At 40.1% G+C, this 57,671-nt stretch carries 54 protein-coding genes and 1 riboswitch (1 of these 55 running past the window's edge); of the genes, 18 read left to right on the forward strand and 36 right to left on the reverse strand.

The features are described 5' to 3' along the window. Positions 1 to 563 precede the first annotated feature (563 nt). The 7 genes from HNR53_RS17445 to HNR53_RS17475 form a co-directional block, all read right to left on the reverse strand. Positions 564 to 1,388, reverse strand: coding sequence for a cobalamin-binding protein (locus HNR53_RS17445; RefSeq protein WP_184528380.1), 825 nt, complete (start codon positions 1,386 to 1,388; stop codon positions 564 to 566). Beyond that, the gene (locus HNR53_RS17450; protein ID WP_184528382.1) at positions 1,360 to 2,859 is read right to left on the reverse strand and encodes an adenosylcobinamide amidohydrolase; all 1,500 of its coding nucleotides are present in this window, start codon (positions 2,857 to 2,859) and stop codon (positions 1,360 to 1,362) included. Before HNR53_RS17450 ends, HNR53_RS17445 begins: the two co-directional genes overlap by 29 nt. Then, the gene (locus HNR53_RS17455; protein WP_184528384.1) at positions 2,856 to 3,926 is read right to left on the reverse strand and encodes a FecCD family ABC transporter permease; all 1,071 of its coding nucleotides are present in this window, start codon (positions 3,924 to 3,926) and stop codon (positions 2,856 to 2,858) included. Before HNR53_RS17455 ends, HNR53_RS17450 begins: the two co-directional genes overlap by 4 nt. Continuing rightward, positions 3,889 to 4,887: an ABC transporter substrate-binding protein gene (locus HNR53_RS17460; RefSeq protein WP_184528386.1), complete on the reverse strand. Its 999-nt coding sequence runs from the start codon at positions 4,885 to 4,887 to the stop codon at positions 3,889 to 3,891. The genes HNR53_RS17455 and HNR53_RS17460 overlap by 38 nt, the downstream gene beginning before the upstream one ends. 178 nt (positions 4,888 to 5,065) lie before the next feature. After that, positions 5,066 to 5,261: riboswitch (cobalamin riboswitch) on the reverse strand. A gap of 192 nt (positions 5,262 to 5,453) precedes the next feature. After that, complete coding sequence (gene gshAB, locus HNR53_RS17465) at positions 5,454 to 7,751, reverse strand: bifunctional glutamate--cysteine ligase GshA/glutathione synthetase GshB (RefSeq protein WP_184528388.1); 2,298 nt, start codon at positions 7,749 to 7,751, stop codon at positions 5,454 to 5,456. Between the two features lie 96 nt (positions 7,752 to 7,847). Then, positions 7,848 to 8,675, reverse strand: coding sequence for an S-formylglutathione hydrolase (fghA, locus tag HNR53_RS17470; protein ID WP_343065354.1), 828 nt, complete (start codon positions 8,673 to 8,675; stop codon positions 7,848 to 7,850). A gap of 4 nt (positions 8,676 to 8,679) precedes the next feature. Continuing rightward, positions 8,680 to 9,795 (reverse strand): S-(hydroxymethyl)glutathione dehydrogenase/class III alcohol dehydrogenase, encoded by a 1,116-nt coding sequence (locus tag HNR53_RS17475; RefSeq protein WP_184528392.1) that lies wholly within the window; start codon positions 9,793 to 9,795, stop codon positions 8,680 to 8,682. A 124-nt stretch (positions 9,796 to 9,919) separates the two neighbouring features. On the opposite strand from HNR53_RS17475, the gene HNR53_RS17480 reads away from it, so the two are divergent. Further along, positions 9,920 to 10,282, forward strand: a complete 363-nt coding sequence (locus HNR53_RS17480; RefSeq protein ID WP_184528394.1) for a winged helix-turn-helix transcriptional regulator — start codon at positions 9,920 to 9,922, stop codon at positions 10,280 to 10,282. 107 nt (positions 10,283 to 10,389) lie between these two features. Here the strand turns inward: HNR53_RS17480 and HNR53_RS17485 are convergent, their stop codons facing one another. The 6 genes from HNR53_RS17485 to HNR53_RS17510 all read right to left on the reverse strand — a co-directional run bounded on the left by HNR53_RS17485 (position 10,390) and on the right by HNR53_RS17510 (position 15,553). Then, on the reverse strand, positions 10,390 to 10,944 hold the full coding sequence (locus HNR53_RS17485) for a CueP family metal-binding protein (protein ID WP_184528396.1): 555 nt from the start codon (positions 10,942 to 10,944) through the stop codon (positions 10,390 to 10,392). Between the two features lie 122 nt (positions 10,945 to 11,066). After that, the gene (locus tag HNR53_RS17490) at positions 11,067 to 13,481 is read right to left on the reverse strand and encodes a heavy metal translocating P-type ATPase (RefSeq protein WP_184528398.1); all 2,415 of its coding nucleotides are present in this window, start codon (positions 13,479 to 13,481) and stop codon (positions 11,067 to 11,069) included. Positions 13,482 to 13,558: 77 nt separating this feature from the next. Further along, a complete protein-coding gene (copZ, locus tag HNR53_RS17495; RefSeq protein WP_184528400.1) occupies positions 13,559 to 13,765 on the reverse strand; it encodes a copper chaperone CopZ in 207 nt (68 codons plus the stop codon). A 15-nt stretch (positions 13,766 to 13,780) separates the two neighbouring features. Then, positions 13,781 to 14,119: a metal-sensitive transcriptional regulator gene (locus HNR53_RS17500; protein WP_184528402.1), complete on the reverse strand. Its 339-nt coding sequence runs from the start codon at positions 14,117 to 14,119 to the stop codon at positions 13,781 to 13,783. A gap of 247 nt (positions 14,120 to 14,366) precedes the next feature. After that, positions 14,367 to 15,008: an NAD(P)-dependent oxidoreductase gene (locus HNR53_RS17505; protein ID WP_184528405.1), complete on the reverse strand. Its 642-nt coding sequence runs from the start codon at positions 15,006 to 15,008 to the stop codon at positions 14,367 to 14,369. A gap of 113 nt (positions 15,009 to 15,121) precedes the next feature. Next, on the reverse strand, positions 15,122 to 15,553 hold the full coding sequence (locus tag HNR53_RS17510) for an Rrf2 family transcriptional regulator (RefSeq protein WP_184528407.1): 432 nt from the start codon (positions 15,551 to 15,553) through the stop codon (positions 15,122 to 15,124). A 157-nt stretch (positions 15,554 to 15,710) separates the two neighbouring features. Between HNR53_RS17510 and pabB the strand changes: the two genes are divergently transcribed. Continuing rightward, the gene (gene pabB, locus HNR53_RS17515) at positions 15,711 to 17,456 is read left to right on the forward strand and encodes an aminodeoxychorismate synthase component I (protein WP_184528409.1); all 1,746 of its coding nucleotides are present in this window, start codon (positions 15,711 to 15,713) and stop codon (positions 17,454 to 17,456) included. A gap of 77 nt (positions 17,457 to 17,533) precedes the next feature. Here the strand turns inward: pabB and HNR53_RS17520 are convergent, their stop codons facing one another. Then, positions 17,534 to 18,049 (reverse strand): DoxX family protein, encoded by a 516-nt coding sequence (locus HNR53_RS17520; protein ID WP_184528411.1) that lies wholly within the window; start codon positions 18,047 to 18,049, stop codon positions 17,534 to 17,536. Positions 18,050 to 18,529: 480 nt separating this feature from the next. Here HNR53_RS17520 and HNR53_RS17525 point away from each other — a divergent pair, with 480 nt between their 5' ends. Both HNR53_RS17525 and HNR53_RS17530 read left to right on the forward strand, forming a co-directional pair. Further along, positions 18,530 to 18,754: a hypothetical protein gene (locus HNR53_RS17525; RefSeq protein ID WP_184528413.1), complete on the forward strand. Its 225-nt coding sequence runs from the start codon at positions 18,530 to 18,532 to the stop codon at positions 18,752 to 18,754. A gap of 233 nt (positions 18,755 to 18,987) precedes the next feature. After that, entirely contained in the window at positions 18,988 to 19,239 is a 252-nt protein-coding gene (locus HNR53_RS17530) for a hypothetical protein (protein WP_184528415.1), read from the forward strand. A gap of 49 nt (positions 19,240 to 19,288) precedes the next feature. Here HNR53_RS17530 and qoxD read toward each other — a convergent pair whose 3' ends face one another. From qoxD to qoxA, 4 genes are all read right to left on the reverse strand, one after another. Then, a complete protein-coding gene (gene qoxD, locus HNR53_RS17535) occupies positions 19,289 to 19,570 on the reverse strand; it encodes a cytochrome aa3 quinol oxidase subunit IV (protein WP_184528417.1) in 282 nt (93 codons plus the stop codon). Positions 19,571 to 19,572: 2 nt separating this feature from the next. Further along, positions 19,573 to 20,169, reverse strand: a complete 597-nt coding sequence (qoxC, locus tag HNR53_RS17540; protein WP_184528419.1) for a cytochrome aa3 quinol oxidase subunit III — start codon at positions 20,167 to 20,169, stop codon at positions 19,573 to 19,575. Beyond that, the gene (qoxB, locus tag HNR53_RS17545; RefSeq protein WP_184528421.1) at positions 20,169 to 22,115 is read right to left on the reverse strand and encodes a cytochrome aa3 quinol oxidase subunit I; all 1,947 of its coding nucleotides are present in this window, start codon (positions 22,113 to 22,115) and stop codon (positions 20,169 to 20,171) included. Before qoxB ends, qoxC begins: the two co-directional genes overlap by 1 nt. A gap of 86 nt (positions 22,116 to 22,201) precedes the next feature. Beyond that, positions 22,202 to 23,110 (reverse strand): cytochrome aa3 quinol oxidase subunit II, encoded by a 909-nt coding sequence (gene qoxA, locus HNR53_RS17550; protein WP_184528423.1) that lies wholly within the window; start codon positions 23,108 to 23,110, stop codon positions 22,202 to 22,204. Positions 23,111 to 23,556: 446 nt separating this feature from the next. Here qoxA and HNR53_RS17555 point away from each other — a divergent pair, with 446 nt between their 5' ends. Further along, a complete protein-coding gene (locus HNR53_RS17555) occupies positions 23,557 to 25,317 on the forward strand; it encodes a SulP family inorganic anion transporter (protein ID WP_184528424.1) in 1,761 nt (586 codons plus the stop codon). Positions 25,318 to 25,365: 48 nt separating this feature from the next. Next, a complete protein-coding gene (locus HNR53_RS17560) occupies positions 25,366 to 25,713 on the forward strand; it encodes an ArsR/SmtB family transcription factor (RefSeq protein ID WP_184528426.1) in 348 nt (115 codons plus the stop codon). Between the two features lie 58 nt (positions 25,714 to 25,771). Here HNR53_RS17560 and HNR53_RS17565 read toward each other — a convergent pair whose 3' ends face one another. From HNR53_RS17565 to HNR53_RS17575, 3 genes are all read right to left on the reverse strand, one after another. Beyond that, complete coding sequence (locus tag HNR53_RS17565) at positions 25,772 to 26,563, reverse strand: TIGR00266 family protein (protein ID WP_184528428.1); 792 nt, start codon at positions 26,561 to 26,563, stop codon at positions 25,772 to 25,774. 172 nt (positions 26,564 to 26,735) lie between these two features. Then, positions 26,736 to 27,962 (reverse strand): MFS transporter, encoded by a 1,227-nt coding sequence (locus tag HNR53_RS17570; protein WP_184528430.1) that lies wholly within the window; start codon positions 27,960 to 27,962, stop codon positions 26,736 to 26,738. 17 nt (positions 27,963 to 27,979) lie between these two features. After that, on the reverse strand, positions 27,980 to 29,053 hold the full coding sequence (locus tag HNR53_RS17575) for a Gfo/Idh/MocA family protein (protein WP_184528432.1): 1,074 nt from the start codon (positions 29,051 to 29,053) through the stop codon (positions 27,980 to 27,982). A gap of 210 nt (positions 29,054 to 29,263) precedes the next feature. On the opposite strand from HNR53_RS17575, the gene HNR53_RS17580 reads away from it, so the two are divergent. The 4 genes from HNR53_RS17580 to HNR53_RS17595 all read left to right on the forward strand — a co-directional run bounded on the left by HNR53_RS17580 (position 29,264) and on the right by HNR53_RS17595 (position 35,926). Further along, positions 29,264 to 29,728 carry a nucleoside deaminase gene (locus HNR53_RS17580; RefSeq protein ID WP_184528434.1) on the forward strand — a complete coding sequence of 155 codons (465 nt, stop codon included), beginning with the start codon at positions 29,264 to 29,266 and terminating at the stop codon, positions 29,726 to 29,728. A 96-nt stretch (positions 29,729 to 29,824) separates the two neighbouring features. Beyond that, positions 29,825 to 31,567: an adenine deaminase gene (gene ade / locus HNR53_RS17585; RefSeq protein WP_377802042.1), complete on the forward strand. Its 1,743-nt coding sequence runs from the start codon at positions 29,825 to 29,827 to the stop codon at positions 31,565 to 31,567. A gap of 614 nt (positions 31,568 to 32,181) precedes the next feature. Then, positions 32,182 to 33,543 carry an S-layer homology domain-containing protein gene (locus HNR53_RS17590; RefSeq protein WP_221452374.1) on the forward strand — a complete coding sequence of 454 codons (1,362 nt, stop codon included), beginning with the start codon at positions 32,182 to 32,184 and terminating at the stop codon, positions 33,541 to 33,543. Positions 33,544 to 34,261: 718 nt separating this feature from the next. Then, entirely contained in the window at positions 34,262 to 35,926 is a 1,665-nt protein-coding gene (locus HNR53_RS17595) for an S-layer homology domain-containing protein (RefSeq protein ID WP_184528440.1), read from the forward strand. 197 nt (positions 35,927 to 36,123) lie between these two features. On the opposite strand, the gene HNR53_RS17600 is transcribed toward HNR53_RS17595, so the two are convergent. Further along, positions 36,124 to 36,318 (reverse strand): aspartyl-phosphate phosphatase Spo0E family protein, encoded by a 195-nt coding sequence (locus HNR53_RS17600; protein ID WP_184528442.1) that lies wholly within the window; start codon positions 36,316 to 36,318, stop codon positions 36,124 to 36,126. Between the two features lie 641 nt (positions 36,319 to 36,959). On the opposite strand from HNR53_RS17600, the gene ilvD reads away from it, so the two are divergent. After that, positions 36,960 to 38,639, forward strand: coding sequence for a dihydroxy-acid dehydratase (gene ilvD / locus HNR53_RS17605; protein WP_184528444.1), 1,680 nt, complete (start codon positions 36,960 to 36,962; stop codon positions 38,637 to 38,639). 89 nt (positions 38,640 to 38,728) lie between these two features. Here the strand turns inward: ilvD and wrbA are convergent, their stop codons facing one another. Further along, positions 38,729 to 39,349, reverse strand: a complete 621-nt coding sequence (gene wrbA / locus HNR53_RS17610; RefSeq protein ID WP_246439655.1) for an NAD(P)H:quinone oxidoreductase — start codon at positions 39,347 to 39,349, stop codon at positions 38,729 to 38,731. Positions 39,350 to 39,666: 317 nt separating this feature from the next. Between wrbA and HNR53_RS17615 the strand changes: the two genes are divergently transcribed. The 6 genes from HNR53_RS17615 to HNR53_RS17640 all read left to right on the forward strand — a co-directional run bounded on the left by HNR53_RS17615 (position 39,667) and on the right by HNR53_RS17640 (position 44,608). Beyond that, complete coding sequence (locus HNR53_RS17615; protein WP_184528448.1) at positions 39,667 to 40,473, forward strand: GDSL-type esterase/lipase family protein; 807 nt, start codon at positions 39,667 to 39,669, stop codon at positions 40,471 to 40,473. Further along, entirely contained in the window at positions 40,466 to 41,371 is a 906-nt protein-coding gene (locus HNR53_RS17620; protein ID WP_184528450.1) for an ABC transporter ATP-binding protein, read from the forward strand. The genes HNR53_RS17615 and HNR53_RS17620 overlap by 8 nt, the downstream gene beginning before the upstream one ends. Next, positions 41,368 to 42,348, forward strand: coding sequence for an ABC transporter permease (locus HNR53_RS17625; RefSeq protein ID WP_184528452.1), 981 nt, complete (start codon positions 41,368 to 41,370; stop codon positions 42,346 to 42,348). The genes HNR53_RS17620 and HNR53_RS17625 overlap by 4 nt, the downstream gene beginning before the upstream one ends. A gap of 168 nt (positions 42,349 to 42,516) precedes the next feature. Further along, positions 42,517 to 42,783: an HPr family phosphocarrier protein gene (locus tag HNR53_RS17630; RefSeq protein WP_184528454.1), complete on the forward strand. Its 267-nt coding sequence runs from the start codon at positions 42,517 to 42,519 to the stop codon at positions 42,781 to 42,783. 348 nt (positions 42,784 to 43,131) lie between these two features. Beyond that, positions 43,132 to 43,743 (forward strand): DedA family protein, encoded by a 612-nt coding sequence (locus HNR53_RS17635; RefSeq protein WP_184528456.1) that lies wholly within the window; start codon positions 43,132 to 43,134, stop codon positions 43,741 to 43,743. A gap of 25 nt (positions 43,744 to 43,768) precedes the next feature. Next, a complete protein-coding gene (locus HNR53_RS17640; protein ID WP_184528458.1) occupies positions 43,769 to 44,608 on the forward strand; it encodes an undecaprenyl-diphosphate phosphatase in 840 nt (279 codons plus the stop codon). A 56-nt stretch (positions 44,609 to 44,664) separates the two neighbouring features. Here HNR53_RS17640 and HNR53_RS17645 read toward each other — a convergent pair whose 3' ends face one another. Then, on the reverse strand, positions 44,665 to 45,915 hold the full coding sequence (locus tag HNR53_RS17645) for a DUF438 domain-containing protein (RefSeq protein ID WP_184528536.1): 1,251 nt from the start codon (positions 45,913 to 45,915) through the stop codon (positions 44,665 to 44,667). Between the two features lie 61 nt (positions 45,916 to 45,976). After that, positions 45,977 to 46,204 (reverse strand): DUF1858 domain-containing protein, encoded by a 228-nt coding sequence (locus tag HNR53_RS17650; protein WP_184528460.1) that lies wholly within the window; start codon positions 46,202 to 46,204, stop codon positions 45,977 to 45,979. A 326-nt stretch (positions 46,205 to 46,530) separates the two neighbouring features. Here HNR53_RS17650 and HNR53_RS17655 point away from each other — a divergent pair, with 326 nt between their 5' ends. Then, positions 46,531 to 46,917, forward strand: a complete 387-nt coding sequence (locus HNR53_RS17655) for a hypothetical protein (RefSeq protein WP_184528462.1) — start codon at positions 46,531 to 46,533, stop codon at positions 46,915 to 46,917. A 46-nt stretch (positions 46,918 to 46,963) separates the two neighbouring features. On the opposite strand, the gene HNR53_RS17660 is transcribed toward HNR53_RS17655, so the two are convergent. From HNR53_RS17660 to HNR53_RS17710, 11 genes are all read right to left on the reverse strand, one after another. Beyond that, positions 46,964 to 47,389, reverse strand: a complete 426-nt coding sequence (locus HNR53_RS17660) for a DUF2935 domain-containing protein (RefSeq protein WP_184528464.1) — start codon at positions 47,387 to 47,389, stop codon at positions 46,964 to 46,966. A gap of 135 nt (positions 47,390 to 47,524) precedes the next feature. Beyond that, positions 47,525 to 47,905 carry a VOC family protein gene (locus HNR53_RS17665; RefSeq protein WP_184528466.1) on the reverse strand — a complete coding sequence of 127 codons (381 nt, stop codon included), beginning with the start codon at positions 47,903 to 47,905 and terminating at the stop codon, positions 47,525 to 47,527. Positions 47,906 to 48,009: 104 nt separating this feature from the next. Continuing rightward, positions 48,010 to 49,461, reverse strand: coding sequence for a glycosyltransferase family 39 protein (locus tag HNR53_RS17670; protein WP_184528468.1), 1,452 nt, complete (start codon positions 49,459 to 49,461; stop codon positions 48,010 to 48,012). An 83-nt stretch (positions 49,462 to 49,544) separates the two neighbouring features. Continuing rightward, positions 49,545 to 50,474 carry an FTR1 family iron permease gene (locus HNR53_RS17675; protein WP_184528470.1) on the reverse strand — a complete coding sequence of 310 codons (930 nt, stop codon included), beginning with the start codon at positions 50,472 to 50,474 and terminating at the stop codon, positions 49,545 to 49,547. 32 nt (positions 50,475 to 50,506) lie between these two features. After that, positions 50,507 to 51,265 (reverse strand): hypothetical protein, encoded by a 759-nt coding sequence (locus HNR53_RS17680; protein ID WP_184528472.1) that lies wholly within the window; start codon positions 51,263 to 51,265, stop codon positions 50,507 to 50,509. A 51-nt stretch (positions 51,266 to 51,316) separates the two neighbouring features. Then, a complete protein-coding gene (locus tag HNR53_RS17685; protein WP_184528474.1) occupies positions 51,317 to 52,114 on the reverse strand; it encodes a glycosyltransferase family 2 protein in 798 nt (265 codons plus the stop codon). Beyond that, a complete protein-coding gene (locus tag HNR53_RS17690) occupies positions 52,111 to 53,577 on the reverse strand; it encodes an alkaline phosphatase family protein (RefSeq protein ID WP_184528476.1) in 1,467 nt (488 codons plus the stop codon). The genes HNR53_RS17685 and HNR53_RS17690 overlap by 4 nt, the downstream gene beginning before the upstream one ends. Then, on the reverse strand, positions 53,574 to 54,509 hold the full coding sequence (locus HNR53_RS17695) for a lysylphosphatidylglycerol synthase transmembrane domain-containing protein (protein WP_184528478.1): 936 nt from the start codon (positions 54,507 to 54,509) through the stop codon (positions 53,574 to 53,576). The genes HNR53_RS17690 and HNR53_RS17695 overlap by 4 nt, the downstream gene beginning before the upstream one ends. Beyond that, a complete protein-coding gene (locus HNR53_RS17700) occupies positions 54,493 to 55,440 on the reverse strand; it encodes an NAD-dependent epimerase/dehydratase family protein (protein ID WP_184528480.1) in 948 nt (315 codons plus the stop codon). The genes HNR53_RS17695 and HNR53_RS17700 overlap by 17 nt, the downstream gene beginning before the upstream one ends. A gap of 111 nt (positions 55,441 to 55,551) precedes the next feature. Next, complete coding sequence (locus HNR53_RS17705) at positions 55,552 to 56,733, reverse strand: hypothetical protein (protein ID WP_184528482.1); 1,182 nt, start codon at positions 56,731 to 56,733, stop codon at positions 55,552 to 55,554. A gap of 296 nt (positions 56,734 to 57,029) precedes the next feature. Then, on the reverse strand, positions 57,030 to 57,671 hold the final stretch of the coding sequence (locus HNR53_RS17710; protein ID WP_184528484.1) for a multicopper oxidase family protein. The gene runs 702 nt beyond the window's last position; the window shows 642 of its 1,344 coding nt (coding positions 703–1,344); its start codon lies off the right edge, out of view; its stop codon occupies positions 57,030 to 57,032.

The raw sequence follows: 57,671 nt of genomic DNA on the forward strand, positions 1-57,671 counted from the left end.
CGTTAATCGCGATAAAGTGTTTGATTTGCTCATGTTTTGTTACAAAAATAAAACTTACGTTGACGTTTCTGCTTTGTTTAGTTTTCAAAGAACAATCATTTACTGATTCTTATCAGCAGCAAAATGAATTATACCATTTCGTTTCGCCGAAGTCAACTATTAAGAAGTAATCTTTTTAATTGTTTCGCATCAGCGACATTCATTACTATACCATTTAGATTCACAGAAGTCAACTTCTTTTTAAAAGTTTTTTCTGTATTAAACCCTATTCTCTATTTAAAGAAGAACTACACACATAATTCCTAACTATCTTCTAAAAAGAAAGGGAAGTTAATAATACCATTACACTTAATAGAGATCAACTCTTTTTTAAAAGCTTTATTGATAACAGTCTGAAGGAAAAACCAATTGTGTTTATTCGTGGCTCCTCACAAAACTATCCTTCTACAAATCGGTCGGACATTTCCCATTTTTTGAAGTTCCCACAAGGTCTAGGCGAGAACTAACAGCTTTAATAATCATAAAGGGGTGATTAGGCGCCACCCATACTGGATGGTGCCTAGTCACCCCTTCCATGTTAAAAGTGGATCTTTATTTTCACTAAAAGGCGGATACAGATTTGGGTGAAGGATACTCGCTATCTTATTTAAACCGAGTAATAATCTAGGTGAAGGCCGGCAAAATAATGGTTCGTCTAATATATACAATTGCTCACTTTTAATAGCATCCATTTGTTTCGCCCCGGGACGTTTCAGAATAACCTTTGGATTCACTTTTTCCTTCTGTACTCCTACCCAAACTAAGCAAACCACATCAGGATTTCTTTGCCTGATTTCTTCCCAGTCTGTTTGAACGCTTGCTTGAGCCTTATCTTCAAATATGTTTCTCCCGCCTGCAAGGCTGCTTATTTCGGTTAACCAATTATCCGCCCCCGGTGTAAAAATAGGCTTAGCCCACCATTCCCAATAAAGGGTAGTTGGCTTTTGAACTTGCTGTGATAAAAATTGATATTTCTCGAGTATTCGATTAAATTTCTTAAATAATTCCCTCGCATTGTCAGAAGTATTTGCAGCCTCTCCTACAAATAGTAAACTCTCCCCTACTTCTGATAATGTCTTGGGATTCGGAACAATGACATACGGTATTTTCCGTTTTTCTAACTCCTTGATATTTCGTTCCATCCCAGGCACACTAAGAGAGGCTAAAACCAAATCAGGCTGCAATTGTTCAACCTTGTCCATATCAATATTCAAATCCGAACCTAGTCTTGGCAAGACCCGAACGTCCTCCGGCCAATCTGAGTAGTTATCAACCCCTACCAACGAAGAAGTTAAACCTAAGTAACCGAGTAATTCTGTATTACTTGGACAAATGGATATTAATTTCATTGTTAAAAACCTCCCTTTGTAAGGACTTTCCGAGTGCATCCTTTATTGCACGATACGCCATTTGGCCAATTCCCTTTCCAATATCCGTTCCTGAACCAGCGCTGGATATTTTTCTTCCTTGCTGTGTAAGTCCAATAAGGAGGGTATCTGTTGTTGTACTAAAAGCGTCCGTAATAGAAAGAGATGTTGCCATATTAAGATCTTGCAAGGCTTTCACTTTTGCTTCAGTCGCAGCCATATATCCATCCATGAGGGCTCCGTTTGTAAAATGGGCATCAATGAATAGCATCGTGTTGATGGTACCGCAGGTTTGGACTGTCTTAGGGACTGAACTTTTTGTGATATCGTTCGTATTCTCTCCCCACGCCGTCACAATGGCCATCATGTGAATATTTTCATATTTCTCTGTGACGATGACGGCATTTTCTAGTTTGGCAGAAGTGATCATTCCGGCAGCTTGCTTATAAGGGATTGAATATTTCTCCATCCATTTCTGTATATACTCCCCGCTAAGAAAACCGGCATCATCTTTTTCAACATGAAAATGACAAAAGTGTTTTAACCACTGGATCCCCTCTCCAATGTCCCCATTAGATATAGTCCGTAATGGTTGATCAAATTGAATATGAAGACAGTCCCCTGACTGTTGAATATGATAAGAATCTTCAAAACGATAAAGCTCTTTTGATGCAGCGTAATTGGGTGTCATAAGGAGCTGCGGTTTTGGAACAATTGGGTGGGCTTGGGAGTTTACGTTCACTTCATAGACCTTTTTTAATTGTTCTACTTTCCTTAATCTATCAACATCCCCTACTTCTAAAAATCTCCCATTATGAAGTAAGGCGATACGATCCGCATAGAGTGAAGCTACATTTAGATCATGCAGAATCGCAAAAATGGTCAGTCCCATCGTTTGTTGTCGTTCTTTTAATAGATCCAGCATATGAAAAGTGTGTTTAATATCAAGATGGTTTGTAGGCTCATCTAATAGCAAGATCTCTGGCTCCTGGGCTAAAGCTTTAGCCAATAAGACTCTTTGCTTTTCACCGCCGCTAAGTTTACGGAACTGGGACTTGCGAAAATCACTTATGTTGGTTATTTCCATAACCCCATCGATGACTTTCCGATCTTTATGCGAAATTTGCTTAAAAAGACCCCTTTGATGAGGATAACGTCCAAGGCTGATGATTTCTTCTACTGTATAATCGAAGGATACCATTACTTCCTGTGTGAGAACCGCCATTTTTTTGGCTTTCTCTATTTTTGATAGTGATTGAATTTCCTTCCCAGATATTGAGATCTTACCGCTTTTAATTGGCAGCTGTCCCGTAATGAGTTTAAAAAGGGTTGTTTTCCCGCTTCCATTTTGTCCGAGGAGGGCAAAAAACTCACCTTGTTTAATTTGTAAGTCTATGCCATTAATAATAGGGGATTGGGTGTATCCACCAACCAAATTTTGCATGTTGATCATGTACGATTCCCCTTCCCAAATTTTTCTCTAATCAATAATATGGCGAATACAGGTGCGCCAATTAAGGCAGTAATGACACCAATCGGCAGTTCTTGCGGGGCTATAATGGTTCTAGCCGTTAAATCAGCAAGGATGAGAAAAGTTCCCCCAGTCAGCATGGATAGCGGAAGGACATAGCGATGATTGGGGCCCGTTAGGATCCGAACCAAGTGGGGAATAACCAGCCCTACAAAGCCTATCGTTCCTGAAACAGCGACAGAGGCCCCAGTTAATAAGGAAGCACCAATGAGGATGAATGTTTTCCCCTTTTTGACATCAACCCCTATATGATCGGCGGCTTCCTCTCCAAGTGCCATCGCATTTAATTCACGATGATGATAGAACAAAATGCATGAACCGATGATTAGAAAGGGGAAGATTAGTTCAACATAGCTCCATCCCCTCATTCCAACACTGCCATATAACCAATAGATAATTTGCGTCATCGCATCCCGATCCCCCAATGAAATAAGGAGAGAGACAACCGCACTAATAAAGGCGCTGACAATGATTCCCGCCAATATAATCGTTTCAATCGCTAAACTACGGCTGCTTAAGCGCACGAGTCCGAATACAATCAGCAAGGCAATGAATCCGCTTATAATCGAAATGATCGGAAGTGTAAAGCCTCCTAATCCAACAATCGACACTTGGAAGAGTAAAACAAATACAGCACCTAAAGAGGCTCCCGATGATACCCCAATAGTATAGGGGTCCGCCAACGGGTTGCGTAAAAGACCTTGAAAAGCTGCACCAGCCAATGCAAGAGATGCTCCCACACAAAAGGCAAGGAGAATTCTTGGCAGACGGATATTCCATATGATCATTTCTTCATTTTTCGCAACCCCATCCAACAAGCCCATATGAAATACTTTATCGAGTATGATATGTAAAATCGTAGGGATCGGGACCGAGACACTGCTATAAAATAAGCCGAGAAGGCTTGTACCAAGTAAAAGCCCTCCGCTTAAAAGATATAACCAGCCTATTTTATTGCTTAAAAATTTCCGGATAGATAAGTTCCGCAAGTGTCTCGACTCCTTCAATTAAACGGGGACCCGGTCTTGTCACCGTATCGTTATCAACATCAAACACTTTTCCATTTTTTACAGCCGGCACCTCTGCCCATCCTTCACGGTTTAGCACCTCTGCTGTCGGATTTTCCATACGATAACCATACGTAGTAATAATCACATCCGGATTTAACTTAACAATTTCCTCCTCCGTCATCTTCACCCAGCCATCCTGATCTTCTGCAGCATTAATGGCTTGAATAGACTCGAGCATTTCATGCATAAAGGTGTTTTTTCCTGTCGTAAAAATATCCGGACCCGGTGAAACTTCTACCCAAACTTTCTTTTTATCTGTGACCGACTCAGCAGCTTTATCTTTGATGACTTGAAGACGCTCTTTCATATCCGCTACTATTTTCTCTGCTTCTGTCTTCGTTCCAGTAGCCTTACCAATCAATTCAATATTGCCATATACATCCTCAAAGGATGTAGCACTCCCAACAACAACGACATTAATCCCTGCCTCTTCAAACTGCTTTATGACATCTGGATGAGTCTTGTAATGATAATCTGTAACAAGAGCGATATCTGGAAGGAGAGAGAGGACAAGCTCTGCATTGATATCTTGTCCACCCACCTTTTGAATTTTAAGTGCTTCCTTTGGATAGTTATCATAATCGGATCTGCCAATGAGTTTATCGCCTAACCCAAGAGCAAATGCTATTTCTGTATTACTAGCCTGAATCGAAACAATAGTTTTAGGTTTTTCATCAATGGTTACCTTTCGATTGGCATCGTCTGTGATTGTGACAGGAAATTCCTCTCCATTATTTTGAACCGCCTCTGTTTTGTTCTTTGAAGCAGCCCCTTCTTTATCCTGCGTATTCGCCTCTTGTGCACCACAGCCTATCAACATCATGATGCTTAACAGAAGAAGAATACTGATAAGCCCCCACTTTTTTACCATCTCTTTCATTTCCTTTTTACCCCTTCCTATATTTTGAACAAAAAAAAACGCTTTTCCTGTGGAAAGCGTAAAGTAAAAAGGCAGCTATTTGACGCAAGTCTTGTGGACAGCACGATCACTTGCAATCCTCATGGTAAATATTCGCATAATGGATTGCCTGCACTTTAAACTTTCCTTTCCGCGAGGAAGTTTAAAAATATAATAGGCAGGTCTCCTGACTTTCGATTTTTAGCGGCGGGTTAATCCTTCCCATGTTCGAACACAGTGGATATTTACTAACCTTCCTTATCGCTTACAGTGGCGGGACCGTGTTGGATTTGCACCAACTTCCCTCTTAGTCTTAAATGAATCTCACTTAAGAAACCTATTAATCTAGTATGATTGTTCTAAACGAATTATAGTAAAGTATTCCTGTTTTGTAAATGAAAAAGGGAAACAGATGCATCCATGGATTTCCAAAATAATCATGCCCCTAGTTTTCCCTTTTCAATAATTTTTCAGGTATGCTGCTAAAAGAAAGGACTTTAACTCTTTAAACATAACAAGCATACATAAACCGATAAGGAGTTTGTATTTTAATTACGGCTTTGTAATAGTTCAGGAAATAAATAATGTATTAGATGTAACGTCAAACGTCTGGATTTTCCTTTATACGGATAGATATGCATATACATGGATGGATTAAAGTTTGCTTCAATAATTCCATAAGCGTTTTTATCAGCTGCAGGAACTTCTTTATTTTCAATAATCATATCGATCCCGCTAATTTTAGCTCCAAGTGCAGCTACTGCATCCACTGCTATTTTTTTATAATCATCAGGAATTTGATCGGTCACATCAATCGAGTCGCCGCCTGTACTAATGTTAGAATTTTCACGGAGATAGACGATTTCACCCCTTTTTGGAATGGAATCTTTTCGATAACCTTGGCTTTTCAGCATGAGATTCTCCAATTCACCTAATTGTATCTTTTCTAAAGGTGTTCGATGCTCTCTTCCTCTTAACGAATCACGATTCTTATTAACGACTAACTCTTCGATTGTATGGTTACCGTCACCAGTAACATTCGCAGGAATTCGTAATAAAACCGCATATACTTGATCATCTACGACAAAAAATCGATATTCTGTTCCATTAAGAAACTCTTCAATTAATATAGAGGAATCTTCTTTAAATGCGAGCATGACTGCTTTTTGATAATCTTCGTAATTTGCCCCTTCCTTGAAGATCGATATTCCTAAACCATAATTTGTTGTTTTCGGTTTTACAACAAAAGGTTTGGCGGCAAATATTTCATAAGATCGGAAAGCCTGTTCGATTGTCTGAAATTCCTCACCTTTCGGCACACGGAATCCATGCTGTTGCAGAATTTTCTTTGTTACTGTTTTATTTTCCATAATTAAAGTGGAAATATAACTATCTTTACTTGTCATATTGCCATTTTTCACAAATTCAACATGATCGTTTAATTGCAGCTTCAAAAACTGCTCTTGCCGATCCAAAATTTCCACCTTGATTCCCAGCTGGATGCAATCAAACATTAATATCTGGGTGGAAAGCTCCATATCCGTAAATCCTGTTAATTGGTAAGGCTGATCCCATGATTTTTGATAATTTGCTTTCGCCAAACACATAGCTGCTTGAGCCTGACTGCTTTTTTCACTCTCTTTATAAAGCCTTCCAGCTAAAGTCTTACTTGGGTCCATTAACATTTCTCTTAAGTTTATAAATAAGGTATCAGAAACATGCCAATCTAAGATGGCGGCTAAATGTTCCATCTCATCAACCATACCTTTAGCATCTTTTTCAAATTGTGTAGGCTCTAACGGATGCTCAAGGGCCACTGCGTCATTGTAAAAGTTACCCATTTTTACCCATTCATCACAATCACTGCCTTCATCTTTCCAGAGCAAATAAATGAGGAAGAGATGGAGAAATTCTGCTTGTTCATAGCTAATGCCATACATCGCAAAAGGATTTATATCTATATTTCGTAATTCAATATAATTAACACCATGATCCGCCAAATCTGAAACATGATGCCCTCCTCTTAAACGGACAGGTGAATAAAATTCTTTTTCTTCTGAAAGAAGCCCTCTTTTAACCATCGAAGAAAGATCGGTTAGATAGTTCTGAATACTGCTATATGACACTTGAACATCATCCGAATTGGTATAACCATATTGACTGCTTCTAATACTTCTTACGGCCTTACGCAAAGAATCTTCTTGAAAAAAGTTCGCTTCACTTTTAGGAGAAGCTCCATAAAAATAAGTGACTAGCCAGCGATAGTGTAAATAGTTTCTTGTGACTTTTAGATAAAGCTCTGTTTTAAACTGTTGATAATCCTTTAACTCTGATTGTATGTTATATAAAGCTTGGATGAACTCATCACTAAATTCAAAGTTAAAATGAATACCGCAAAGCATTTGTTTACGACGGCCATAGGAGTTGGATAAAGTTTGACGATAACGAATATTTCGGGCACTATTCAATTTTGCCAGCACAATATCTTCTTCTTTTTCCGGTAACTGTGGCGGCATACTTAATGGCCAAAGCATTTCATTTTCACCCATCGAACGATAGGCAACATCATGGATCGCTGCTAAGTATTGAAACAGTTCCTCTAATGTTTCCGTAACAGGTGTGATTAATTCCATCTGTGTTTCGGCAAAATCCCGCTGAATATATGGGTGATCATCTCTTAACGAAATACTTTTAGGATGATCCGTTTTCGCTAAATTTCCTGTTAAGTCCACACGCTGGCTTTCCTTTTCAATCCCAAAACGGGCTTTTAATAAGTATGGTTTTACACGATCATTGGCTAATATTTTTTTTAAATCCGTTTTCACGATAACTCCCAATTCGCCCACCCCTTCGGACTATTCTTTATTTTCAGATGACAAATCAGACAACTAAGCAAAAATATCCACATTTAGTTGGAATGTGGATATTTTTGTAAAGAAGGATTATCTTAAGTGCTTCATATGGAAAGCGAAATGATCTTCTAGGAACGTAGCAATAAAGAAATAGCTATGATCATATCCTTCCACTTTGTTGTATTCCACATTATTTTCGCGGGCATTATTTAAAAAGTGCGTTTCATCTAAATGCTTTGAATAAAACTCATCCTGCGTTCCTTGTGTAATGAGAATAGGCGGCATGCCGGCTTCTTTGACCAGTTCTGAAGCATCCCATTCTTTCCAGGAAGCTTTATCTTCGCCTAAATAAGCGGCAAAAGCCTTTATTCCCCATGGGATTTGACTTGGACTTGAAATCGGAGCAAAAGCTGAAATCGCTTTGAATCTCGCCGCATTTTTCAGGCCAATCACTAATGCACCATGGCCTCCCATAGAGTGGCCCATGATGCTTTCTGCTCCGGAAAAGTTAGGGACCAAAGATGAGGCAATGGCGGTTAATTCCTCTGTTATATACGAATACATTTTATAATGCTTTGCCCATGGCTCTTGTGTCGCATTTAAATAAAAACCTGCCCCTTGTCCCAGGTCCCATGCTTCATCATCCGCCACATGCTCGCCGCGCGGTGAAGTATCCGGAATCATCACGGCCGCTTGATATTTTTCAGCCAAACGTTGAAAACCGCTTTTTTGACTAAAATTATCATCTGTACAGGTTAAACCTGAGAGCCACCAGATGAGGGGAATCTTTTTCCCCTCTTTATTGGATGGCAAATATAGACTAAAGGTCATCTCACAATGTAAGACTTCCGAGTAATGGCGGTACTTACATTGTTCGCCGCCGAAAGAGCGATGTTTTTCAATCAGTTTAAAACTCACATTCTCACTCTCCATATGTTAAAATCGTACGGATTGATTCACCCTTATGCAGCAAATCAAATGCCTCATTGATGTCTTTAAAGTCTAAGTGATGGGTAATAAACGAATCTAAATCGATTTTACCATTCATATAATCTTCGACCATTCCTGGCAGCTGCGTTCTTCCCTTCACGCCGCCAAAGGCTGAACCACGCCATACCCGGCCCGTTACTAATTGGAATGGACGAGTATGAATCTCTTTCCCTGCGCCGGCTACACCGATAATCGTACTCTCTCCCCAACCTTTATGACAGCATTCAAGCGCTGACTTCATCACTTCAACATTGCCAATACACTCGAAGCTGTAATCGACTCCGCCATCCGTCATCTCTACGATTACTTCTTGGATTGGTCTATCAAATTTCGCAGGATTGATAAAATCAGTGGCTCCCATTTTTTTTGCTAATTCAAATTTATCTTCATTAAGGTCAATCGCAATAATTCGGCTTGCTTTGGCCTGAACCAATCCTTGAATAACCGCTAAGCCAATCGCTCCTATCCCAAATACGGCTGTCACAGCGCCTTCTTCCACTTTTGCTGTGTTGTGTACCGCGCCAATTCCTGTCGTCACACCGCAGCCAAAGAGACAAACTTTATCTAGCGGTGCTTCTGAATCAATTTTGGCTAAGGAGATTTCAGGAACGACGGTATATTCACTAAATGTACTTGTTCCCATGTAATGATAAATAGGCTCTCCATTATAAGAGAAACGAGTGGTTCCATCAGGCATTAAACCTTTCCCTTGCGTTTCTCGTACAGCACTGCATAGGTTTGTTTTACCAGAACGGCAGAATTTACATTCGCCGCATTCAGCCGTGTATAGCGGAATCACATGGTCCCCCGGTTTTACTGAAGTCACTTCATCCCCTACAGCAACGACGACACCGGCACCTTCATGACCTAGTACAGCAGGAAAGACGCCCTCAGGGTCATCACCTGATAAAGTAAAGGCATCTGTATGACAGACTGAAGTATACAGAATTTTTACTAGTACTTCTTTTGCTTTCGGTTCTTCTACATCGATTTCGACAATTTTAAGTGGTTCTCCTGGTCCAAATGCAACAGCAGCTCTACTTTTCAAATGAATCCCTTCTTTCTTTTGTTCTCTTACATTTACATTCCCATATTTACATATTATAATTCTCGAGACAATACTGACGTTTTTGTCACTATATACAAAATATCTATAGAAAGTGATGATCATAATGGGAATTCATTATAGAGAAAAAACTTTTTTCACCAGCAAGGATTTGGCTTTATCCGTTATCGGCGGACGGTGGAAAATAGCGATTATCTGGTGTTTGCTCCAAGAGTCTCCATTAAGGCTAAGCGAAATACAAAAAAAACTTCCCAATGTCAATCAACGCATGTTAATAAGACAGTTAAGGGAATTAGAAGATGATCAAATCATTACTAGAATGGTATACCCTGTTGTACCGCCTAAGGTGGAATATGAACTAAGCGAAATTGGCCGTCTGCTTGAACCCGTTGTCACTTCCATCTGTCATTGGGGAGATCATTTTAGAGACTTTTTAGAAAAAAGCGCTGATAAAACCGCCGCGGAATAAAATTCAATTCCCATAAAAATAAAAATAGCCCCTATTTTCTAATAGGGGCCGGTTTACTAACTATTATATTTTAAACTTAAGCCTGCGCTAAGCACGGATACGTTTCTCTACTTTAGCTGCATGGTTGTATTACAAGTGCCATCACTCTCAAAAGTAGCGATTTCTGACTCTGCCTTTTTTCCGTCATACTCAATTTCGATTTGATACTTTGTATCTCGCGGCAGCCACAAATCGATAAAACCGTTAGACTGGGATTTCATCGTTTCATCCACTACCACATTACCATCCATGTCTTTAATAGATACAGCAAACTCTTTTCCCGCCAATTCTCCTTGACAACCTGTCAAGCTATGATTCGTTCATGGATGGGTTCCATTGATGTAAGGTGCAATGGAGACAAAAAAGTCTTCTCCTGATAGATCATAAACGGTCTCTTTCCCTTCGCTGTCCTTAACGATAAGTTCTTTAGCAGTAATAGAGGCGGTCTGATCGGCTGCTTTATTTGCACTATATTGCTGTACCATTTCCTTGATATTTTGCGTTTCCTTTACACTTTGTGGTTCATTTTCCAGTGCTGTCTTTCCTTCGTCTGCACTTTCTTCATTACATGCCGCTAAAACAAAAGCAGCCAATAAAGTAACGGCAAGAATTTTTAATTTCACCCTTTCCTACTCCTTTCCTAGTAAATTTACTAATGGGATAATCTATTAATGTTCCATAAAGAACAAACCAATGTCCTAAATATAACAAGAAAGTTTGCAGAAAGTGTGCATATTACCATATCCTACAGTTTGACCTTTTGTAAACGAAGAGCATTCAACACAACGGATACCGAACTGAAGGCCATTGCCGCTCCTGCGAGCCAAGGAGCTAAAAAGCCAATAGCGGCAATTGGGATACCAATCGTGTTATAGGCAAGCGCCCAGAACAGATTTTGCTTAATATTCTGCATCGTTTTATGGCTCATTAAGATTGAATCAGCAATGCTGTTCAAATCGCCGCGGATTAAGGTAATATCGGCTGCTTCCATCGCTACATCTGTACCTGTCCCGATGGCCATGCCGATATCCGCTGTGGCAAGTGCGGGGGCATCATTAATGCCATCTCCGACCATCGCAACCTTCTTCCCCTGCGCCTGTAGCTTCTTCACTTCTTCTGCTTTTCCTTCCGGCAGAACTTCCGCAATTACCTGGTCGACGCCTGCCTGCTTGGCAATTGCATCCGCTGTTTGTTTATTGTCCCCAGTAATCATAATGACTTCAAGACCCATTTCCTTCATCCGCTTAATTGCTTTCGTGGATGTTTCTTTAATCGTATCCGCAACAGCTACAATCCCGGCATAGGACCCGTCAACTGCAGCCAGCATCGCTGTTTTCCCCTGCTTCTCTAAGCTTTCCATCACTTCTAAAACCGGGGCAGCGTCCACATTGTATTTTTTCATTAGACGGCGGGTACCAACGAGAACGGTCTTTCCAGCAACATTTGCTTTAATGCCGTATCCAGGAATGTTTTCAAACTCGGATACTTCTTTCAATTCAATTGATTTTTCTTTGATCCCTTCAACGATCGCCTGGGCCAGCGGATGCTCCGATTGCTTTTCAGCAGACCCGACAAGGGAGAGAAATTCTGCCTCGTCCCCATCCGTTACAACATCTGTCAGTACAGGAGTACCATTTGTAATTGTGCCTGTCTTATCCAAAATGACTGTGCTCACTTTATGAGTCATTTCCAAATGCTCGCCGCCTTTAAAAAGAATTCCAAATTCCGCAGCGCGTCCTGACCCCGCCATAATCGATGTCGGGGTGGCAAGACCAAGGGCACACGGACAGGCAATAACAAGAACAGCAATTAATTTTTCCAGTGCCTCAGCAAAATTACCTGGATCGGCCCATAAATACCAAAGTAAAAATGTAACCACCGCTATCCCGACGACGATTGGGACAAAGATCCCGGAGATAGTATCAGCCAGACGCTGGATCGGAGCTTTTGATCCTTGAGCCTCCTCAACTACCTTAATAATTTGCGATAGAGCTGTATCCTTACCAACCCGGGTTGCCTTTATCTTTAAGAAGCCATTTTTATTAATTGTGGCACCAATAACACTATCGCCGGCGGTCTTATCAACTGGAACACTTTCACCGGTAATCATTGATTCATCAAGCGCCGATGTCCCCTCCAGAATCTCCCCGTCAACCGGTATTTTTTCACCCGGTTTGACTAAAAGAATATCACCTGCTGCCACATCCTCCAAAGGGATGACAATCTCTTCCCCATCGCGAAAAACAGTGGCGGTTTTGGCCTGAAGACCCATCAATTTCTTTATTGCTTCAGATGATCGGCCTTTTGCCTTTGCTTCAAATAATTTTCCAAGAATAATTAATGTAATTAAGACAGCACTTGTTTCAAAATAAAGTCCAACTGAATGGGCATTTTGGCCGATGGTGCCAATAGCAAGATATAAACTGTAAAAATAAGCCGCTGATGTCCCCAAGACAACAAGCACATCCATATTGGCACTTTTGTTTTTCAAAGCTTTATAGGCTCCCACGTAAAACTGCTTTCCGATAAAAAATTGCACCGGTGTTGCTAAAGCCAGCTGTACCCAAGGATTCATAAAAGCCTCCGGCACATAAATAAAGGATGTAAAACTGAAGTGTCCCACCATTGCCCAAAGCAGCGGGAAGGATAAAATCGCGGAGAAAATGAATTTACCCTGTTGTTTTTCGATCTCCTTTTGCCGGTAATCAACAGCCTCTTTTTCATTCTCCTCGTCCTTCAGCATCGCTCCGTATCCGAGGCTCTCTACCTTTTGAATCAAATCCTTTACAGTGATGATCGATGGATTGTATTCAACCGAAGCCTTCTCAAGTGCTAAATTGACATTAGCCTGGAGAACACCTTCCATTTTATTAAGTCCTTTTTCGATTCTCGCAGAACACGCAGCACAAGTCATCCCGGTGATCACGAGCTCAGATTTTTCTGTCACGACACCATAGCCAAGATCTTTGACTTTTTGCTGTATATCTGAAAGATTCAACACTGCCGGATCGTACTGTACCAAGGCTTTTTCCAGAGCTAAATTGACATTGGCTTCTTGAACGCCTTCCATTTTCTTTAACCCTTTTTCAATTCTCGCGGAACACGCGGCACAGGTCATCCCAGTTATTTGAAACTGATTTTCTAGAACTTTATCACTCATTTTCAACACCTCATACCTATATAGGGTATATTTATATGAAAAAGAGAGCGTGCTTTTTAAGCACGTTCATTTTTCGATTATTTTACATCATAACCTTGATCATCGATTGTTTCTTTAATAGCCTCTAAAGTTACTGCCTCTTGATTAAATTCAATATCTACTTTTTTATTTTCAAGATCAACCTTAACGCTTGAAACACCATTAAGACCGCCGACGCTGCTTTCAACCGCTTTCACACAATGACCGCAAGACATTCCTTCTACTGTTAGTGTTACCTTTTCCATTACTGTCGTCCCCTTCTACTTTTTCATTAATTTTTGAATCGTGACCAATACCTCATCCAGGACTTCCATATCACCTTCCTGAATCCGTTCCACGACGCACTCCTTCATATGTGCCTCGAGAAGAATTCTAGCCACGCTATTTAATGCTGCCTGTGCAGCAGAAATCTGTGTAATGACATCATCACAATAAGTATCTTTATCAATTAATCCCTTAATCCCGCGAATCTGACCTTCAATCCGATTCAAACGGGAAACAAGATTCTTCTTCGTTTTCTCGTTATGGTGGCTTGATCGGCCGCTCGAGCAACAGCAGTTCTCCTCTAGCATCTCTTCATTTTCAAATTCTTTATCCATCTCACTCCCCTCCTTAGTTCCATTATAGTATACCCCCCTATCCTATGTGAAGGTTTTTTTGCCATAATTTTTTCGACAATCCTTTTTATTATGAAGCAAGGAGCTTTTTCTTAATCAAGAATAACCAATAAGTGTGCAGATTTTATGCATTTATATTAATTAGAGCATGTTCAAGTAAATATGGAAAAAGGCTTAAAATCACCACGCGGTGTTAAGCCTTTTTGATTCCATTTCCTAAAATTGAGTATTACTCTGCTTCTGAAACCACTGTAAAGCGTTCGTTGATATGTTGTGCATGTTCAATTTCATCTACAATGGCAACAGCATAATCAGCATAGCTAACATAGCTTTCCCCTTTTGCATTGACAATTAAATTATCTTTTCCCTTTTGATATGAGCCGGTTCTTTTTCCCTCAGGATTAAAGAATGCTGCCGGGCTGACGAAGGTCCATTTAATTCCAGTAGAACTTTTCAAATCCTCAAAGTTTTGCCCTTGATTTGATGCAATTGGCATGATTTCTTTTGGAAATTCAGGTGTGTCCATGAGACGAATCGTTTTTGCTTCATCGACATAAAGGCTGCCTGCACCGCCGACAACGATTAATCTCGTTTCAGGGGCTCCTTTTAAAGCTTCAATTAATGCTCTGCCTGCATCGACATGTAGATGCGCATTATCAATCCCTGTACCAAAGGCATTTACTACTACATCAAACCCCTTTAAATCTTCTGCTTTTAAATCGAAAATATCTTTTTCCAATACTGCTGCATTTTTCTCAGTTAGTTTTGCTCCATTTCTGACGATGGCTGTTACCTCATGTCCTCTGTCTAAAGTCTCTTTCAAAATAAGGCTCCCTGCTTTACCTGTTGCTCCAATTACACCAATTTTCATTTCTATTACCTCCATTTAATGTTCTTAATTATTATCGTCTTTCGCTAAATGAAACATTCAATATCGTTGTAATTGTAACTGTTACAATTACAACTGAGATAAAAAAATTGAACTCAATGATCCAATTTTTTTACTAAACCTGAGACAATATCCTCCATTGTTATCCTTTCCAGAACCGCTTCCATAGCATCCTGTGCTCTTAATAAAATGATTTCAAGAACAGCCTGAATATTGGACCCGACCGGACAATTTGGATTCGGGTTTTCATGAAACTGAAATAACTCTCCCTCTTCCACGACTTCTACCGCCCTGTATACATCAAGAAGCGATATTTCCTCCAGTGATTTCAGCATATCTGCTCCTCCGGTCCCGCGGCGAATCTCAATGAAACCGGCATTCTTTAATTTACCCATCACTCTGCGAATGACGACCGGATTCGTATTCACACTCCCTGCAATCCACTCAGATGTACATTGGGCACTATTCTCAATCGAAAGAAGAGATAAAATATGAACAGCTACAGTAAATCGGCTGCTGATTCTCATCTGATTTAAGCCTCCTGTCGTAACTATTATAGTTACATCTAATTTTGTTTGTCAACAAACTTTTTGATAAAATAATGTTGTCCTTTTCATAGTACAATGGATTCAGAAAGTGAAACCTTCACGAAAAATTTGATAACAAAGGAACATGATCATACAAATGGAAAATATAAATCAACAAAAACCGCTTTTATCCTTTGAGTTTGCCGATTCAAATGGTGAAATTCAACCGCTTACCTTCGTTAAACCGCTAAAAGTAATTACGGCCAATCGTATAGAAGAAGTATTGCCGTGCTTCCAAGCGATTCAGGATGCTCTTCATAATGGCTATTATGCTGCCGGATTTCTTTCCTATGAAAGTGCTCCGGCATTTGACTCTTCCTACAAGGTTAACACTGAAAAGACAATGCCATTACTATGGTTCGGTATTTTTTCAGAGCCTTTGAAAGAGCCGCTTAGCAGTAACGGAACCTATAAACTGGCACAATGGAGACCCTCTGTTAAACCTTCAGAGTATGATGCAGCCATTCAATCGATTAAGCACTCCATCGAATGCGGTGATACATACCAGACAAACTATACGATTCAGTTAACTTCTGACTTTCAGGGAGATGATGTTGCTTTTTTTGCAAGCTTGAAAAGAGCGCAGTCTTCCAATTATTGCGCCTATATTCATACAGGAGAACACCGTATTTTATCCGCATCACCGGAGCTATTTTTCCATCTGAAAGAAGGCAGGATTACCACACGGCCGATGAAAGGCACCGTAAAAAGAGGAAAGTCTTCGGCAGAAGATATAGCAAACGCGGATTGGCTTTATCATTCAGAAAAAAATCGTGCCGAAAACGTGATGATTGTGGACTTGCTGCGAAATGATTTAAATGTTATTGCCAATCTAGGCACGGTACAGGTTCCAAAACTGTTTGAAGTCGAACATTACCCGACCGTCCATCAAATGACGTCAACAATAACAGCTGAAGTACCTGCTGATATCTTACTTGCCGATTTGTTTAAAGCACTCTTTCCCTGCGGCTCGATCACGGGTGCACCAAAGATCAGCACAATGAATATCATCGCTGACTTGGAAACAGCTCCACGCGGCGTTTACTGCGGTGCCATAGGCTATATCACTCCGGATCAAGAAGCAGTCTTTAATGTTCCAATCCGAACAGTTGTGGTGGATCAAACAGGAAGGGCCGTATACGGGGTTGGCGGCGGGATCACATGGGATTCTACTGTCGAAGGGGAATATCATGAAATTCTGGCCAAAGCTAGTTTACTTGAAGAAGAGCGGCCGGAATTTCACTTGCTCGAAAGTATTCTATTAGAAAATGGAGAATTTCATCTGCTGGAAGAACATCTGAATCGTTTGCAGAGCTCAGCACAATATTTTGCTTTTCCCTTTCATTTAGAGGATATCAATCAGACTTTACAAAGTATCTCTAAACAAAATAAACAAGGAAAATTTAAAATTCGTTTCCTCTTGTCGCAAAAAGGGGAAATAGAAATTGATGCTCAGATGATTACACCACCGAAAGTACCCTTAAAGATCATACTTGCCGATGAACCGTTAAATAAAGATAATCCTTTTTTGTATCACAAAACAACGAATCGGTCTATCTATTCCCACTTTCAAAAGAGCCACAAGGATGTTTTTGATATCCTCCTCTGGAATGAAGACGGGGAATTGACTGAATTCACAAACGGAAATGTTGTCTTGGAGATCGATGGTGTTTTATGGACACCGCCCATTAGCAGCGGCTTACTTGCCGGCACCTTTCGCGAAAGCCTAATCAAAGAAGGTACCATTCATGAAAAAAAGTTAACAACGGCTGATTTAAGTAAAAGTACAAACATTTGGTTTATTAATAGTGTACGGAAATGGCTAAAGGTTCAACTTATATAACAAAATAACTATTTCAATATAAAAAAACCTCTTCACTTTAATAAAATGAAGAGGTTTTTTTTATATGTTTTACTCCTTTATGCAGCAGAGTGTGTGTGACTATCTTTACCTTTATTCGTTACTTTACGAAGATATGGCATGACGTAACGGTCTAAACCAAATTTACCTGCATTGTATCCTGCTGTAATGATGAAGAATCCCATTAAAATATCAGTAGGATTATGTGATACAGTACCCGCCATTAAGAATGAGAAGTTCATCATCATTCCGAAGAAAGCTGCAGCAGTTGTTAAGCATCCTAAAATAAGTCCTAAACCAACTAAGAATTCGCCCCAAGGAACAATTACATTAAACACACCTACATTTGGTAAGGCAAAGCTTTCTAAAAATTTTACATAACCGCCGAATACCATGCCTCCATCAGGACCCATAACCGGGTTTTTAATGGCTCCACCGATGAATCCGCTTGCATCAAAAGCACCGCCAGTTATTTTGTGAAATCCGGCAGTTAGAAAGCCGTACCCTAAATATAATCGAATGATTGTAACAATTACTGCAGAAACTGTGTTTTCTCTCCACCATTTGTTAATCATAAGAATCTTCCTTTCGAAATATATTATAATAATTTCTACACTCATAGATTAACACTCTCGAACCAATAAATCACCACTTCGAGATATCGTTCACACATTAGTAAAAAAGTTATGACTTTCTTTTGAACGTAGTCCAAAAATAACACATTATATTCGAACACAATTCCTTATTACTCAAACTTTATACATATTAGTCTATTTGTTAAAATAAATGACTGTGATTTTTGTCACTAATAAGTTATACTAAAATATAACATACTTTATTAATAGTTCACATTTTCAAATATAATGCTTTTTCATTAGGATTTTTGAATAGCAGGGCTTAGGGGATCCGTGAAGCTTTGCTTCACTCTTGTGTTTGGCTGGGATTTGAACGTGGAACTTTTGTTTGTTTAGTTGGGGTTCTCCAAGCCCTTGATATATGGAAATGCTTGAAAAGCACACTTTTTTTGTAAATGAAAACAAAGGGGATAGGATCACATGATTCGCATGACAGTTGCAGGTATTGGGGGATTTGTTCTTGTTTTTATTGAGGCCTATATCGTTATCATGTTAAAAGGCTACGAAACGTTAGATTTTGGCGGCATTAGTCCTTTTGTGGGAGTTTGGTCGATGAACTTCTTCCTTCTATTTTCCATTTTTACTCAGATCAAGCCTTGGGTGAAAGAAAAAATGGAAACAGAGAAGAAGTTATCGGTAAAATGAGGCTAAGTGAATATGAAAGGGATGAAATCAATCGATTTCATCCCTTTTTTTATGTTCCGCATCCTTCATTGTTTATGCGGAACATGAGAGGAAATGCACAAACCACTTTATTGAAATAGAATACGCACGTTGCAGCAAAATTACGCATCCTAAAAATGGAATTAATTTGTGACAAAATATTGACAATTTTGTGAATTTTATGAATAATATAATTAACAAAGGAGGTTGTTACGATGCATTCACGTTTGAAATTAGTCAAAGCTACGAAAAATATTGGCGGTTCCATCCTGATACTAGGGATTATCATCTTTCTTTATGGTTTCCTTGTAAGCGATTACAGCTCCATAACAGGCATTGGAATCGGTACGGTCATGGGCGCTGTTTTTATTTTTATAATGGGGATGTTTTTCGCGGCAACTGAGGAAATGCTTGAAAATACAGCTAAAGGGACTCCAGTCCATTTCACACTCCATAGAATAAAATAAGGAGCGTCAGTAGACGCTCCTTATTTTCATACAGAAAATATATTATTTTTTACATATCCCAAAGGAAAATGAACAATGTACCAAAAACAGTAACTAAAGCTATGAACATCATAAAATATACTTTTCCGTAAATAAGCCACTTGTCATCTGTCTCACCAGCGTGCATAAACACCACAAACTGAAGCATTGCTTGGATGAAAGCCGTAATAAGTAGAATGGTCATCCCAGCAGCAAACGAAAAGTCTAGAAAATAAACGGCCATGGCAACTGCTGTTAGGACAAGCGAAAAGACAAAGCCCATGATTTGTTTACGTGGAAATAATTCGCTCATTCTTACATCATTCCTTTCAAGTAGATGAAGCTGAAGATAAAGATCCAGACAACATCTAAGAAGTGCCAATAAAGAGAGAAAATAAACGATTTAGTAGCTGTTTCCGGAGTCAGCCCGCGTTTTTTCACCTGCAGGACAATCGCTGTGCCCCAGAATAAACCAAAAGTTACGTGCGCTCCATGTGTTCCTAAAGTTGTCATTAACATCGCTGTAAAGGCACTTGTTTGTAATGTTGCTCCTTCATGAACATATGTTACAAACTCATCAATTTCAAAGCCTAAGAATCCTAAACCAAGAAGGAGAGTGATGACAAAGAATGTAATCATCGCCTTTTTGTTACCGATACGCATGGCATGAATACCCAAACCAATGACAAAACTACTTGTTAAAAGCAAAATTGTTTCAATCAGGACTGGAGTAATTTCAAAAATCTCAGCTCCAGAGGGACCGCCGCCAGTACGATGTTCTAATGTAAAATAAGATGTAAATAGTGTGGCAAACAGCATAATTTCAGCCGCAAGGAAAACCCAGAAACCAAAAATATTTAAACGGCCTTGCTCACTTTGATATTCAAGAGGCTGCGCATGATTCATGTTCATTAGTTAGCACCTCGCAGTTTTGTTTCAGTTTCTTCAATTTCTTTGACAGAAATATGACGTCCATGATCTTTTTCAAATGAACGGAAAGCCAGACAAGCGAATATCGCTAATGTCGCAATAATCAGTAAAGGCCATATAGCGAATACAAATGAGAATCCCCATACAAAGAAGATAGCACCTAAGATAAATGGCATTCCGCTATTATTTGGCATATGAATTTCTGCAAGTTTTTCCGGGAATAGGTTATGCCCATTTTTCTTCGCATCCCAAAATGCTTGTTCTGAAGCTACATGCGGCTGTACAGCAAAGTTATATTCTGGAACAGGCGTATGTGTTGCCCATTCAAGTGAACGTGCATCCCATGGATCTGAACCAATATTTCTTGGCGCATAGCGGACACTGTAATAAACGTTATATACAATTAACAGGAAGGCAACAGTCATGACACCTGCACCTGCAAATGACAGCATATTTAATGGACCATAGCCGGTTACTTCAGAGTATGTGTACATACGGCGCGCCTGACCGTCTAAACCAGTGATATACATTGGGAAAAACGCAAGCACAAAGCCGATTGAAAGAAGCCAGAATGTCCATTTTCCGATTCTCTCGTTTAACATAAAGCCAAACATTTTTGGCCAGTAGAATGTTAAACCAGCTAACATCGCGAACACTACCCCAGGAATAATGGTGTTATGGAAGTGGGCGACTAAGAACATTGTATTGTGATATTGATAGTCAGCAGCTGACATCGCAAGCATGACACCCGTCATACCGCCAATGGTAAACAACGGGATAAAACCAATTGAATAAAGCATTGGAACAGTAAAACGAATCTTCCCTTTCCACATCGTGAATAACCAGTTGAATATCTTAACCCCGGTTGGAACCGCGATTGCCATTGTTGTAATGGAAAAGAAACTGTTTGATGCAGCCCCTTGCCCCATCGTAAAGAAGTGGTGGGCCCACACAATACAGGATAATCCTGAAATAATAACCATTGATGCAACCATTGATTTATAACCATAAAGGTTACGGCCTGAGAAGGTAGAAATAACTTCACTATAGATACCGAAAGCAGGCAGGATTAAGATATATACCTCAGGGTGTCCCCATACCCAGAAAAGATTTGCCCAAAGCATATCCATACCGCCATTTGTTGTTGTAAAGAAATGAGTCCCGAATAAACGGTCCATCGCTCCCATGGCTAACGCTACTGTAATTACCGGGAAAACTGTAACGATGATAAGGTTTGAAACTAAAGTAGACCATGTAAACATCGGCATTTTCATTAATGTCATGCCAGGTGCTCTCATTTTAAAAATGGTCGTCAGCATATTAATCCCGGTCATTAATGAACCAAGCCCGGATATCTGAATAGCTAACATATAATAGTTTGTTCCAACAGATGTACTAAAGTCATTTCCTGCAAGCGGAAAGTATGAAGTCCAGCCTGCATCTGGCGAGCCGCCGACAACAAAGGAAATATTAAATAACATAGCCCCAAAGAAGAATAGCCAAAAGCTGATGGCATTCAGTCTTGGGAACGCTACGTCACGTGCCCCAATTTGCAGCGGTACAAGATAGTTCATAAAGGAAAATATGAAAGGCATTGCCATAAACATAATCATGACAACCCCATGTGTTGTAAATATTTCATTATAGTGCTGTGCATCGAGCAGCTTACTATCAGGTGTTGCAAGCTGAGCACGCATCATCACTGCATCCACGCCACCGCGGAAAAGCATTAATAAAGCAGACAGTAAATACATAATTCCAATACGCTTATGGTCAGTTGTGGTTAACCATTCACGCCATAAATATCCCCATTTTTTAAAATAGGTTAAGCCTGCTATGACAGCAATAACAACCAGACCAATAGCTACCATAGATGCATAGATTGCTGGACTTGGATGTGGTACAGCAAAACGTTCAAAGAATTCCATCCGTTTGTAACTCCTTTCAAGAAGTATAATTTTCGTCCTATTAAACTAGCAATTTCACGTTAATCGTCTCTAAATCAAATATTCTTTTATTCTTTGTGTTCCACGTGGTTCTGCACGTTTTCTTTTACAGTGTCAGTTTCACAATCCTCTGCTGCTTCAGAAGGCTTATGATTATGTTCAGGCGGAAGACTAAATGCTAAATGAGTACCAGTGAACGTCATTTGACCAAGGTGTCCAGGCTTTAATAACTCATCAAACTTTTCTTTAGTAAGCGGTTCAGCTGTTTCTTTTACTTCTTTTACCCAATCATCAAAATCTGCTTGTGACATCGCAGTAACGTTAAATGCATTTTCCGCAAATCCTTTACCGCTGAAGTTTGCATTACGCCCCATATATTCGCCTGGTTCGTCAGCTGCAAGATGTAATGTTGTGACCATGTCAGACATGGCATATTTTTGTCCGCCTAGCTGTGGAACCCAGAAGCTAGTGATTGGACCATATGAATAAAGTCTAAATTCAAGTGCTCTGTCTGTCGGAATATATAAATAGTTAACAGTTTCAATATCCTCCTCAGGATAACTGAAATGCCATTTCCAGTTGGACGATGATGCATAAACCACTAATGGCTCTTGATCTTCGTAACCCTTCGGAGTTGCCTCTACAATATAGTTACTTTGTACAGATACAAATGAGAAATATGCAACGATGATTACAGGAATCCCCACGCAAATTAATTCAACCCACTTGTTGCCCTCAATATGCGGCGGTTCATAATCAGGATCTTGATTTGAAGCTCGATACTTAATTAATACAAAAACTAAAATTGCAAAGACTATTACGACAATAACTGACATAATTCCTATTGAAATCATGATATCATTGGCTTGTCGTTCTGCCATCGGTCCTTTAGGGTCTAAAACCATTAGAGGTTCACACCCTGTTAGCACTGTGACAATGGTTAAAACAAGCGATAATAATGCCCATTTAAGTTTCATACTTGTACCCCTTTCCTTTTAACATTTATGATTTTTATTTCTTGTTTTGTTAACAATTTGTTCACAATTTGTTCGCGACTTCACAAACTAATCAAATGAAAGGTTTATTGGAGACCCGACAGAGCTCTCTAATAGCTCTCAGTTGAACAAATTTACTTTTCTTTGATGTTATTAATTATAATCACTATTACAACGATAGTAACATATCTTTTGTGAATGATTTGTGACAAATTTAGAAAGGAATTATTTTACAGATATATTATTACATCTATGTACTAATGGAGTTCATTTCCCTTAAATCAGCTTTTTTCATTTTTATACAGAGAGAGACAACGCTTTCAAGACATAATAGGGCTTTACAAAAGTTGTGAACTGATGTAAATTCTATTAATCATATATTCAAATAATCAAATATACAAATATCACAAGAAAAGAAGGTTGCAGGAATGAAAGGAAAATTCTTTCCCGATGAAAGATTTCGGGGATACAGCTGGAAAGGGCTGCAGAAAGACTTAATTTCAGGGATTATTGTTGGGATTATCGCGATTCCATTAGGAATGGCCTTTGCCATTGCATCTGGCGTTAAACCGGAATACGGGATCTATACAACGATTATCGCTGGGATATTCATTTCATTATTTGGCGGATCAAAGTTTCAAATTGGCGGTCCTACTGGCGCATTCATTCCGATTCTTTTTGGAATTGTCATGTCTTATGGCTATGAAAATCTTCTTGTGGCCGGTTTTATGGCAGGGATTATTTTAGTATTAATGGGGGTCTTTAAGCTTGGTTCACTCATTAAATATATTCCCCGTCCTGTTACAATTGGCTTTACAACAGGGATTGCCATTACCATCTTCACCGGCCAGATTACGAATTTCCTAGGACTGACCGGGGTTGAAAATAAAGAAAGCTTTATTAGCAAAATGGCTGAGATTTTCCGCCATTTGTACACTATTAATATGTACAGTGTCATAACGGCGGTTATTTGTTTAGTTATTATTCTAGTAACCACTAAACTGCTGCCAAAGGTTCCTGGTTCACTGCTGGGATTGATTGTATCAACTGTTATTGCCGCTTCATTCTTCCCGGGCGAGGTTGCGACAATTGGTTCAGCATACGGTGAAATTCCTAATTCACTGCCAAAGCTGTCATTCCCAGATATTGATTTAGCCACAATGAAGAACTTGATTGGACCGGCATTTGTGATTGCCCTTCTCGGCGGAATTGAATCACTGCTTTCCGCAGTGGTTGCTGACGGAATGACAAATAGCCGCCACAACAGTAATAAGGAACTAATCGGACAAGGGATTGCCAACATCGTTACTCCGCTATTTGGCGGAATTCCTGCCACCGGAGCGATTGCTAGAACAGCTACAAATATTAAAAGCGGTGCCGTTTCACCTATATCAGGTGTGATTCACGGAATAGCAGTCCTGCTCGTTCTCATGATTTTTGCACCATTCGCATCCCATATTCCGTTGGCAAGCCTGGCACCTGTATTAATGATCGTGGCTTGGAATATGAGTGAAAGACATGTTTTTTCCTATATTTTAATAACAAGAACATCAGATTCAGTCGTATTAGTTGTTACATTCTTACTGACTGTATTCGTTGATTTAACAACAGCTGTAGAAGTTGGGCTGCTGCTTGCTGTCCTCCTATTTACAAAACGTATGATCGATGTGCAGGTGATTGCCAAGGCATTGCCTAATGTAACAAGCAAAAAGGTAGAGACGCAAATAGTCCAAGAAGGACATGATTGTCCGCAAATTACGATATATAATGTGGAAGGTCCTTTGTTTTTTGGCGTAGCGCAGAACTTTCAGCAGACGATTTTAGCCTCTATCAAACATAAGCCAAAAGTACTGCTCTTACGAATGAGTCGTGTTCCTTTTATCGACGTAACCGGGGAATCCCATCTGTCCAGTATCGTGAGGGATTTTTCAAAGCATGGGACTGTATTAATTTCCGGTCTGAATAGTCAGCCTAAAGAAATATTAAAGAAAACAGGTTTATACGATATAATTGGTGAAGAGCACTTTTATGAGCATACAGGAGATGCACTGAAAGACGCCCTTGCGAGAATCGAACAAACAAAATGTATTGGATGCAGTCACTTTGCTTTTCGTGAATGTTCAGCTTATTCTCAAGATAGCGGAATAGTGCCGGAAAAGAAACAGGTTTTTACTGTAGTTAGTCATTAAAGGACGTTACACTAATGAATAGCGTCCTCTCTATAAGGAGCTGGAGCAATGAATCTAGAAATGCAGCAATTTAAGGCAGAGTTTTTTAAGGCTCTCGCTCACCCACTCCGAATTAAAATTTTAGAAGTACTGTCTGAAGGGGAAATGGGTGTAAATGAAATTCAAAGCACCATCGGCAGTGAGGGCTCTGCTGTTTCCCAACAATTAATGGTTTTACGTTCAAAGAATATTGTGGTGGGTCAAAAAAATGGGAACCGTGTGATCTATTCACTGCGGGATCCCTTGATCATGGAACTTCTCCAAGTAGCGAAACAGATCTTCAACAACCATTTAGTTGATCAAATCAGTCTGCTGGATAAATTCAATGAACAAGAAGAAGATGCGGCTGCTAAATAGCAGACAAAGAAAAAGGATTGATGGAAAATAGCATCAATCCTTTTTCTTTGCTTTCGTATTAATCATCACTAAACATATTGAATAGGTTTCCTATACCACCTTCACCTTTTGAGTGTCCTCCTGCCTGCGGTGCAGCAGCGAACACGCGGCTGGCAAGCCGGCTGAATGGCAAGGATTGAATCCAGACGGTTCCTGGACCTCTTAATGTCGCGAAGAATAAGCCTTCACCGCCGAATAATGCGGTTTTAATTCCTTTCACCATTTCAATATTATAATCAACGTCCTTCGTCATGGCGACAAGACAGCCGGTATCAACCCGCAGCATTTCCCCAGGGCTGAGATCCTTTTTAATAATGGTGCCGCCGGCATGGACAAATGTCATCCCGTCCCCTTCAAGCTTTTGCATAATAAAGCCTTCACCGCCGAAAAATCCTGCACCCAGCTTCCGCTGGAATTCAACGCCGACAGACACTCCTTTTGCTGCAGCAAGGAAGGCATCCTTTTGACAAATCACCTTTCCGCCAAGCTGGCTCAAATCCATTGGAATAATTTTCCCAGGATAGGGTGCTGCAAACGAAACATGCTTTTTACCGCTGCCTTGATTGGTAAAGGTTGTCATAAACAGGCTTTCACCAGTCAGTACCCGCTTCCCGGCGCTGAACAACTTGCCCATCAAACCGCCGCCGCTGCCTCCTGAACCATCACCAAAGATGGTTTCCATTTCAATTTGATCTTCCATCATCATTAAACTACCGGCTTCGGCAATGACTGTTTCGCCCGGATCCAATTCTACTTCAACAAACTGCATATCATCACCATAAAGCTTGTAATCAATTTCATGATTATTCATTATGTATTCCCCCTTTTAATGGATTAAAAATGCCCTTATGCCTATCTTATCATTTTTTTCATGCAGCATTCGATAAACCTTCCCCCTTTTGTTAATTTTCTGTTAATTGAATAGCTCTTCAATACTATTATTGAAACGAAAAAAGTCCTCCTGAGCGGAAGGACTTTTTCTGTCAGGCAACCCCTTGCACTAGTTTTTCTTTCTGCCGTGTTTCCGGGAATGTCAATACTAGGAAGACGTAACAGCTGATGACAGCAATGAAGAATATCATCGCCGGTAAATAACCTGCTTCCCCTAACAAATAACTCCAGATAATTGTTGCGATCGTTTGCCCGGCATAGGCAATCGCCCAGAACAGACCAAACATCACCGTTAATCTCTGTGGATGCATTCCCTGCAATTCATGCGGAAGATTTAAAAAGATTGGATATTGTACATAGCAGGCAAACCCGCAAACAGCAGCAAAAATATAGGAAACCGTTGGATGAATATTAGCAAATACTAATGTAATGGTAAACGAACCAACCATGATAAGTCCGACCATAAAAAGCACAGGTTTTCTTGGCAGATCTTTATTCCCAATGGCAATACCGGCAAAGGTTCCGATAATGCCAAATCCGGAAATAAGCAAATTCGTAACGGAGCCATTGACTAGAGTATATTCGTCAAAAACCGCTTTAAAGCTGACAAGTGATAATACATATAATGTTAAAAAGGACGCAAAGGCGAGACCAAACCGCCACAGAAACGGATCCTTCACGGCATCTTTATAGGTATAGCGTTCAAGAGGATGCTCCTCCGACACTTTCTGAGCTTGAAAATCCTCTGCCTTCCATAACCATGCCGCAAATAATACTAATGTTAAAGAGGCAAAAAAGGTCAATGTTAATTGCCAGTTCTGCACCAACTGCTTAGCAAAAAGCGTAAACAATACCGCAACAACGAATGCCCCTGCATTGTAAGTAACCGTATTAGCGGCATTGATTTTTAATTTCTCGCTGGAATTTTTAATATAATGGGCGACAAATGGATTCATATAGACAATGACCATCGATCCTCCAACAGCCATCACCATTCTCGCGGCTGTATAAGCCCAATAGTTTGGTAAATAAATCGCCACAAGACCCATGATTAAAAGGCCAATTCCTGTTCCAGCCGCCTTCTTCGGTCCCAATTTCATAATAATCACCGCTGCTAAAATATTGGCAAAAACCCGGGCTGTTGTAATCGAATAATTTACTACCTGAGCAATAATCGGATCAACGGGTCCGCCAAAGAAGGTATCCATGATCTGCGGTGTTAAAGAAGAGCCTGCAACCCAGTTCATCGCAAAGGTAACATAAGCCAGCCATAGAACAGCCAGCATAAAATACCCTCTTCCTTTTTCGGTTTTACTCATATATGCCACCTCTTACGTTAGGACATTTGCTCAAGCTGTACCGGCTTCCCCGTTCGAGAGGACTCGTAAATCGCCAAGATAATTTTTAGCGGCTTCAATCCTTCCTCTCCACTGACACTTGGTTGCCGATCAGCACGAATAGCATCCATCATATCCAATATTTGCATGCGATGTGACGCCCCATTAAGCGCCCCGGGATCTGAACCAGCGTCTGCCGGCTCCCCCTCTGAAACAAGCTCAACGGTATCTGATAGATTGACAACCTGCCCATTTACCTTCGCTTCATTGCGAAAGTAATAATGGGTCAGCTGGTCATTCTCAATCACTGCCGTACCGCATGTCCCAAATATTTCAAGACGAGCCATCAGTCCTGGATATGCCGCTGTTGTTCCGGTAATGGTCCCCAGCGCTCCATTTTTAAATTTCACGGTTGCCACTGCTGCATCCTCTACATCTATTTTTTCATGAGCTAATATGGCTGTATGGGCATAGACACTTTCAACCTCGCCCATAAAATGCTGGAAGAGATCAATCGTATGAATCGCCTGATTGATTAATACTCCTCCTCCATTCAGTTCCCAAGTCCCTCTCCACGGGCTTTTATCAAAGTAGCTTTGCGGACGATACCAATTGACAGCACACTGCCCCAGAACCATTTTCCCAAACCTGCCGGAATCCAAATCCGTTTTTACCTTTAACGCGGAGGGATCGAAACGGTGCTGTGAGATCACACTTAGTTTCACACGATTCTCACGGCAGGCCTGAATCATTTGCTGTGCCTTTTTAAATGAAATGTCCATCGGCTTCTCAACCATGACATGTTTACCGGCCTTTGCCGCGGCAATGGTCATTTCGGCATGCATACCGCTGGGCGTGACGATATTCACAATATCGATGTCTTTTCTCTTCAGCATTTCATGGTAATCGGTATACCAATCTGCTCCGATTTGTTCACCAAACCCTCTGGCGCTTTCTTCCTTTCGCGAAAAAACAGCAGTGACCTTCGCACCCCCGATTGTGGAAATCTGTTCATAATAAATTCTGCTGATCATCCCTGTACCGGCAATCGCAAATCTAAATTCCCGCTTCATTACAGCGCCCCCATTAATTGAAAAAGATATCCCTGCAGGATCATCTTAGTAATGACCTAAAAGGATTAGGATTAATCTGGACAAAATAACCAATAAAAACGGAGCAGCAAATTATCAGAATTATCCATGTAATTGTTTTATTTTTCACATCATCCATGGCAAAATGAAATAATATAATCAAAAATACCATTGGTGAAGGAGAGGAATTTCATGAAGGACCTTATGGAGACAGCGGTCAAAACTGCACTGGATAATGTTTTGACTCACAATGGAGGACCATTCGGTGCGGTTGTGGCAAAGGATGGAGAAATTATTGGCATTGGAAGGAATCAAGTGACGGCTAACAACGATCCGACAGCGCATGCCGAAATTCAGGCTATCCGCGAAGCTTGCCAGCATTTAAACTCCTTTCAGCTGGATGACTGTGAGATTTATACAAGCTGTGAGCCATGTCCAATGTGCCTTGGAGCGATTTATTGGGCAAGACCAAAGGCTGTTTATTATGCCAGTACAAAAGAAGAAGCTGCCAGTATCGGCTTTGATGATCAATTTATTTATGAGCAAATGGCGCTTTCCCCGGAATTACGGACAATCAAGATGATTAAGCTTTCCCCCGAAGACGCAAACCTGCCTTTCAAAGCATGGGCGGATTCAAATAGAAAAATATCCTATTAAATAGAAAAAACAAATCATATAATGAAAAAACGAGTCTATCATGCAAAAAGCAAACTACCCAATAAACAATATTTTCCAGATGTAAGGAGAATGTGGATGGACAATAAAATGCTGATAAGGAGAATTGCCGTTGCTGCGGGCAGAGAACCGGCAGATCTCGTCATAAAAAACGGAAAAATTATTGATGTATTTAACGCGGAACTGATCGAAGGAGATGTGGCCATTGCTGACGGGTATATCGCCGGCATTGGAGGGACTTCTTATTCAGGCCGGGAAACCATTGATGCAAAGGGCTGCTATATTTCTCCAGCTTTTATTGACGGCCATGTGCATATTGAATCTTCCATGGTCACTCCGCAGGAATTTGCCAAAGTCCTGCTGCACCATGGTGTCACCACCGTGATTTGCGACCCGCATGAAATTGCCAATGTTGCAGGAGCGGGAGGGATACAATTTATGCTCGATTCAAGTGAGAACCTGCCGGTTGATATCCTATTCATGCTGCCATCCTGTGTTCCTGCTGTCGATTTTGAACGTTCGGGGGCTATTTTAAATATGGAGCACCTGCGGCCTTTCCTCTCCCATCCAAGAGTCTTAGGATTAGCCGAAGTCATGAATTATCCGGCTGTCCGCAATGCTGAAAAGACGATGATCGAAAAGCTGCTGGAAACGGCGCAGGCCGGGAAAAAAGTCGATGGGCATGCCGCCGGATTGAGCGCGCAGGATTTAAATATTTATACGGCCGCCGGCATTCGTACCGATCATGAAGCCACCACAATCGCAGAAGCGGAAGCCCGTCTTCAAAGAGGAATGTACGTCATGATTCGTGAAGGCACTGCCGCCAAAGACTTAAAAAATCTGATAGGAATTGTGAATGAGCGAAATGCCCGGCGCTGCCTTTTTGTAACGGATGACAAACACCTGGACGACTTAATAGAAGAAGGCAGCATTGATTATAATGTAAAGCTGGCCGTTCAAGAAGGGCTTAATCCGATTACCGCTGTTCAAATGGCGTCCCTAAACGCCGCTGAATGCTTCGGTCTTCATGACAAAGGAGCAGTCGCTCCAGGCTATCAAGCGGATCTATTACTATTAGACAGTCTTGAGGAAATCAGCATTGTACGGGTGTTAAAAAGCGGAAAATCGGTTTGGAAAAAAGGAGCGCTGCTCAATTTCCCGCAGACTTCACTATCTATCCCAAACAGTTTAAGTTCCACTGTCTCTTTTCAACCTTTAAGCGAAAGCGACTTTGCCATTCCTATGAAGAGTGGAAAAGCCAATATCATCGAAATCATTCCGAACAGTCTTATCACCAAGCATCTTGTTGAAGAAGTTGCAGTAAACCAATCCGGCCATTTCGAAGTGTCTATCACCCATGATCAATTGAAGCTGGCTGTTATTGAGCGGCATAAGAAGACCCGCCTCATTGGTGTGGGAATTGTAAAAGGGCTGGGGCTGAAGAGTGGAGCTATTGCATCTACTGTGGGCCATGATTCCCATAATTTAATTGTTACCGGAGTGCAGGATCATGATATGCTCCTTGCTGCAAACGAAATACAAAAAATGCAAGGTGGATTAATTGTCGTAAAGAACGGAGAAATCCTGGCATCTTTAGAGCTTCCGATTGCCGGTCTAATCTCAACCCTTTCCTCTAACGAGGTCTTCACTAAACTGAAGGAGCTCAACGCGGCGCTGAAGACCATTGGAGCGGCAAAGAATTTCAATCCATTTTTGACGCTCTCTTTCTTGTCACTCCCCGTCATCCCTGAGTTAAAACTGACAGCAGACGGATTGTTCCACATCGGGAAATTTGAGTTCATTGATATTCATGCCAAGTAACAAAAGATTACACAAACAACCAAAGAACAGATTTCATTTTGATGAAACAAACGGGCTCTTGCTCGTTTGTTTTTTATATTAATAAAACTTTATTAAAAATAATCATCCTCTGTATTTGATGATCTCCCACATTTATTTCTCCAGGAAGAAACAAATTCATTATTTATTCCTTCATTTTGAATTAATTTAACAATTTAGGTAAATTCACAAATATCCCTTGTTTCTCGGGTTGTAAAGTGTAAACTAAAGATAAAGGTATAATTACCCATTTTATTTACTCCAACTAGAACAGCACCTCAGACTTCATGGTAATTTTGGGTTGAATTACCGTTATGAATAGGAGGCTGATGTACTATTGACCAACAGTTTAAAAAGATTAATAGGTAGAAAGTAACTTCATCACCCAACATTTTCTAAATGGCGTATATTTTGAGGTTGCACAAAAGAAACAGCAGCGTACATGATTCACCTTTAAACTACTACATTAGATTTTATATTCTGATGATGATAGTACTTTCTCAAGAACAGATCTATATTTACCCGTTTTTTTATTTTGCTAGAATAATTCGGAATAGGAATTTTTAAGACAAATGAATATGAAAGAGAGTGATAGTATGCATTCTACAAAGAAACACTTCTTCTCACGTATTATTTGCTTACCTTTGTTAGTTGTTCTTTTAATCTTATCGCAGGCTGGTATTTCAAGCGCTGCCACCTTTTCAGACGTATCTAAAAATCAATTCTTTTACAATGCAGTAGAGGAAGCCTCATCAAAAGGATATATTGTAGGATACAGCGACGGAACTTTTAAACCGTACGAAACTTTATCTCGCCTGCACGGCGTCCTTATTTTAAGCCGAGTATTAAATACAAATACAGATAATATCACTCAACAGGTATTCACAGATGTCCCTCCTAGTTATGTACATTATAAAGCTATTACCGGCATTGCCCGCGATGGCATTATCAAAGGATATTCTGACAACACATTCAGACGCTATGATCCATTAACACGGGGTCAAATGGCATTAGCATTGTACCGTACATTTGACTTCACCCAGCACGCAGTAAAACCGATCCCTTTTACAGATGTTCCTGATAAGTATAAAGAGGCCGTTACAGCCTTGTATTCAGCTGGTGTAACTCTAGGTAAAGAAGGTACTACATTCGGAACCTATGATACGATTACCCGTGGGGAATTTACTGTTCTATTAATGAACGCTTTCAAAGCTAGTAAGCGGGATATGACCGCTCCCGGCATTTCTTTCACCAGCCACAGCCTGGTAGATGGTGTATTAGATCTATTAGACTTAAAAACAGATTTAACTGTCCGCTTTACATTTGGCACTGATGTCAATACAGGCGCACGCGTAGGCGACAAACTAGTATATTCCGTTTCCTCAACGAAACAGGATTATGACAACACCATTGTCCTTAAACAAGCGGATCTTGATAAAGGCTATGCAGAAGCAGTTATTGGAACAAGCGCCTTACAAAATCTTCTTGGCGGATTAACAGGCGGTCTGCTTGGCGATGTTACCGGTATTCTAGATGCATCCGCCGGTGTTGAATCAGCCGGATTAGGCGATACCTTGGGCGCCGTACTCGGTGTACTGCCTGGTTTGCCTAATGTACCTGTCCTGAATTTAGGTGAAACAGTAACCGGTGTCGTAACCGATACTGTTGGAACTGCTACAGACTCAACAGATGTAGTAACAGGGCTCCTTCATACTGATAAGTTATTAGGCTTGCCTGTTACTGGCTTAGTTGATGGCGCAGTTGAGCTTGTTGACGGTGTTGTTGTTACCGTTGTAGACGGCGTAATCACTAATATCGTTGGCGCAGCTGCCGATGGTCTTCTGTCCGGTTCTGAAAAAGTAACCATTACTGTCCATTTAGAAGATGACGCAGCTAATCGCTCGGATGATACCTCCGGAACTTATCAATTTCAAGTAACAGATTTGCTTGGTTTATAAGAAGCATAGTTTCTCATAATAAATTAATCGTATCGAGAGACAGAGAGTTTAAATAACTCTTTGTCTCTTTTTGTATTATTAACTAACTATTCGCGCGAAGAAAAACTAGATTTTATGCATAAATATACAATTCATTTTATAAATAACCACCTACTACACGGATACTTATACCAAATGTATTAAAGAGAGGATTATCGCTTGAATCTTATTTCCTATCAATTAGTACTAATTTCACAGCTTATTTCACGTTCACAATATTGTCACACAGTTATGCTAATAGAATATTACTCAATTGTTGCTAAATTTTAGTAGGTATTTTTACTTAATTTAGAATTGTGTCAACTATTTAGACTTGTATATTAATTGTATTGGTATAAAATAGTTTTTAGGGGTATAGTTTCCTATTTAGGGGACAAAGGGGAGTATTTTCGTTGGAAGCAAATCATACTTTTGGAATATTTTTCTATTCTATAAAAGGGGATGGTTAAGTTATCTGATGATAATGAATTTTCAATTTTTATATCACTTCTTGCATAGTAATGAACGAGTGATTCTTATGCAACTTATTCCAGGAATAGGTAATATTCCCTTGGTTGTGGATGTTTGATAGTTCACTCCCATATCCGTGTGTTTGAAGCCTTACGAGAGTTAAATGGTAGTAACAGGGTTCATAGACACACAGCCCCATTTTAAAAATTATACGAAGGTGAGCGAAAACATGGAGAGTACAAAGAAACATTTCATTAAACGCATGGTCTTTATACCAATGCTAATTGCAGTCATGATCTTCACAGCTGCAGGTCCATCCTTAGCCGCAACATTTAAAGATGTTGACACGACTAGTATCTATTACAACGCAGTTGAGGAAAATGCAAGCAAGGGTTACGTACTAGGTTATGATGATGGTAATTTCCGTCCAAATGAAACTTTATCACGTCTGCACGGGGTATTAATTTTCAGCCGTATTTTGCATACTGACAAAGTTGATAAACAATATTTCACTGACGTACCACCAAGCTATATCCATTACAAAACCATTTCTGGTATTGCTGATAAAGGAATTATCAATGGATTTGGAGATGGAACATTCAGACGGTATGAGCCGCTTAGCCGCGGTCAAGTAGCATTAGCTATTTACAAAACATTTGATTTCAGTGCTTTTGATGGCAAAGAGTCTAAAATGCCGTTTACTGATGTGGCTCCAGCTTATGTGAAGGCAGTATCTGCTTTATATGCAGCGAAAGTAACATCCGGAACAACTGCAACTACTTTTGGTACTGATAACACAATCACAAGAGGACAATTCCTTGTTCTATTATCCAGAGCAATGGAAGCTATTCATAAGGATAAAAAGCTTACTGCAAATGTAAAAGTAAACAATAATCAAACAGCCACTGTTTATGGTGAAATCGAAGACTTTAAATTAGACGGTACTGAACTAGTTAATATTAAGATTATTTCTAAGAAAGATAACAAGCAGCTTGTTAACGTTGACGTAAAACCTGATGCTGCTCTTAAATTCACCTATACAACACCAACATTAGCTAAAGGCGCTTATGAAGCTAAAGTTGGCATTGTTGGAAGTACGCATATTGAAACGTTACCATTTTCAATTGACGACACTGTTGCACCAGCAGCACCTGGAATTTCATTCGTAGGTAAAAGCGTAGTTGGCGGTGTTGTAGATTTACTAGATTTGCAAACTGATTTAAACACTCGTTTCACATACGGAACAACTGGTTTAACAGGAGCACAAGCTGGAGATACATTAAAATATAAAGTGTACTCTGATAATGCTGTCGTTCTTGATAAAACAGTTACACTTACAGCACAAGACATTTCTAATGGATATGTTCAGGAAGTAATTAAAACTAATGCATTACGAAATCTGCTTGGCGGATTGTTAAGTGTTCAAGATGTTCTAGGAGGAGTACTTGGTGCTTCTGTAACAGCTGAAGATGTTGCAGCATTACAAGCGGCAGCAGCTGAAGGCGATACTGTTCAAGCAGCTGGTTTATTAGATGGTATTTTAGGCGGAGGCACAACTACTAACAGCGGTTTACTTGGCGGGCTTCTTGGAGATCAAGGTTTAGTCGGCGGGCTTCTTGGAGGAAATGGCGGCGTAGTCGGCGGGCTTCTTGGTGACAATGGTCTATTAGGAACTGGATTACTAGGCGGAACAAGCGGATTGCTTAACCTGGATGGATTATTAGGAAACGTACTAGGATTAGTTGGTATCGTTGTTGACGGAGTTTTACAAGGTGTAATCTCCGGGGCTGAAAATGTAACAATCGAAGCACAATTAATTGATGCTTCAGGTAACCAATCTGATACTACGAAAGAAGTGTATAAATTCCAAGTCACTGATGTACTTGGTCTGTAAGATTTCTAAAGTATTCAAAAAGACAGAGGACCGTTTTGGTCTTCTGTCTTTTTAGTATCTTATAAAAAGGTCAATTGGGAAAATGGAGTTCTGCCTGGATGTATTTCCTGTTTGGACAGCAAAGGGGTTGCTTGTCCAAAGCAGCCTTTTTTATATGTTTATACTAATTCATAACATGTATTATGTCTAAAGTTGTATTATTTTTTCCTGCATTTCTTTTTATTCACACTGTTAAATTTTAAATATTTTTGATATACTGTGATGTGTTTGTCTAATGTCTGACTGCAATGAAGGGTATCATGACTATTTAATCCAGTGTTCTCAGCTGTTTCGATTAATTCTCGTCTAAGCTGATTAATTCTGTCCTCTAATTTGTCGACCTCTACAAACATTACGAAAACTCCTTTGATCATCCAAGTTCTGTAACTAATTGTTGCCAATAAGTATTCTAGCAATATTATGCAACAAATCATCTACTATTAAAATACTTCTGACAAAACTTCCTATAATATGACACACGATTTTTTTTATACTACATAAAGCAACAAAAACTGTATGGTAAGCGGTTACATTTGTCTATTTAGTTCAGATAAATTCTTATTATAATATAGAAACAAAAAAATTTTTATGCATTTCCGCTTTAACGCTTAAATACTTAAATGCTTTAACGCTTTAAACGGGGCACAGACTAATTGTATATCTATTTAGAAACCACGTTATTAACCGCAAATTGGTTATATTAGAATAATATGTACTATTATTTTTTAAAAATGCAAATCGTTTCATCAGCCATCAAACTTTATATCCCACTTTGTTCAAAATAATCCTACATTTATATCCTATTTATTTCTATTATATAATTGATTATAAAATTGATATTAAAATATAGATAAGAATCTTTTGTAAATTCTGAAATAAATATCCTCCCACCTACTACCATATCAAACCCCTACCCTAATCTAGTTTAAAGTGATAAAATAGTTAAAAGTTCTAAAATTGTCGAAAAGTTATTGACATAATGGAGGTAATAGAAGTGACAGAATTACGTAGTAGTATGATCACGCAAGGTGTCGACCGTGCACCACATCGCAGCTTGCTTCGTGCAGCAGGTGTTAAGGAAGAAGATTTTGGTAAGCCGTTTATTGCGGTTTGTAACTCTTATATTGATATCGTTCCGGGACATGTTCATTTACAAGAATTCGGAAAAATTGTAAAAGAAGCCATTCGCGAAGCGGGCGGTGTTCCGTTTGAATTTAATACAATCGGTGTGGACGATGGAATCGCAATGGGCCATATCGGTATGCGCTATTCTCTTCCGAGCCGTGAAATTATCGCCGATTCAGTTGAGACTGTTGTTTCAGCCCATTGGTTTGACGGAATGGTTTGTATTCCAAACTGTGACAAAATCACACCGGGAATGATGATGGCAGCGATGCGTGTTAACATTCCAACAATCTTTGTCAGCGGCGGTCCGATGGCAGCCGGTAAAGATGCTGCTGGAAACACTCTTACATTAACTTCAGTATTTGAAGGGGTTGGAGCATACCAATCCGGTCAAATTGATGAAAATAAACTACAGGAAATTGAACAATTTGCTTGTCCTTCATGCGGCTCATGCTCCGGTATGTTCACTGCAAATTCTATGAACTGCTTGGCAGAAGGTTTAGGGCTTGCCCTTCCTGGTAACGGAACAATCTTGGCAACTGCACCGGAAAGACGCGAATTTGTTAAGAAATCAGCTAAGCAATTAATGGAATTAATCAAAAAGGATATTAAACCTCGTGACATCGTAACCATCGATGCTATCGATAATGCTTTTGCATTAGATATGGCAATGGGCGGTTCTACAAACACAGTTCTGCATACATTAGCCGTCGCAAACGAAGCTGAAATTGAATATCCATTAGAACGCATCAACGATATTGCAAACCGCGTACCACATTTAGCAAAAATCGCTCCCGCATCTGATTATGCTATTGAAGATGTACACAGAGCAGGCGGCGTCAGCGCGATCATTAATGAGCTGCTTAAAAAAGATGGTGCCTTCAATGGTGATTGCCTAACAGTATCCGCTAAAACAATCAAAGAAAATGTAGCAGGCTGTGAAATCCAAGATAAGGATGTTATTCATACATTAGACAACCCGCATTCTGAACGCGGCGGTCTTGCTGTATTATTCGGCAACTTAGCTCCAGAAGGTTCTATTATTAAAGTTGGAGCAGTTGATCCAAGTGTTGGCGGCTACCATAGAGGCCCGGCAATCTGCTTTGATTCCCAAGAAGATGCACTTTCCGGAATCATCATGGGTAAAGTTGAAGAAGGACATGTTGTCGTTATCCGCTATGAAGGTCCTAAAGGCGGCCCTGGTATGCCGGAAATGCTTGCACCAACTTCACAAATCGTCGGCCGCGGTCTTGGCGCGAAAGTCGGTCTAATCACTGATGGTCGTTTCTCTGGTGCATCCCGTGGTATTTCCATTGGTCATATTTCACCGGAAGCAGCTGAAGGCGGTCCAATCGCATTCGTACAAGACGGTGATATCATCGAACTGGATATGAATAAACGTAAAATTACCCTAGAAATTTCCGATGAAGAAATGGCAAAACGCAAAGCGGAATGGAAAGGCTTTGAACCAAAAGTTAAAAAAGGTTATCTTGCCCGCTACTCTAAGCTTGTAACAAATGCAAGCAAAGGCGGAATTATGAAAATCTAATGTTAAAGTGGAACTCCATAGGGGGTTCCATTTTTTTTCGCAAAAAACCCCTGCGGTAATAGCTGCATACTCGCAGGGGATACTTTAATTTACACAGGTACGGCCTGTCCTTCCTTCACCCATCCAGCAACTGTTACAGTACGCTTCGCCTGATGTTTAACAGCTGCCTGGACATCTTCAATCATTTTACCGTCTTGACCAACGGTTACACTTGTTCCATAAGGGTTACCGCCTGCGGCAAACGTTACCGCGTCAGTAAAGCCAGGTGCTGCTACAATGGCACCCCAATGGTACATTGTTGTATAAAGGGAAAGAATCGTTGCTTCCTGTCCGCCATGCGGGTTTTGCGCAGAACTCATCGCACTGACGACTTTATTAGCCAGTTTGCCGTGGAACCAAAGGCCTCCTGCTGTATCGAAAAAGGATTGAACCTGCGATGCCATATTACCGAAACGGGTTGGAACACTGAAAATATAAGCATCCGCCCAGTCTAAATCATCCAACGTTGCATTCGGCACATCCTTCGTCGCTTCCACATGTGCCTTCCAGCCAGGTGTAGCATCGATCACCGCCTGCGGAGCTGTTTCAGGGAATTTCAACACTTTTACTTCAGCTCCCGCTTCCTTCGCGGCCTCTTCCGCCCACTTCGCTAATTGATAGTTCGTTCCGCCTGAGCTGTAATAAACAATCGCTAATTTAATATTTGCCATTGGTTTTGCCTCCTCTTGATTCTCTGCCCCAAATAATCTACTAAAGAACCCCATATGAATACCGCCTTTAAACGTCGTTTGATTTTTTAAAATCTTATCGAACAATCCTATTTTTTTCTTACTAAAGATAATCTATCCTGTAAAATGGAGGGACATTAGCCACTTTCCCCCTTCAACTATCGTTTCCCTCCGATCATTTTTCACCCCAACAGGACTAAACGATTTCCACTTTAGAAAAAATTGTGATTAAATAATCGTATTAATCGATTACAGCAGCAAATAAGGATACCTATCAAATTCCATTAGGAGTTGATTTTTTGAAAAAAAGTACGATCAAAATCACGACGCTGACCGCTGCAATTCTATCTTTACTTTGGATATTTGGTTTTGCTTGGTCTGTTCAGGACTTTTACTTTGGCAAATCAGAGGATACGGAAAAGACCACAGTAAAAAATAATCTGGAAAAGCCGACTGGAGATGCTGTTCAAGTAATTGCACTAGGTGATTCCCTTACAAGGGGGACAGGTGATGTTTCCGGAAAAGGCTATGTAGGACTGGTCACCAATCAGCTGAAGAAAGATTTGCGCCCCAAGGAGATCATCGTTTCCAATCTAGGAATTAATGGGCAGACATCGACCCAGCTCCTGCAGCAGCTTAGTCAGCAGAATATTGCCCGTCAACTGGCTGAAGCCGATATCGTTCTCATGACTATCGGTGGGAACGATCTGTTTCAGCAGGGGGAAACACTGTTTGATATGAACCTTGCTAACGTTGAACAGCTTAAAACTCAGTACCTGACCAATCTGCAACAGATTTTCACGAAAATCCGCGGATATAACCCAAATGCTGCCGTATTTATCCTTGGGCTGTACAACCCCTTTATTGAATTAGAGGACAGTGAAGCAACCAATACCGTTGTAAGGGAATGGAATTTTGCCACAGAAACTCTTACAGGACAATTCGAAAAAATCGTCTTTGTACCGACGTTTGATCTGTTCCAGCTATCTGTTAACGATTATTTGTATTCTGACCACTTCCATCCAAATCAGGAAGGGTACAAGCTGATTTCAGACAGACTCGCGCCATTAATCAGCTGGGAAGAGGAGGCAGTAGATAATGAATGACGTGACGCTGGCCGTTCATAATTTACGTAAAAAAATTGGACGAAAAGAAATTATTAAAGGATTAAATTTCGAATTAAAAAAGGGCGAAGTATTTGGTTTCCTCGGTCCTAACGGTGCCGGAAAAACAACAACCATTCGCATGCTGACAGGTCTAATTAAGCCGACGGAAGGGTCTATTTCCATTTGCGGCTATGATGTGCGAAGAGATTTTACGAAAGCAATGGAATTTCTTGGCTGTATAGTTGAAAATCCCGAACTCTATCCGTTTTTGTCCGGTTGGGATAATCTTGTTCACTTTGCCGGAATGCTCCCTTCTGTTACCGAAAAACAAATTATCGAAACGGTGTCCTTTGTCGGGCTGGATGAGCGGATTCATGATAAGGTGAAGACCTATTCCCTCGGGATGCGGCAGCGGCTGGGAATTGCCCAAGCTCTTTTAAACCGTCCGAAGGTGCTGATATTGGACGAGCCGACAAACGGATTGGACCCTGCCGGTATCCGCGAAATGCGGGAGTTTATCCGCGGCTTGGCAGAGAACGAAGGCTTAAGTGTTTTAGTTTCCAGCCATCTGTTAAGTGAGATCCAGCTGCTATGTGATCGGGTTGCGATTATGGCTAAAGGAGAAATTATTCAAATTGATTCGGTTGAGAATCTGCTGACAAGGCAGGAAAAGTTGGTTTGGCGCGTTTCTCCTCTAACACAGGCAAAGGAAGTGCTGGAGCGTTTTACAGATGTTGAGGTGGATGGCAGCTATTTAATCACTCCTCTCGAAGGAGATAAGGCTGCCCAGTGGAACAAAGCGTTAATCGAGGAAGGTGTGGCGATTTATGAAATGAACCGCAAAATCCCTGTCCTGGAGGATTTATTTTTACAACTAACAGGCGGTGGGAAAATTTGAATAAGTTAATTCATAATGAAATGATGAAACTGCTGGCAAGAAAACGGTTAATGATTATTGCCATTATCACTGCCATTCTTGTCGCCTTATTTACTTACGCTCAGTATAAGCAAACGCTGGAGCAGCAGGAAAAGCTCGGTACGACAGATTGGCGTGCTGCTGTTCAGGCGCAAATCGTCGATATCAGCAATCGGCTTAGTTCCAGCAGAATGACAGATGATGTACGGGAACGGCTCCAAGTTATCTTAAAGCAGCAGCAATATTATCTTGACCATGATATTAATCCGTCTGAACCGGGAGCAGCGACATTTATGAGAATGTTCATTGAAAACTCAGGACCGATGTTTATCCCTCTGCTTGTGATGGTCATAGCCAGCGATCTTGTTTCTTCGGAACATTCGCTTGGCTCGATTAAACTCTTGCTGACAAGACCGGTGAAAAGATGGAGGATACTATTAAGCAAATATATAGCCCTTATCCTCTCGATTTCACTGATCATGGCGATTGTCGGTGTACTTTCCTTTTTCCTCTCAGGGCTTGTGTTTGGCTATCACGGTCTCGACGCCCCTGTCATGACAGGATTTTCTGCAGAAGGAGGCAATTTGGATACGACGGAGGTACGGACGATTAGTCAATGGAAGTTCCTCTTAATGGACTTTGGTCTCGTCTGGTTCGTCGCTGTGGTTGTCGGAACGCTCTCCTTTATGCTGTCTGTGCTGATTCGAAGCACCGCGGCCGGAATGGGCGTCATGCTTGCGGCCCTTATTGCTGGTTCCATTTTGAGTAATATGGTTTCTTCATGGGAATCAGCTAAATATCTATTCATGGTTAATTTAAATTTAACAGGCTATCTGGCCGGGACCTCCCCGCCGATTGCAGGAATGACTTTAATGTTTTCCATCGTCGTTTTGGCCATATGGTGGCTCGCCGCCCTCTTCGTATCCTTTATTGCTTTCACCCGGAAGGATGTATATTAACTGTACGGGTGCCAGGCACGCAAAAAAGACAAATGTCTTTTTGCGGTGCCTGGCACCGAATATGGACATCTGTCCATATGGGATGGACACATTTTCCCTATAAGTAATTTTGTTTTGGAATGGCTATACTACTATGGAGCTGATTTTAAGGAATAGGAGTAGATTATAATGGTTGAAAAACAATATAGAGTTATTGATGATACAGGTCTCCATGCCCGCCATGCGGCCCTTATAGCCAAGGCAGCGGCAGCATTTCAATCAGATATTCGGATTCAGTACCAGGATAACCAAGCCAACTTAAAATCAATTATGGGAGTCTTGTCTTTGGGGCTCCCTAATGGTGCTGACTTTAAAATCTCTGTGTCCGGAACGGATGAGCAAGAAGCATTGCAGGAAATGGACAATATTATTACGAAAGAAGGACTTGCGGTATAATCATTACTTTCCCTATTGCCCGCACTGACTTCAGAAAAGCCAAGTATGCCTGTACGGCCGAGAAAAGACAAATGTCTCCTTTCGGTGTCAGGCATTTTTTTATTCCATAGAACAGATGTTTTCTTTATTTTTTTATACTATTTTTTAATTTTTGCAGTTGTTCAGCGTATTTATTTCGTCTTTTTATCTGCAGAGGATGATAGTGGAGCATGAAAGTCATGGGCATTTAACAAATTTTATGGTAATCTTTCTGCATGGGTTTTTTTCTTACAGCATACAAATGTAATACAATGGGACAGCCTTAGATAGTATTTTTTCATAGATTGAAAACTTAGTTGGAGGGTTAACATGCAAAGCTGGATTACAGATTTTATGGAACAGTTTGGTTATATCGGGATTTTTCTGATGATTGCATTAGAAAATATCTTCCCGCCTATCCCTTCCGAGGTCATTCTTCCATTTGGCGGGTTTATGACAACTTATACCGATTTAACTGTATTTGGAGTGATTATCGCATCAACAGCAGGTTCTGTTGTCGGTGCCGTAATTCTATACGGCATTGGCCTGCTTCTTGATGTCGAAAGACTAGAAAAGATCATTGACCGCTGGGGACATATTTTACGCGTTACAAAGGAAGATATTCATAAGGCTGATGCCTGGTTTGATAAGTATGGCATCTGGACGGTGTTTTTCTGCCGGATGGTTCCTTTAATCCGCAGTTTAATATCAATTCCTGCCGGGATGTCAAATATGAAATTTGGTCTTTTTCTTATTTTCACCTTTTTCGGGACACTGATTTGGAACATTATCCTTGTTTCAGTTGGTGCTGCTTTAGGTGAAAACTGGGATAGAATTACGGAGTTCATGGACATTTATTCCAATATCGCTTATGCAATCATCGGCATCGGTATTATTGTATTTATCATCTGGTTTTTCCGTAAAAAAAGAAAAAAAGCCTAATCTATTATAAGGAGATCTTTTTACAATGGATTTTTTTGAAATTCTAAAAGCGATCATTTTAGGAATGGTCGAGGGATTAACGGAGTTCGCACCTGTTTCCTCCACCGGACATATGATTATTGTTGATGATATGTGGCTGAAGTCAAAGGATTTTCTCACCCAGCCGGTAGCCAATACATTCAAAGTTGTCATTCAGCTCGGATCTATTTTGGCTACGGTCGTTGTATTTAGAGACCGATTCATTGATATTCTTGGTTTAAATCGGTTATTCCACAAGGAAAGAGCCATCACCGTTGGCGGCGGTCATTTAAACCTGATCCATGTACTGATTGGCTTGATTCCAGCCGGTGTACTCGGGGTTATATTTGAAGATTATATTGATGAAAACTTATTTTCCATTAATACTGTTGCTATTGGTTTAGTTTTAGGTGCCATTTTGATGATCATTGCCGATTTGTTCGGCGGAAGACGTCCAGTTGTTAATACGCTTGATGCGATCAGCTACAAGCAGGCATTTATCGTTGGTCTTTATCAATGTTTATCCTTATGGCCCGGCTTTTCCCGCTCAGGAGCCACTATTTCCGGAGGGGTGTTAACCGGCTTAAATCACCGCGTTGCCGCTGACTTTACTTTTATTATGGCTGTGCCAATTATGGCAGGTGCCAGTTTCATTTCTTTATTGAAAAACTGGCAGTACTTCACAATGGATGAAATGCCGTTTTTTATCGCCGGATTTATCAGCGCCTTCGTCTTTGCTCTGATTTCCATCCGCTTCTTCTTGAAACTGATTAATAAAGTTAAACTTGTGCCATTTGCGATTTACCGAATCATCGTCGCAGCGGCGATTTATATTTTATATCTATAACCCAAAATCAGGGCGTCACAGTGACGCCCTGATTTTATTTGAACCATTTTCCTGACTTATGATAAAATCCGTTTTTCTCCTTCTAATGCGCGGATTTCGGATACATTTTGCGTGAATTCCAGTGTGCCCATGTACTTACCAGCTTCATCACGGACAGCGAAATAGCGGATGTAAATGAATTTGTCTCCCATGTTAATCCAGAAGTCCTCGACGTCCTTCGTACCTGATTTGAAATCCTCCAGTAATTTTTCCACCACATGAACGCTTTGCGGCGGATGGCAATTTTGCACAGTCCGGCCGATAACGGCTTTTGTTCTTGCAAAGATTCTTTCTTTCCCGTGAGAAAAATAGCGCACAACATCATTTTCATCGATAAAGGTCAGATCAACCGGCATATGGTTAAGCAGCGTTTCTAATTGTTTTAGTGAAACAATTCCTGTTTCAAAGCGGATATAGCCATCAAAGCCTGCTTCTTCGGCTGCCTCCCCCATTTCTACAATCAATGGGTGGCGCTTCGGTTTCCAGACCAATTCCGGTGCGGTCAAGCAAAAACCAATCGCTTCGCTTTCAGCTGCTATTTTAACCCATTCATCTTCTGTTAATGTCTCTAGACACATAGGGAAGAGAATCTCTTCCTCTTTAAAAATCATTTCGCTTACTTCTTTAATCACCTGATCCAAGATCTCAGTCACTTCTCTTTTATAGCCTCCGTAGCTCGTTAACGCTCTTTTCGCATCTTTAATGACAAAGCGGATATCATCATCGACGCCCCACATGACCTTTGTCGGACCAAAGATTCCGTATTTCTCTAAATATGGGAAGAGGAGATTTTCCTTTCTTGAATAATGCTTATCTACATCCCACAACAGGTTCAAATCTTCAATCAGTTTGAAGCGGTTTTCATCAGAATCCTCTTTTTCAAACCGTTCCTTGTGCAGCTGCAGCTTGAAGTTCACCAACATATCGATTTCTTTATTTTCCATTTTCCATGTATGAATAGGGTGTCCAGGCTCATCCTCTGGTTTTTCTGAACGATGAATTTCTTCGATGGAACCCTTGAACACTTCTGCATGTACGGTGCATAGACGCTGAACCTCAGAAACCGGAATTCCTTCTTCCTGCATTAATGCATGCTCCAGCTGGGAAATTTCTGCTACCGTTACATCGCCGACCGCTTCCTCAAACTTTGCTTTTACTTCAGCGACATCCTTCCCTGCATGAAGCTCTCTTATAATCTCCTTCAGCATTTCTTGGCGTTCACTTTTGTTCTCCATCACGTGTTCACGATTATTAATTAACTCGCTCATCATTCATTCCTCCCGTAGTTTAGGTTCCATTAAGCCTGCGTTCGCATTACTTTTAACAGTATTATTCTTTTACGCTATACCCATGTTTTTCAAATGTCTGTTTGATTTTGCTTAAGTCTATTCCGCGCATCCTGGCGCCTTTTGCGATTGTCATCACCCGTCCGGCTGTTTGCAGCATCCCCGGTTTCGTGATTTGCTCGAAACCAATCTCCTTCATGACTTCGATGACAAATGGATCTTCTGAACAAAGTTCATTAACGGTTTTATTAAAATTAATGATTTTACTCATTACGGCTCACCTCATTAGTGAGAATTATTTATATTAAACTTATTGATAACAATTTTTATGAGAACTATTCTCATACATTAGTATACTTGTATTGAAAAATACGCAACGTGATGTGTATCACTCTGTTCAGTGGAATATCAATCTAGAAAAATAAACGATTTGTACTATCGCGTAAGGACAGGCATACATTATATTAAACACACCTCACATAGAATTAAGGAGATTCTGTGTCTTTTTACCGAGGTACAGATCACCTGAGGTATTTAACACTTAAACATAGATGGATATGGTTATTAAAGACATTTAATGGAAGGAGCAGAAAACTTTTGAGGAAATGGATACCGATCACAGGACTTCTCTTTACCATCCTCGTCTTAAGTTACCTGGAATCACCTTATTCGTTTATCAATAAAGATCATGCCCAGGTGACAAGTATCCCAAATGAAGTATTACTCGCTGAGGCTCAGAAAGAGAATCATCCTGCTTCGCAAGAACAGGAGTCTAAAGAAACCAGTAGCAACGAAAATGCGGCAGAAGATGAAGAAGTTGCACAAAACTATTCATTGGAAATGGTTTTTGAAAGCAAGTCTAAAAAAGATGGGTATATCGTTGAAACCTATCGGGAATATCAATTTTACAGAGATGAAAATGGTCAAGTGATTAAAAAAGTACCCACATCGAACTATAATTATCTGCGTTACTATGACAAATAGAAACAGAGCCCGGCACTCCTTTTATACGGAATGCCGGGCTCTCATATTATTGATGATAAAGCAGCGCTTGAGCAATGCCCACAAAATATTCAGACTCACGGATAATATGATCGATAACCACCTTGGCTGTTGGATTGGCGCTGACCGCTGCACTATTTGTTTTGATTTGCTGACATAGCTCTATGAACTGCAGACTTTGCTTTAAACAGAATGACACCAGTTCCAGTACCTGCTGCTGCAATGCAGCGGAAATGTAATACGCCGAGCGGACGACGGTTTCAATAAAACGGATGACCTTCTGATGGGTTTCGCCAAGGGAGGTCTCCCATTTCTTTAATGCCTCTACATATTCTGCTTCAAGATTGGACACCAATTCCCTGATCACAACTGTATGCTCCTTCTCCTGATGCTTCCAAAACTCTGCTTCATCTAAGATACGCAGCGGCATCTGCTGGCCGTAATAATATTGCAACCTCTATTCCCCCTCATATGATCTTCATCACAATATATGAGGGACAGACCGTTGATATACCTCGGATCCAGTAATAGAGCCGGGATTCATGAAATCGGGGCCGAACTTAAAAGATTCTGCAGTCTTGGAATAAGGTTACTCTTTTTCCATTACGGCAAAGTAGTTTTCTTCATTATCGGCAAAATTAAATACTCTGCCGGTTGGCATATTTACAATTTCTCCGACCGTAATTTTTTTATTTAATAAGTCACGGTGTAATTGTTCAAGATTCTCCGCGAAAAACATTAAAGAAGGAGTAGCAAGATTTAATTCAGGGGACATTTTCGCAACGAAATCCTTATTGTGCAGAATGAGGCTTGTTTCTGCACCTTTTTTTGGAGCCATTTCAATCCATCTCAATCCCTGATTATTGTTCTCTTCCGCTATTACCGTGAAGCCCAATTTATCTGTCCAAAATTTCACTGCCTCATCTTGATCGTTGACATACAGCATAATTTGTCCGACTTTACTAAACATAGTCCTTTCACTCCTTCATTAAAAAGATGCTTTTTCTATCAAAATTAAATTCCTTGCCGGGAAGTAAAAACCCTTTTGATTTCTCTTTCCTTTATTCGGTTTTATTATTGAATCCATTCATATAGAGTAATTTCATGATAAACAGGGTCATAAACAGGATCGGATTGGAACGTTTTAACCTTTTTCATTTTGCCTGAAAGATCTATCCCTTGTTGCAAAAAACCTTCAGCCACTTTATTGGTTATATAGATATGATTATTTCCATAATAAGTTATATCGTGTAAGAAAACCTCGTATGTTATGATCTCTTTATGAGGAATGGTAACATTGAGATAGTCTAAAACCCTTGCTTCTTCCCATGTATAAACAATAGAGTGTTTGCCCATTTTCTGTATGTATTGTGCCAATTGATAGCTGGCAGGAATCTGGGTAGCTTGCGTATGAATCATATCCACAGATTTTAGCACACAAGACCAAAGCAAAACGATACAAAGACCAGTCACCAAAGGGCGGAACCATTTCTTTGAAATCGTCACAAACAGGACAAACAGGAGAAACAGGACAGCAGGAACGATATGCCGGGGTTTATCTACATTTTGCGCCAATAACGCCCAGATAATATAACTTGCAGCCATCACATATGCCAGTGAAAGTTTTTGCAAACTCCACTTAAAATGAAATAAACTCAGCAGCCATAACGCGGTCATGATAGCAGCGATAAAAATGGATAACGATGAAAGTCCATGCCAAAAGAGGTTAGTGAATAGCAAGGTGATCGTCCGCTGCAAAATGGATTGATCGCTTGAGACTGCTGTATTCCCCCAATCATTAAAATGACCGTTCGTGAAAGCAAGAGCAAGTTTCACAAATCCGGTGACACTTCCTTCAGAAAAAACAAGCCCGCTTACCCACACTAACTGAAATAGCAATGCAAACAGGATTCGTATACTCAACTGCTGCAGGTTATACTCCGCCCGCTTTTTCCAAAACAAATAAATTAACCCGACTCCAAAAGGGATATAAGACAGACGAATTCCAAGTAATAAACTAAAAAGAACGAGCGGCAGCCAGTCTCCGCGGCGGTCATTCATCCGAACAGCCCTGTCAACGCTCCAGAAATACCACCATAATGCGGCTAATCCTGCTCCTTCTGACATCGGCTGATTTACAGTGACAAGTACATATGGAGAAGAGTAAATCATCGCAGTAATCAGGAAACTCAAATGTGGTGAAACATACCTTCTTGCCAGCCTATAAATGGGGAATACTGCACTAAAATAAAAGAGAATATTAAATACCGTTAATGAAGCCGTTTGCTCCCCTATGAATTGATGAATAAACAATCCTCCGAGAATAAAATAAGGATAGCCAGGAAAATGCGGCTGCATCGCCATAATATCAAATCGTTGCAGCGCAAGGGAATAATCGACTTGATCCCATGTAGCAGCGAAATCATTAAGATACCTTAATTGGTACAGGAACAAAATGAGGATAGCCGACACACTAGTTATAACCAGAAGTATGTGATACCATTCAACTTTTCTGCGTATTTCCATATAACCACCCTTCTAAATAAGCATGCAGCAGTTAGGCATAGAAAAAGCACAAGGGCAATTCCTTGTACTTTTCCTGAAAACACTTATTTTTTTTGATTACTTACAGCTGCAGTTTCTAAATCTTTTGTCTCTTCTTTAACGCTTTGCTGTACATCATCAGATCGATAAGAAGTCAATAAATAGATACCAGCAAAATAGCCGACATAAGCAATAACCTCTTCAATGGATGGCATAGATGAATAGCCAAACAATGCTTTTAAAAAGATGCCAATTTCCCCTGACAATAACGGTGCGGTTCCATGATCACGCACATAATGTTCATAATCAATTGGGTGCTCTGGAAGAATCCAGGTCAAATCGTATAGATGCGGAATAATGCTCCCGATAATCTCTAAGTCTTGCATCATTGAGATAGCCTGAACCAGCAAGCCGGCAGCAATTAAAATGATAAATGCCCCTGTAACTTTAAAAAATGTCTTCAGCGATATTTTCATCGTTCCTTTAAAGAATAAGTAAGAAACAACGACTGCAATGATGACACCCGTAATGGCTCCCCATCCTTGCATCGCGGCACCAATATTCCCGCCTGTAATGGCCGCAAAGAAAAATACAGTTTCAATCCCTTCCCTAAGGACCACCAAGAATGAGTGGATGACCATCCCAATAACATTACCTGTTGAAATGAACTTACTCATCTTGTCTTCTGTGTTTCCTTTTAAGTCCCGGCTATGACCCGCCATCCAAAATACCATTTGCGTCAATAGGAGAGCAGAAATAATCATAATGCTTATTTTCAAGTACATTTCGCTGACCATAGCCGCAAAGCCTGTGAATACAAGCTGAAATAACATCGCAGCCCCAACACTGGCCAATATGGCAAGCCCGGCCCCCAGCCAGATAAATTTTGTGTACTTCTTGTTATCCGTTCTTTTCAAGTATGTCGTGATAATTCCTACAATCAGCAAAGCTTCAAGAGCCTCGCGAAATGTAATTAATAATGCCTGTATTTCCATGAATTCTCACCTCTCCCCTACGATCAAACAGCTTATTTTTTTAATTTTCTTTTTCTTCTAGCTGCGATAATGACAACAATGATGATCGCGGCAATAATAATGATTGGAAGCCAATTTCGAATATTGGATAAATCAGTCCAATCCTTATTATTTTTTTCGGTTGTTGCAGCACTTTCAGAAAAATGTCCAACTTCCAAACTTTTTATATTAAACTCTGCTTGAAGACTTGAAAGAATCGTCTTTTTACTTGCCTTAAAAGTCTCTAAATCGGCTTCTTTCTGCCCCACGCCAAAAAGTCCAGGGTTTCCTAACGATTCTAAAGCCTTGTCAAATTCTGCATTGATATTTTTATCAAGATCTGAATTTTTTGCTTCTACTTTTGGGGATAGTGCTTCATAGGTAGCAAACCCCTTTGCCAGCAGCCGTTTACTCGTATCAAACTCAGAGAAATTCTTTTCAACGTTTTCCAAACGCCGGGCAATATTTAATATAAGAAGTTCATCCATATTTTTGACCGTCTGTTCTTTGTCTTGAGCCTCTAAATTTTGCAGAATAACGCTCGAAGGATCGGGTCCCATATGCATATCAACTTCTTCTTTTACGGTTTCATAATGTTTTCGTGCTGTATTGAAGTCTGGCGGGTTTTTGTCTAATTCTATCATCATTTCTTTATAGACCTCAGCCAAGTCTTCCTTATTTGGATCACCATATGTATAAGCATTAGCCGTTATAGAGAATAAATGGGTGAGGAGGAAAATAACTGTAAATGATAGAAGCATTCGTTTTTTCATACCTATTTCTCCTTTCAATAATGATAATGATTATCATTATTTATGTCAATATTATTTTGCGATTGGCATTCCTTTTTTATGAATATCTTCATTAAAATTCAACTTACCTAGTATTTCCAAATCACATGCATTCTTTTGGATATCAATTTTTTCCACCTTTCGATTCCATTCCTTCCAGATAGCTGGCAGAACGGATGATAAATATCCCTTAAATGTGATAAAGGATGCCCCAGTTGAACGAACATGATATGGAATAGGAACTTCCTTCACCTGAAATCCCTTTCGAACAAGGTTTAACGTCAGGACTTGTGCATAATTATAGTCATGAATAATTTCGCCATGCTCTAACGCTTGTCTTGTAAAAGCCCTCATCCCGGACTGTCCGTCGTAAATCCGTTTCTTCAATAACAGGCTTTGAAGAAACGTAAAACAATAGTTTCCCAAACGGCGATGAAGCTTCATGCCCTTTATTGTACCCAAAAAGCGGGACCCCATTGTATAATCCGCCTCACCTTGGAAAATAGGCTGTAACAGATGCGGTATGTAATCGGCAGGATACTCCCCATCCGCGTCGATCATAACCCCAATATCCGCACCCCTTTCAAAGCATTCACGCAGTCCAGCACGAACTGCCGCACCAAGTCCCTGGTTTTTCGGAAAACTGACAATATAGTCTGCACCCGCTCTTTTTGATACTTCAACGGTTGCATCCTTGGAACCGTCATCAATGACCAATACTTTCACATTCACTTTGTCATGAAAGTTTCTCGGAATATTCTTAATGACAGCCCCAATTGATTGCTCCTCGTTGTAAGCCGGTAAAAATACAATCACTTGAAGTTTATTCATTTTGTCATCTTATCCTTCTGTTCAATAGCATCTAATAGGACCTTGCCTCTGCTGTGACTAGGAAAAGGCGCACCCAATAAATAAGCTAATGTAGGTGCTAAGGAGACAAGACTGTGCTTTTCCTCCACTATCTTTCCTTTAGCAATATTAGGTCCATGAATAATAAAGGGAACAAATCTTTCTCCCTCATCTAAATGACCATGTCCACCGATTCCGTCAGCCTGCCCATGATCTGCACAAATGAAAAGGGTCGTATTGTCCATTTTCCCCTCCTCTGTAAGCCAGTCGACAAAATCCTTTACAAGAATGTCTGCTTCATGAATTTTTTGCAGGTATTCATCATAGAGCACACCGCGACTGTGTCCGGTTTGATCTGTCGCAATCATTTGTACGATAAACAAATCTGGATCCTGTTCCTTCACGATTTTCTTTGCTCGATCCATAATAGCAGAATCTACCTGATCATTATGCATGACTGCCGTAAAGGTTTCAACATCGTTTCCCATCGAATCAACCAGATGGGCACATCCGAACATCCTTCCTTTTTTTCCAACCTTCCGCAACGAATCAAAAATACTCTCCACCTTAATCCCTAACTTCCAAACCATATTGGAGCGCATTCCATGTTCAATCGGGTACGTCCCTGTAAACATCGATGAAAAACAGACGACCGTTCTAGCCGGATAGACGGTTTCCATATTGGTATATTCTGTACCATTGTCCTTCAAATAATCGAGAAATGGTGTATCTGCTTCATAAAAACGTTCCTTACGCATACCGTCAATGACAATGACAATGGCTTTATCCGAAAGGGCCTTCTCAGGATGTAGAAAATGATCTCTTGTAAAGCCGGTATACATTTTTGGCTTCCAATCGAATAGATTGCGATGAAGAATGTATGCAAAGACAAGTATAAAAAGATAAAATATTGCCATCGATAACAAATCCACAGAAGTACCTGAACCTATTTTTTCAAAGAAGAATTGCCAAAGAGATAATAAAAGTAAGAACTTAGGAATCTGCTCTTGAGCGTTTCCACTTGTTGAATCACTGTTCTTCATCACGAGCTTCCAAAAACGGGTAAAGTTTAACCATGTCGTGCCAATCCTTAAATGATAATAAAGCGTTCCCCAAAAGAATACGGTAAAAAAGAAATAAAGCCCGATGGAAAAGAATAATAGACCAATATTTGTATCATTCCAAATCATTAAATAGACAACAAATGGAACCCAAAGATAGTTTCGTAAAAATAGTGGAAAAGCGAAAACATAATAAAGAACAAACAATGGGATCACATACAAAAACGACTGAAATAGGGCTAAGGCCGAATCCCAATGGGTCAAAGCTTCGATATGAAATAACAACATCGTTCCGACGACAAAGATTGGTGTAAAAGGCTTCCCTTCATTTAATAAATTCCAGCAGCGTGCCGCTACCTTTTCAAACTTTGATGCACTTTTCATCTTCCCCTCACTCCTCTCACTCTGCTCCAACTTAGCACTGTCTTGATTGGGATGGGATATATGAGTACAGCCACGACTCCTGCAGCGTAGGAAAAAAAGAATTTGACAGCATGAGTAACAATAGCAATCATATAACCTTCTTGCATCGCAAAGCCGAACAATCGTAAGGCAAAGACAAGAAAGCTTTCATAGTTGGCAATTCCCCCCGGTGTTATTTGAAAAATTTGTCCTGAAACTGTTACACTGTTGGCAAAAACCGCTTCGAGGATCGATAGCTTTCCATTGTAGACCATAACCGTTCCATATAGAATGGCTGCTTCCAACATCCAGCTGAATCCTATAGCGGTAAAGATAAATATGCCCTTCACGCCTCTAAACGCTTGCTTAAATAATTTAAACTGCCTTTTTAAGAAAGTTGGAAAAAACCGTACAACGATAAGCATGGAAAGAACAAATACAATGCTTCCCATCGTAATAAGCGGAATGGATATTTGAAAGTCTACATTAAGAATAAAAAGGCCTATCAGCGTAAAGCCAATTAAACAAATCATGTCAAGCAGCCTTAGAACAATAACAGAATGAGCCGTCTCCTCAAAGTTTATATCATCCCGAGTGCTCATTATTTTCATTCTGACAAGATCACCTGCTTTGAGCGGCAATAAATGATTGACTAATAAACTATATAAAACTCCCAGTAAACAGGTTGAAAATCTAGGCCGGTCATTTAAATACCATTTCCAAGCCAGGGCTTTCAAGCAGAAAGACACCAAATATACTGCTAAAATAGTAAATAGGATGAAAGGTGATTGAATAATGTCCTTTACACCATGCCAAATCCCTTTACCATCAAAATAATGAAACGTCAAATAACAAAAAATACTTAAAATCAAAAGGGCACATAAAAACTTTATCGTTTTAAAGGAAAGCTTCATTATCCTTCGCCCACTTTACAGTTTCAGCTAGACCTTGCGCGAAACTTATCTGAGGTCTATAGCCTAAAAGATCGTTTGCTTTACGGATATCAGCCCACGTTTGCACAACATCCCCTATACGCGATTCTTCTTTCTTAATCTCCATCTTAGGAAAATATTGCTTTAACTCTTGTAGTAAGGAAAGCATAGAGATAGGCTTGCCGGAACCAATATTAATTACTTCACTTTTGTGTAATTCTGTTAATGATAAATAAATCCCGTCCACGATATCATCGATGTAGGTAAAGTCCCGCACTCGATCTTCCCCGAAGAGGGTGATTTCTTGGTTCTGCAGCAACTTTTTTAAGAAGATTCCGATGGCCATATCTGGACGAACCCAAGGGCCATAGACAGTAAAAAACCTTAATATCTTTGTTTCATAACCATATAAATGCCTATATACATGACAAAAAGACTCTGCAGAATATTTGGAAGCCGCATACGGTGAAATCACGTTTCCGTTAGCCATCTCTTCCTTTAATGGACCCGTTTGGTTTCCATAAACCGATGAGGAAGAAGCAAAAATAATTTGCTTAGCCTCACTTTGTCCGCAGGCTTCAAGTACATTAATGGTCGCTTTAACATCATAATCCACGTACTCAAGAGGCCTTTCAATCGAATAGGCGACACCGGGTAAAGCCGCTAGATGGATAACAGCGTCCGGTAAAATAGATTGAAAGCAAGAGATTGTTTCTTCCCTATTTAAAAGATTTAATGGAGTAAATGATTCACTGCATAAAGAATCTATCGTACTTAATTGTTTCCTTTTTCTTTCTAACGAATAATATGGATGCAGACAATCGATGATATGTACTTCATGATGTTCTAACATTAGTCTTCTTGCTAGATGGCTGCCAATGAACCCTGCACCACCTGTAATAATTATCTTCAACTTAATACCTCTATCCAGTTAATTATCCTTATTATCCTATATTATAGATATTTTATCCAAAAGGAAAAACCTTGTTATATGACAAGGTTTTTCCCCAGTACAGTTCATTGCTTATTTCGCTTGGTCAATTACATTTTGCAATGTAGCTTGGATTTCAGCTAGAACTGGCTCTCCTGCTGCCTTATCCTTCGCTTTTGCTGCCTCAAGATATTTCTGAGCCTGTTCAGCTAATGTACCATATGCTTCTTCGCCAATGATTCCTTTAATATCTTCACCAATGACATCAATAAACAATGCACCCTCTAGAGCCGTAACCGCTGACTTGTCTTCTCCCCATGCTTCTAAGCTTTCTGCATATTCATCTAAAGCAATTTTAGCGAATCCACGTACAAATGCTTTATTAACAGCTGCAGGATCAATGGTTGCCACATCGGTTTCTAAATTAAATTGTTTTTCAATAAAAGCAGCTTCTTCAGCAGCGTGCTTATCTAAGTAGCTGAAAATAGATTGATAGAATGCCCAGCCCTCTGCTTGCTCTATTTTAGCCTCTTCTAAATTTTCCTTTGCTGCAGCTGCAACTTTTGTCGCATATCCATTTGGAAGTGCTCCAGTAGCAAAATAGAAGGTCTTCATTAACGTTTTATCTACCACTTGTTTTCCTAATTGGAAACCAAGTTTATCACCTGACTCAATGGCTTTTTCGATTTCATCGAAACCACCGGCAATAACGGAAACCATATTCGTTTCATATGCAGCATCACGTTTTTCAACCGTTGATTGCAGGACTGTATAAAATTCCTTTGCTTCTTCAAGTTCCTTATTAACTACTTCCTTCTTGCCCCAGTTTTCCTCAATTTCAGTAAATTCATGTTTAACTGTTGTATAGAAAACTTTTTGCATTAATTTATCAAAGATCTGTTTAGCAACGACAGGGTCCATAGTACCGTCTTGACCTGCCTGAAGAGCGGCAGTAATATGCTGATCATTTTGTGTTTCAAACTCCGCATCACGTTTTTGTACAAGGCTTTGAAGATTTTTTGTATAAAGATCGGTTACCATACCGAAATCAACTTCTTTTCCTTCTTTAGCCTTATTCAGTTCTGTAACTGCTTCATTATAAGCCGCAGTCAAATCGGCTTCTTCTGTTGCTTTTTCTTTTGACTCTTCTCCTGTTGCTGTTTCTTCTTGTTTTACCTCTTTTGGCTTCTCTGTTCCTTGAGCCCCACAAGCTCCTAATAAAGCTGATGCCGTTATAAAGCTAGCAAAAATAACCTTCAATTCTCTCTTTTTCACCTTACATCCTCTTTTCCGATAGATAATAGAAATAAAATAATAATATTAATAATGAGTTTCATTTTCAATTACGATTATATGAAGAATGATTATCGTTGTCAATACTATTAAAGAACTTTTTGAAAACGTTTAATCTTCTACACCTGGAAACCATCCAGACCTATTTACAATCGCTTGCCAAAGAGGATCTGGGACGACAAGTTGCTGTTGATTATTCAGGTGCGATCCTAACCATTTTTTCTCTAAATTGTTCATATTTTACCCATACTATACCTTTACAACAAAAAGCCTGTAGGTTATTCCCCATCCTCCATAATTTCTTTTGCCTGATTCATCTGTTCAGTCAATTGTTCTATCAATTGTTGAAGCACCTTTTGATCGGGTGAAGCTACTAAATGTTGAGCAATTTCTGTCCCTGTTGACTCAATATTTTTCACCAAGTTCGGATCCTTTATTGCTAATTTGTCTTTGAGTTGTTCAAAATCTCGGGATAATTCGCCTAGCTCTGCCTTTAACTGTTCATACTTTTCACTGAATAAAAATTCTTTTATCTCAGCTAATTCATGTTCGATATTGCCGAACTGATGCATTTCATGATTCATGATTTTATCTTCGAATCCAGGATAAACAATGAACGTATGCATACCATGTGTCGCATGAGGTCCCATATGACAGTGAAGTGGCCAAGCTCCAGGGTTATCTGCTATAAACTCGAGATCATAACGTTCACCTGGGGCGATACTGATCGTATCTTTTACTTGTGGATTTGGATTTTCACGGCCATCCGTCGCGACTACCTTAAAATGATGTCCATGCGTATGAATAGAATGAACGTCAGAGCCTGCATTAATTAATCGAATCAAGTATTTACCTTCTTTTTTCACCTTCAATGGTGGAATATCCCCATCCATTTTCCCGTTAATGGTAAAATACTCCGG

Origin of the sequence: Bacillus benzoevorans (assembly GCF_014207535.1) — a bacterium.
Lineage (GTDB): Bacteria > Bacillota > Bacilli > Bacillales > Cytobacillaceae > Bacillus_BD > Bacillus_BD benzoevorans.

What these genes read in the sequence shown, in the direction of transcription:
- HNR53_RS17445 (WP_184528380.1), bottom strand. Translation starts at nt 1,388, where the DNA reads ATGAAATTAATATCCATTTGTCCAAGTAATACAGAATTACTCGGTTAC.
- HNR53_RS17450 (WP_184528382.1), bottom strand. Translation starts at nt 2,859, where the DNA reads ATGATCAACATGCAAAATTTGGTTGGTGGATACACCCAATCCCCTATT.
- HNR53_RS17460 (WP_184528386.1), bottom strand. Translation starts at nt 4,887, where the DNA reads ATGAAAGAGATGGTAAAAAAGTGGGGGCTTATCAGTATTCTTCTTCTG.
- HNR53_RS17480 (WP_184528394.1), top strand. Translation starts at nt 9,920, where the DNA reads ATGGGAATTCATTATAGAGAAAAAACTTTTTTCACCAGCAAGGATTTG.
- HNR53_RS17490 (WP_184528398.1), bottom strand. Translation starts at nt 13,481, where the DNA reads ATGAGTGATAAAGTTCTAGAAAATCAGTTTCAAATAACTGGGATGACC.
- copZ (WP_184528400.1), bottom strand. Translation starts at nt 13,765, where the DNA reads ATGGAAAAGGTAACACTAACAGTAGAAGGAATGTCTTGCGGTCATTGT.
- HNR53_RS17500 (WP_184528402.1), bottom strand. Translation starts at nt 14,119, where the DNA reads ATGGATAAAGAATTTGAAAATGAAGAGATGCTAGAGGAGAACTGCTGT.
- HNR53_RS17505 (WP_184528405.1), bottom strand. Translation starts at nt 15,008, where the DNA reads ATGAAAATTGGTGTAATTGGAGCAACAGGTAAAGCAGGGAGCCTTATT.
- HNR53_RS17510 (WP_184528407.1), bottom strand. Translation starts at nt 15,553, where the DNA reads ATGAGAATCAGCAGCCGATTTACTGTAGCTGTTCATATTTTATCTCTT.
- pabB (WP_184528409.1), top strand. Translation starts at nt 15,711, where the DNA reads ATGGAAAATATAAATCAACAAAAACCGCTTTTATCCTTTGAGTTTGCC.
- HNR53_RS17520 (WP_184528411.1), bottom strand. Translation starts at nt 18,049, where the DNA reads ATGATTAACAAATGGTGGAGAGAAAACACAGTTTCTGCAGTAATTGTT.
- HNR53_RS17525 (WP_184528413.1), top strand. Translation starts at nt 18,530, where the DNA reads ATGATTCGCATGACAGTTGCAGGTATTGGGGGATTTGTTCTTGTTTTT.
- HNR53_RS17530 (WP_184528415.1), top strand. Translation starts at nt 18,988, where the DNA reads ATGCATTCACGTTTGAAATTAGTCAAAGCTACGAAAAATATTGGCGGT.
- qoxD (WP_184528417.1), bottom strand. Translation starts at nt 19,570, where the DNA reads ATGAGCGAATTATTTCCACGTAAACAAATCATGGGCTTTGTCTTTTCG.
- qoxC (WP_184528419.1), bottom strand. Translation starts at nt 20,169, where the DNA reads ATGAACATGAATCATGCGCAGCCTCTTGAATATCAAAGTGAGCAAGGC.
- qoxB (WP_184528421.1), bottom strand. Translation starts at nt 22,115, where the DNA reads ATGGAATTCTTTGAACGTTTTGCTGTACCACATCCAAGTCCAGCAATC.
- qoxA (WP_184528423.1), bottom strand. Translation starts at nt 23,110, where the DNA reads ATGAAACTTAAATGGGCATTATTATCGCTTGTTTTAACCATTGTCACA.
- HNR53_RS17555 (WP_184528424.1), top strand. Translation starts at nt 23,557, where the DNA reads ATGAAAGGAAAATTCTTTCCCGATGAAAGATTTCGGGGATACAGCTGG.
- HNR53_RS17560 (WP_184528426.1), top strand. Translation starts at nt 25,366, where the DNA reads ATGAATCTAGAAATGCAGCAATTTAAGGCAGAGTTTTTTAAGGCTCTC.
- HNR53_RS17565 (WP_184528428.1), bottom strand. Translation starts at nt 26,563, where the DNA reads ATGAATAATCATGAAATTGATTACAAGCTTTATGGTGATGATATGCAG.
- HNR53_RS17570 (WP_184528430.1), bottom strand. Translation starts at nt 27,962, where the DNA reads ATGAGTAAAACCGAAAAAGGAAGAGGGTATTTTATGCTGGCTGTTCTA.
- HNR53_RS17575 (WP_184528432.1), bottom strand. Translation starts at nt 29,053, where the DNA reads ATGAAGCGGGAATTTAGATTTGCGATTGCCGGTACAGGGATGATCAGC.
- HNR53_RS17580 (WP_184528434.1), top strand. Translation starts at nt 29,264, where the DNA reads ATGAAGGACCTTATGGAGACAGCGGTCAAAACTGCACTGGATAATGTT.
- ade (WP_377802042.1), top strand. Translation starts at nt 29,825, where the DNA reads ATGGACAATAAAATGCTGATAAGGAGAATTGCCGTTGCTGCGGGCAGA.
- HNR53_RS17590 (WP_221452374.1), top strand. Translation starts at nt 32,182, where the DNA reads ATGCATTCTACAAAGAAACACTTCTTCTCACGTATTATTTGCTTACCT.
- HNR53_RS17595 (WP_184528440.1), top strand. Translation starts at nt 34,262, where the DNA reads ATGGAGAGTACAAAGAAACATTTCATTAAACGCATGGTCTTTATACCA.
- HNR53_RS17600 (WP_184528442.1), bottom strand. Translation starts at nt 36,318, where the DNA reads ATGTTTGTAGAGGTCGACAAATTAGAGGACAGAATTAATCAGCTTAGA.
- wrbA (WP_246439655.1), bottom strand. Translation starts at nt 39,349, where the DNA reads ATGGCAAATATTAAATTAGCGATTGTTTATTACAGCTCAGGCGGAACG.
- HNR53_RS17620 (WP_184528450.1), top strand. Translation starts at nt 40,466, where the DNA reads ATGAATGACGTGACGCTGGCCGTTCATAATTTACGTAAAAAAATTGGA.
- HNR53_RS17630 (WP_184528454.1), top strand. Translation starts at nt 42,517, where the DNA reads ATGGTTGAAAAACAATATAGAGTTATTGATGATACAGGTCTCCATGCC.
- HNR53_RS17635 (WP_184528456.1), top strand. Translation starts at nt 43,132, where the DNA reads ATGCAAAGCTGGATTACAGATTTTATGGAACAGTTTGGTTATATCGGG.
- HNR53_RS17640 (WP_184528458.1), top strand. Translation starts at nt 43,769, where the DNA reads ATGGATTTTTTTGAAATTCTAAAAGCGATCATTTTAGGAATGGTCGAG.
- HNR53_RS17645 (WP_184528536.1), bottom strand. Translation starts at nt 45,915, where the DNA reads ATGAGCGAGTTAATTAATAATCGTGAACACGTGATGGAGAACAAAAGT.
- HNR53_RS17650 (WP_184528460.1), bottom strand. Translation starts at nt 46,204, where the DNA reads ATGAGTAAAATCATTAATTTTAATAAAACCGTTAATGAACTTTGTTCA.
- HNR53_RS17665 (WP_184528466.1), bottom strand. Translation starts at nt 47,905, where the DNA reads ATGTTTAGTAAAGTCGGACAAATTATGCTGTATGTCAACGATCAAGAT.
- HNR53_RS17670 (WP_184528468.1), bottom strand. Translation starts at nt 49,461, where the DNA reads ATGGAAATACGCAGAAAAGTTGAATGGTATCACATACTTCTGGTTATA.
- HNR53_RS17675 (WP_184528470.1), bottom strand. Translation starts at nt 50,474, where the DNA reads ATGGAAATACAGGCATTATTAATTACATTTCGCGAGGCTCTTGAAGCT.
- HNR53_RS17680 (WP_184528472.1), bottom strand. Translation starts at nt 51,265, where the DNA reads ATGAAAAAACGAATGCTTCTATCATTTACAGTTATTTTCCTCCTCACC.
- HNR53_RS17685 (WP_184528474.1), bottom strand. Translation starts at nt 52,114, where the DNA reads ATGAATAAACTTCAAGTGATTGTATTTTTACCGGCTTACAACGAGGAG.
- HNR53_RS17690 (WP_184528476.1), bottom strand. Translation starts at nt 53,577, where the DNA reads ATGAAAAGTGCATCAAAGTTTGAAAAGGTAGCGGCACGCTGCTGGAAT.
- HNR53_RS17695 (WP_184528478.1), bottom strand. Translation starts at nt 54,509, where the DNA reads ATGAAGCTTTCCTTTAAAACGATAAAGTTTTTATGTGCCCTTTTGATT.